We start from the raw sequence: 46,282 nt of genomic DNA, 5'->3' as shown, positions 1-46,282 counted from the left end.
TTCAGTGTATTTAAATTAACCTATTGATCAGTTTTTTTTCTGATGGTTCTGGTTGTGTCTAAAAAATCAATAAAACAATTAAGGGAAAATCGTAGCTTCTCAAAAAGTGCTGGGAACCGATAAAAATATACAAAACAATAGTACTGTATCGGTGATTACCAAGGGCTTTAGATACTTGGTAGTTTGGTTACCCAGCAGTTTTTGAGAAGCTACGGAAAATCTTCATTTTTCTATTTTTTGCGGGAATTGCTGGCCTGGTTACGGTTATGATTCTCCGAAATGTCGTGACTATATTCAATGAACCGAGAAACCTATGTACGGGACAAAAAATCTGGAGGCCAGAGCTGGCAAGAGTTTAGATGGGATGAGCTGACTTCCCATGTAAGGTAATCTATGCGGTCTCTAACCTCCGAACAGATTATCGTAGTAGAAGTACATGGAAGAAGTCAGCTCATTAGCCAAGGAGCTTAAAGCTCATCTGCCCTGGCATCAAGCCCGGATTATATTTCTTGCACAATTCATTCTCGGCTTGATACGTGGGCGCTCATGCAATCTTTATCGTGTGGCAGAAGAGTTCCAAGGTCAGTCTCAGGCAGAATCAAGCTATCGCCGCATAAAGCGCTTTTTTGCCGGTTACACCTACTGTTATGAGCAGCTGGGTAAACTGATACTTCACTGGCTGAATCTCGACAGATACACACTCTGCATGGAGCGAACCCTGAAATTGATTCCAGCGGATAAGATAGATGAGCTACTTGCTGATCGTGAATTCATTGGCCGTGACTGGTTCAAATGGCTGGACAATCAGGGCATCGTCTGTCGACTGCGAATCAAGGAAAGCACTACTGTACTGGGTAACTGTGGCAAGAATATCAAAGCCGCACAATTATTTTGGAACATAAAGCTTGACCAGACAGTGACCTGGCACAGCAAACGCAAAGTCTCAGGTATTTATCTGTATATTGCTGCAAGGCGCACAATCAAGGGGCTTTTAATTGTCGTGGCAACCCAGAAACCAGACACCATGATTGAGGACTACTTTAAGCGTTGGTCGATAGAAACGCTGTTTGGTTGCCTGAAAAGTCGAGGCTTTGATCTTAAGTCTACCCACATGACGGATCTAGACCGCATGGAAAAGCTAATGGGCATGCTTGCATTGACATTTGCCTGGTGTTTGATTGCTGGTCACTGGCATTATGGTGAAGCGAAAGAACTCCCTCTGAATAAGCATATGCGGCCAGCCAAAGCTCTGTTCAGACTGGGAATAGACATGCTCCGCAGGGTTTTGAAAAACGAAGGTTCAAAAAATGATCAGATTGGATTTCAGACCCTGCTTCAGGTTTTGTCCCGTACATAGGTCTCAGATAAAACCGGGTAGTATAGGCTCTGCTTTGTCAACAGCCCCCTGTCCAGCGGTAACTTTGTCCAATTGCTTCTCAAGACCATCCCAAAATCTTATTCGTGCCGAAATAGCCTCTTTCGCCTTGGCAACGGCCGATGCTTCGGCAGTTTTGTCCCCATTTATAGACTGTTTCAGCAGGTTCTCTGCTGCCGGGCCATGCTCATTCCCATCAAGGTCAATATGTCTCTCAAGGTAGTAGGTCATGGCAGGAACGGACGCCGGGGGGATTTCCCAATGATTCAACAGGGAAGAAAACATCTGCGGAATGGCATCTTCACGGCCGAAAAGAAAATAACTGGCCACTTCCGGTAACGAACCATACTGGGCGATCTTCAGCGTATCCGAAACAAATGCCTGAATGTATTCCGGTACCTCAGCAACCACCAGGGCCTGCTGCCAGGGAACCCCTGTCTTGATGCTATAAATTACCTGTTCGATTTTGCTGGTATCCGCGGATACTTCATTCATGGCAGCGAGATACATTTCCAGATGACTCATGGGCGTGCCATGAAGATCCTTATCCGTCTCTTCATAGAGAATAATTTCATTAATGAAGCGGGCAGACGGGGCATCCGTAACTGGCACCCAGGGTAGCTGCATGGAAGTAAACTCAAGCTGCAATCTTTTCGCCAGCGACATAAAATCCCATACAGCAAATACATGAGCTTCCATAAAGGCCGACAACGTCTCCACACTGTTAATTTTCTGGTAGATGGAGTGATTGAAAAGTTGTTCTTGAAGAGGGCGTAAGTCTTCTGTAAACATGATAGTCTCCCGCTATAAGCAATTTGCTCTGGTAGGCCGACAAGACTACATAGATATTGGACACATGGCAGCCTGTGCTCATTTTTTTATCGGCAAAACATGTGTCGGCTGGAAGGCCCTGACTATATTTCCAAAACACAGAACTCCAAGGGCGCAGATGAAATTTATACAATCGATAACAGGCGCTGATAAATGTGCAGAGCTGCTGGATCAGCACGTACCACGCTGGAAAGACTTTATTCAACTGGCTCGCCTTGATCGCCCCATTGGCATTTATCTACTGCTATGGCCAACACTCTGGGCGCTCTGGCTCGCGGCCGAAGGCATACCCTCTGTTGGTAATCTGGTGGTTTTCATTCTTGGGGTGGTGCTGACCCGCAGCGCTGGCTGTGTTGTTAATGACTATGCTGACCGACATTTTGATGGTCATGTAAAACGAACCCGGCAACGTCCGTTGGTGACCGGAAAGATAACCCCGAAAGAAGCCCTGATATACGCCGCCAGCCTGTTTTTCGTGGCCTTTCTCCTGGTGTTGACCACCAATGCCCTGACCATCTATCTCTCCTTTGCCGCCCTGCTACTCGCCTCAGCCTACCCTTTTGCCAAACGACACACGTATCTGCCGCAAGTGGTATTGGGTGCCGCATTTGGCTGGTCCATCCCCATGGCATTTGCCGCCGAGGCCGACACACTGACCACTCAGACATGGCTGTTGTTTATCGCCAATCTGTTATGGACTGTCGCCTACGATACCCAGTATGCCATGGTGGACCGAGATGATGATCTGCAGATCGGCATTAAGTCCACCGCCATTTTATTTGGCGAAATGGATAATCTGATTATTGCCTGTTTTCAGACGTTTACCCTGATAGCCCTGCTGATGCTGGGTTTACAGCTGGAATTAGCCTGGCCATTCTATGTCAGCCTTGTTGCCGCCGCCGCAGGTTTTACCCACCAGCAATGGTTAACCCGCAACCGTGAAAGGGATCCTTGTTTCAAAGCCTTTCTTTCTAATCATTGGGTTGGTGCCGCCATATTTCTCGGTCTGGTCTGTTCTCTGTGATGACTGACTGAAACACCTGAATTTGAAGGTTGAGCCGAAAGCGCTCAACCTTCACCTCCCCTTTATCACTTCAACGACGGGAAAACAGTAACTCATGGGTTGGACAACCCGCAAAAAGTCCATCAAATTTTCATCAACGTCATTTTTCTGTAACATTCCCTCGCTGTAATACCTGTCATAAAGATAAACGGTTACCAAAGCAATCTTCTCTCATTCAACCCCGGGGTATTCTCATGTCTGGCAAAACAATTCTAATTGTGGATGATGAAGCACCCATCAGGGAAATGGTCGCTATGGCGCTGGAAATGGCTGGTTATCAGTGCCTGGAAGCAGCTGATGCAAAGCAGGCGCACTCACTGGTGGTGGATAACCGACCCGATTTGATCCTTCTGGACTGGATGCTACCGGATATCTCGGGTATCGAACTGGCCAGACGACTTAAGCGTGACCAGCTGACAGCAGAAATTCCGATCATTATGTTGACCGCCAAAGGGGAAGAAGACCATAAAATCCAGGGGCTGGAAACCGGTGCGGATGATTACATCACCAAGCCTTTCTCCCCCCGCGAGCTCGCTGCCCGACTTAAGGCCGTACTGCGCAGAACTCATGGAATGGACGAACAGTCGGCTATCGTCGTCAAAGGACTGGAACTGGACCCTGTCAGCCACCGGGTCAGTATTGATGGCAACCCGGCCGAAATGGGGCCAACGGAATACCGGCTGCTGCAGTTCTTCCTGACTCATCAGGAGCGAGCCTATTCCCGTGGGCAGTTGCTTGACCAGGTCTGGGGTGGCAATGTGTATGTTGAAGAGAGAACGGTGGATGTCCATATTCGCCGCCTGAGAAAAGCGCTGGGCAGTGGCTATGAGAATTACATTCAAACCGTCAGAGGTACTGGCTACCGTTTTTCCACTAAAGCGTAGAATGCTGGAATTCAATGAAAATGGCTTCAGTGACGTTTTCCTCATCACCACCTGATGACATAAGAATGATGGTCAGGATCAATCACCATAAGCTCAACAAACTGCGGAACTGCCTGTGACCACCTCTGCCCGATCCTGGTTTACTGGTCGAATAGTGTCAATGCTTGCCATCGGGCTGCTGGTCGGCTGGCTGGCGGACCGGATTTTTCTGGGGCTTTTTCTTGCCACATTATTCTACCTTCTCTGGAGCCACCAGCAACTGCACCGATTGCTGATATGGCTTGATAAGGCTGCCCACAAAGAGCTGGATCCCCCGGAAAGCACAGGCGTATGGGGTGAGATCTTTGACGGTATTTATAGAATTCAGCGCAAACACAACCGCTCAAAACAGCGACTTGCCAGCGTGATAGAACGCATACAGGATTCAACGGCAGCATTAAACGACGGAATCGTCATGGCCGACCAGAATGGTTCCCTTGAGTGGTGGAACCGTGCCGCCGGAGAGTTACTGGGCCTGCAAATGCCCGATGACCAGGGACAGCTCCTGACAAACCTGGTCAGAAATCCAAAATTTGCCCGCTATATGAACAATAGCCACGGCAAAGAGCCCATTAAGATCGATTCACCGGTGCATGAGAGCCGACAGCTTCAAATAGCCATTACCGTTTATGGGCAGGGCAATCGACTTCTATTGGTCAGGGATGTCAGCCGGTTGCATCAGCTTGAAATCATGAGAACCGATTTTGTTGCCAATGTTTCCCATGAATTGAGAACACCTCTAACCGTGATTTCCGGTTACCTGGAGACCATGAGTGACGGTATAGCAATGAATCCGGATACACCGCCCATCTTTAATCGTGCCCTTGGTCAAATGCAGGAGCAGGCAACCAGAATGCAGCGACTGATTGAGGATCTTTTGTTACTTTCACGGCTTGAAGCGACGGAACCGGAAAGAATAAGTCAGTCAGTGACGCTTAAGTCTCTGCTTGCAGGTATCGTTAACGACGCCAAAGCATTGAGCGGTGAAAATCAGCACCAGTTACAACTTGAATGCGACGATGATGCCTTATTAACGGGTGATGCCGTGGAGCTGCGCAGTGCCTTTTCTAACCTGGTTTATAACGCTATCCGCTATACCCCGTCTGGAGGAAAGGTGCAGGTGAAGTGGTGGCAGGATCAGGAAGGTGGACACCTGATGGTTCAGGACAATGGTGTTGGCATTGACCCCGTTCATATTCCAAGACTGACTGAGCGTTTTTATCGGGTGGATAAGAGCCGCAGTCATGCCACAGGGGGGACCGGTCTTGGACTGGCGATTGTAAAACATGTGTTATTAAGGCATGAAGGTCGTATCAGTATCAGTAGTCATCCGGGAAAAGGCAGTCGTTTTATATGTCACTTTCCCCTGTCGAGAATCAAGCAAGCCAACGTCGTCAACGTATAGCATGCCGGTTGAACACGATCTTTCCGGAAATGGTGATATTAACGCCGTATTTGCCAAAATAGAAAATAAAAAAGGGTCTGCAAGACCCTTTTTTATTCAGAGCGAATAAAACTTACTCTTCGATCTGTTCCAGAGCGCAGTCCAGACGCTTCTTGCCAGTACGCTCCAGGTACGCCTGGAAATCACGTGGCAGACGGCCAGTAGTAGCACCTTCCCACTTAATGCGCTCACCCGCTTCGTTCTCGTATTCAAAAGTGTACTTTTGAATGTTTCTGCGACGCTTCTGTACTGTCTCTTCCGGTTCCAGATTACCCACACCCAGATCATTCATGGAAACACCACGGTCAGCCATAATCTGCTTGATGGCTTCAATGCTTTCCTGCTTCTTCTTACGCTTTTCTTCGTCTTTGGCACGCGCTTCCTGCTTCTCAGTCAGCACATCGTTCAGACGGGAAATGATGCGCTCCAGATCTTCCGCGTGTACATCTTTAAACAGTGAGCGAATACGGGTTTTGCTGCTGAGGCGATGCAGAACTTCTTCAAAAATATTCATTTACTCTACGACTCCTTGGTCTTGATAGAACTTCCTACTTAGGAATAAAGATGTTCAATTCGATGAACTTTATACAGCAAGATTTTTTTAGATGGAAGTACCATTATATAAATTTTAAAAATAATGTGAATCACTGATAGTAAAAACTGTCAGTTTATTAATCCAAAATCAGGCAGGTTGTTTTTTTGATCAAAAGGAATAAGTTGTATAACTCCGATATGGATCATGTTGAATGGGAACCACAAAGGACACAAAGAGCACGAAGAAGAGCTTTTCTTTTCCTTTGTGCTCTTTGTGTCCTTTGTGGTTCAAAAATTAATGGATAGTTGCTTAATATTTACCGTAAGCGTACCAGCATTCAATCGACGTTTATTTGCGTTTCTTATTCTCACTGCACTGCCAGCTTTGAGTGACTGCGCCATTTTCAAACGACTCAATCTCCACATCAAACTGCCAGATCCGGTGTATATGCTTCAACAGCTCATCGGTCTCTTTTCCCAATGGCCGACCTTCATGCTGGTAATGACGGAGGGTCAGCATGCGGTCACCCCGGATATTGACATTATAAACCTGAATGTTTGGTTCCCGATTGCCGAGGTTATACTGAGCGGCCAGTGACTCACGGATGGCTTTATAGCCTGTTTCATCGTGAATACTGTCCACCTCAAGATAAGTGCGGGACTCATCATCCAGAATTGAAAACAGTCTTAAATCTCGCATCACTTTGGGTGACAGAAACTGCAGGATAAAGCTTTCATCCTTAAAGTTTTTCATGGCAAAGTGCACAGTATCCAGCCAGTCGCTGCCGGCAATATCCGGAAACCACTCCCGGTCTTCATCGGTAGGGTTTTCACAAATACGACGAATATCCATAAACATATTGAAGCCGAGGGTGTATGGATTGATACCACTGTATTGCGGGCTATCAAAAGGCGGCTGATAGATAACACTGGAATGGGAGTGAAGAAACTCCAGCATAAAACCATCGGACACCTTGCCCTCATTGTATAGCTCATGCAGAAGGTGGTAATGCCAGAAACAGGCCCACCCCTCATTCATCACCTGAGTCTGTTTCTGAGGGTAGTAGTATTGGGCAATTTTTCTGGCTATTCGCAACAGCTCCCGCTGCCAGGTTTCCAATAACGGTGCATTCTTTTCCAGGAAGTAGAGCAGGTTTTCTTCCGGGTCTTTAGGAAAGCGCTCTTCCTGTTCCTGCTCATCTTTCTCAACCTTTGGAATGGTGGTCCAAATGTCGTTCAGAGTCCTCTGGATATACTCCGCCCTCTCTTCCTGCCGGGCCTGTTCCTGCTCAGCGGATAAGGGCCGGGGCCGTTTATATCGATTCACCCCCTGATTCATTAATGCATGGCAGGCGTCGAGTATTTCCTCGACCGCCTCAATGCCATACTTCTCTTCACATTGTGCAATATAATGTTTAGCAAATAACAGGTAGTCGATAATGGACTCGGCATCGGTCCAGGTTTGAAACAGATAGTTCCCTTTAAAGAATGAATTATGACCATAGCTGGCATGGGCTAATACCAGTGCCTGCATGGTCATGGTATTTTCTTCCATTAAATAGGCAATGCAGGGATTTGAGTTGATCACAATTTCATAGGCCAGCCCCATTCTGCCCCGTTGGTAGTTTTGCTGGGTATGAAGAAAGTGTTTACCAAAACTCCAGTGGTTATACATTAATGGCATACCCGTTGAGGCATAGGCATCCATCATCTGTTCAGAGCTGATAATCTCAATTTGATTCGGGTAGGTTTCAAGGCGGAAGCGATCAGCAAGACGGGCCAGTTCCCTGTCGTATTCCTGAATTAGCTCAAACGTCCACTCCGGTTCACTGGAAATCAACTGGCTGCTCATGCATTTTCCTTTTTTTCAAACAGTTTACGGAAAACCGGGTAAATATCACTGGGCGATTTAATCTGCTGCATGGCAAAGTGATCTTTAAACTTCTCCGCTACACTCTGGTACTCACGCCATAAATTCTGGTGGGCACGGTCGGTGATTTCCACATAACAGTAATACTGAACCTTCTGCATAATCTGCTCGGTGAGAATCTTGGTGCAGACACTGGAATCTCCTTCCCAGTTATCACCGTCCGATGCCTGGGCAACATAGATATTCCAGTCCACCGGGCTGTAACGCTTGTTGATCACATCACGGGTCATTTCCAGGGCACTGGAAACAATGGTTCCCCCGGTTTCCCTGGAATAGAAAAAGTCATCCTCATCCACTTCTTTAGCGGCTGTATGATGACGGATAAAGACCACTTCAATCTCTTTATAATTACGCTGCAAAAACAGATAGAGCAGAATAAAGAAGCGCTTGGCCATGTCTTTGATGTCCTGAGTCATGGATCCGGACACATCCATCACACAAAACATCACGGCCTTATTACTGGGCGAAGGCACTTTGACCATGTTGTTGTATTTCAGGTCAAAGTCATCAATAAATGGTAGTCTTTTCAGCTTGGCATTGAGCTCTTTTATCCGTTCTCTTAATTCAACAACTCGTTGCTGGTCCGTTTCATCCGGGCTGACTTCCATTTCCCGGAGCTCTTTTTTCAGTGCCCGTATCTCCCGGCGATCACCACCGGATAAGGCAATACGCCGGGCATGGGCTGAACGCAGGGAGCGCACCACATTCAGGCGGTCCGGAGAGCCTGCTGTCGTATACCCTGCCTGTCGAATCTTGAATTCCGTCATATCCTCCAGCTGCTTCCGAACCAGGTTTGGCAGCTCAAGGTTATCAAACATATGCTCCAGGAACTCATCATGATTTATCTGGAAGCTGAATTCATCCATCCCTTCGCCGCTGTTGCCAGCCTTGCCCTTACCGCTTCCGGAGCCACTGCCGCCTGATGGCCGCTTGATACGATCACCACTGACAAACTCCTTGTTGCCCGGATGAACCTGCTTATAACGCCCACCCTGACCGTGCCGGAATACCGGCTCAGAAAGATCTTTTCGGGGAATGGTGACTTCGCTGCCAGAAACCACATCAGTAATGGAGCGTTTATTCACAGCATCAGACACTGCTTTCTTGATGTGCTTCTTATATCTCTCAAGAAACCGCTGGCGATTGACGGTACTTTTGTTTTTTCCATTCAACCGTCGATCGATAATAATACTCATGAACACGCTCCTTGTGTGTCCTTTATGACAAACAGGGCGAGAATCCATTCGCCCTGCCTCTCTACCCGGACGGCAGTTACTGCGACTTGCGCACCCGGATATACCATTCAGCCAGTAACCTGACCTGTTTCTCGGTATACCCTCTCTCTACCATGCGCTTAACAAACTCATTGTGCTTGCGCTGATCTTCCTGGCTGCCTTTGGCATTGAATGAGATCACCGGAAGCAGGTCTTCCGTATTGGAGAACATTTTCTTCTCAATCACGGTGCGCATTTTTTCGTAGCTGAGCCAGCTCGGGTTTTGGCCATTGTGATTGGCCCTGGCCCTGAGCACGAAATTAACGACTTCGTTACGGAAATCTTTTGGATTGGCGATACTGGCCGCTTTCTCGATTTTCTCCAGCTCATCATTGATGGCCGAGCGGTCGAGAATATCACCGGTTTCAGGGTCACGGTACTCCTGATCCTGAATCCAGAAGTCAGCATAGGTGATGTATCGGTCAAAAATGTTCTGCCCATACTCGGAGTAAGACTCAAGATAGGCGGTCTGAATCTCTTTGCCCAGAGACTCAATGTATTTGGGTGCCAGGAACTCTTTCACATAGCGCAGATAACGCTCATGCACCTCTTTCGGATACTGCTGCTGCTCAATCTGCTGCTCCAGTACGTAGAGCATGTGCACGGGGTTAGCGGCAATTTCCGTAGGGTCAAAGTTGAATACCTTGGAAAGAATCTTGAAAGCAAAACGGGTAGACAAACCTTCCATGCCCTCATCAACACCCGCTGAATCCTTGTACTCCTGCAGCGGCTTGGCATTGGGGTCGGTATCTTTCAGGTTTTCACCATCATAGATCCGCATCTTGGAATACACATTGGAATTTTCCGGCTCCTTGATGCGCGACAGGACGGTAAACTTGGCCAGCATTTTCAAGGTATCCGGTGCACAGGGGGATTCCTTGAGTGAGCTATTAGCCAGCAGCTTTTCATATATATGAATCTCTTCCGTCACCCGGGTGCAGTAAGGCACCTTGACGATGTTCACCCGGTCAATAAAGGCTTCATTGGTCTTATTATTCCGGAATGATTGCCACTCGGATTCATTGGAGTGGGCAAGAATAATACCGTTATAAGGAATGGCACCCATGCCTTCGGTACTGTTGTAGTTACCTTCCTGGGTCGCGGTCAGCAGCGGGTGGAGTACCTTGATGGGTGCCTTGAACATTTCCACAAACTCCATCATGCCCTGATTGGCACGGCAGAGTGCGCCAGAGAAGCTGTAGGCATCCGGGTCATCCTGAGAGTATTCTTCCAACTGTCGTATATCCACCTTGCCCACAAGGCTGGATATATCCTGGTTGTTCTCATCGCCGGGTTCGGTCTTGGCAATACCCACTTGATTCAGAATACTGGGATGCAGCTTCACCACTCTGAACTTGGTGATATCACCGCCAAACTCATTTAACCGCTTAACCGCCCAGGGTGACATGATGCCGCCCAGGTAACGATTGGGAATGCCATATTCTTTTTCCAGAATGTCGGCATCTTCATCAGGATTAAACAGATTCAGAGGTGACTCAAAAACCGGTGAACCTTTGATTGCATAGAATGGGACTTTCTCCATCAATGCCTTCAGCTTTTCTGCCAGAGAAGACTTACCACCACCCACTGGCCCCAGAAGGTAAAGTATCTGTTTCTTCTCTTCCAGCCCCTGGGCAGCGTGCATAAAGTAGGAAACGATTTGCTCAATCGCCTCTTCCATTCCATAAAATTCACGGAATGCCGGATAACGCTTAATCAGTTTATTGGAAAATATACGACTGAGCCTTGGGTCCCTTGAGGTATCCACCATCTCCGGCTCACCAATGGCCATAAGCATGCGCTCTGCCGCATTGGCATAGGCAGAAGAATCCTGCCTGCACAGTGCCAGATACTCTTCGATGGTCAGCTCTTCCTGCTGGGTTGATTGAAATCTCTGCTGATATGTATTGAAGATGTCCATGCCTTCACCCACCTTTGTCTGCTTGAATTCCTGAACAACGACCAGGAACGTTTGACCGATAGCTCATCTGGAAGCTTATCCTTCTCAATTACGCTATCGGCAGAGTCAGAACTTTGACCACATTTTTTTATAACTTTTATTGAGTAGCTATGAATGCCAGAAAAGCAGTTCATGCTGATCAACAATGCTATAGAAAAAGGTGGCATATAATGCCCGTCCGACAAACCAGAGAACTCGGTGTCATGACCGGCAAAAGCGGGATACGAACATTCAGTCGAAAAAATCTGGCCTACATTGATGCACTTTTCATAACAACTTATAACAACGGACTTCCTTGCAGCATGCTGGCAGAGATATTATTCTTCATCGCTCACAACTTCTGGTGGTCTCGCACTTAGCCTTGGAAAAGCTGCCCGACAAGCGTGGCACTATCAAAACAACCCTGCGTTTTTAACCGCAAAGTGATAGCGCATTTTTTCTTGCCCCAGAATTTATAATGTGGATTTTTGACTACTTCTGCAACTGTTGAATCATTGCATGGAGGAAACGTGTTGCTTCACCACCCGTTGCTGCGCGGTGATCAAACGACAGTGACAAAGGCAGGGTACGGTGGCTCTCAGGCTTGCCATCAACGCTGACGATTTCTTCCCTTAACCGGCCAACACCGATGATACAAACGGTTGGCGGCACAACAACCGGTGTCGCGTATTTTCCGGCAAAGACACCAAAATTACTTAACGTGATGGTTGCACCCTGAAGCTCTGAGTTTGGCAGACTTCTGTCTTTCACCCCTTCCCTGAGCTTATTGATACTCTCTCGTACTTCTGCTTTCTTCATTTTTGCCACATCACGCATCACCGGAACGAGTAGTCCCTCGTCACTATCTACCGCCAGGCCCAGGTCAACAGCATCATGAAGCTGACGGCTCATGGAAGCGCCATCAAACCAGGCATTAAGCGCAGGCTCCACGGCACTGGCTTTGGCAATTGCCTGAATCAGACGAACAGTGATGTCTTCTTTATCATCCCAATGATCAATATCCACATCATCAAACAGCGTTACCTGAACGACGGAAGCATGAGATTTTGCCATGGTGCGGGCCATATGCTTGCGGACACCTTTCAATGGCTCTGGATTGTCCAGGGGATAGGCAATGGCAGGTTGTGCAGCGGTTCTACGATTTGTGACAGCACCCAGATCCACCTGGAATTGCTCAGCCAGTGATTGAAGTCCACTTTGAACCATGTGCGATGAAGACGACGGTGGCATCTGGCCATCCGCTGGTGAGCCAATAATAAAAGCATCATCGCTACTGGTGCTGGCATCATCACTGACCAGTTTGCCGACTACCGTACCGCTATCTTCCCCATCGGTGACAAACTCCACCAGCGGGGCTCCGGTAAGAATAGTGTCACCGGGTTGGCCACAAAGACGGGCGATCACTCCGGTGCAGGGTGCAGGAACTTCCACAACGGCTTTGGCTGTTTCGACTGAGACCATCGGCTGATCTTCCCTGATGCTATCCCCTTCTCCCACATGCCATTCGACAATATCGGCTTCAGGAATACCTTCCCCTAAATCGGGTAAATTGAAAAAGCGCATGAATGTACCTTTTTATTATAAAAATACTGACTGCTTCTGGTTTTGCAGTCCTACAGGTTCCTAGTACATCGTTTCAATGAGTTTGACGTTTACAATCTCCGTTCACCCTGAGCGGAGTCGAAGGGTGCTTGGCACGATCTATCAGAGGCCGGAGTTTCCGCCTTTAGGCCCTATGGGTCCTTCGACAGGCTCAGGACGAACGGAGTGTGGAGGCACGACAACCCGTCAAACTCATTGAAACTATGTATTAGTGCCTGGCAAGACTCTTGATCGATGCCCTGACAATATCATCGACCTGAGGCAGATAATGGTCTTCCATCCTGTAGTAGGGCATTGTCGTATCAAAACCGGTCACCCGTTCAACCGGTGCCTTCAGATCATCAAACGCCCTTTCCATAAGACCGGCAGCAATCTCGGCCCCCACACCAAAACTCCGACAGGCTTCATGAACAATGACACAGCGTCCGGTCTTTCTGACTGACGTCAGAATAGTCTCCATATCAAGAGGCTTGATGGTAGCCACATCAATCACTTCTGCAAAAATGCCATGCCCCTCCAGAATGTCGGCTGCCTCCATGGTTTCACGAACCGATGCCCCCCAACTGACCAATGTGACATCCTGCCCGACTTTTAACGTGAAACAGGTGTCCAATGGCAGCGGGTCACTGGCAGCATCAATTATCTGCTTACTTGCCCGGTAGATGCGCTTTGGCTCCAGGAAGATAACCGGATCCGGCTCATTAATGGCAGCACGAAGCAATCCATAGGCTCTGACCGGTGACGATGGAATAACCACTCTTAGCCCGGGAATATGGGCAAACAGTGCTTCGGTGCTTTCCGAATGATGCTCCGGGGCGTGGATACCTCCGCCGAAAGGAGCCCGCAGCACCAGGGGACACGCCAACCGCCCCCGGGTTCGGTTTCTCATGCGTGCTGCGTGGCAGATTAATTGTTCCATTGCCGGAAAAATAAACCCCATAAACTGTATTTCCGCCACCGGTTTCATCCCCTGGGCAGCCATACCCACACTGATACCGGCAATCAGGGTTTCCGCCAGCGGGGTATCCATCACTCGCTTGAGGCCATATTTATCCCGCAGTCCCTGGGTTGCCCGAAAGACACCACCATTGACCCCAATATCTTCGCCAAGCAACACAACATCCGGATCATTGTCCATAGCATGATCAAGCGCCAGGTTGACGGCCTCAACCATGGTCAGTTTGTTATCCATTGAGATGGCCTCCGGCTGATTTCATGTTTTCCTGACGCATCTGTTCTCTGGCAAGCGCCTCGTTTTTCTGTTGCTCCAGTTGGGCTGGCATATTCGCGTAGTGATAATCAAACAGGTCTTCAATAGCGGGCAGCGGAGTGTTCAGGTAGGTTGCCACGGCCTGCTCAATGATACGGTCAGCCTCATCTTTTAAAGCCTGTTCTTTGCGCTCATCCCACAACCCCCGGTGGTGCAGGAAGTTACGGAGCCGCTTGATGGGTTCTTGTTGCCAGGCCTCCTTGAGCTCGTCACTGGCACGGTAACGGCTGGCGTCATCGGCCGTGGTGTGATCGCAAAGCCGATAGCTGACCGCTTCTATCACGGTAGCGCCCTTACCCTGGCGTGCACGGTCAATAGCGGCGCTGACCACTTCATGGAGGGCAATAACATCATTACCATCAACCTGGTAAGACGGCAGGCCAGCGGCCAGCCCTTTCTGGGCCAGCGTCGGTGCACCGGACTGAATTTTTCTGGGAACCGAAATCGCCCACTGATTGTTGTTAATGATATAAACCACGGGCAGCTGCCAGGCACCGGCCAGGTTCAGGGCTTCGCCAAAATCGCCTTTCGACGTAGCGCCATCCCCCAGTGCACATAAGGCCACTTGCAACGGGTCACCGGCCTCATGGCGGATTTTAATGGCGGTGGCGATACCGGCCGCGTGGCCAGCCTGTGTCGCAATGGGAACACAATTCGGTAGATCCTGACCCCAGGCCGGACTGGCACTCCCACGCTCATCACCACCCCAGTAGAGCATGACATCACTCAGAGCGATGCCTCGTCGCATCAACCCGGGAAGATCCCGGTAATAAGGAATCAGAACATCTTCTTTTTCCAGCAGGGCAGCACACACGGTGCTGATGGCTTCCTGTCCAAGACAGGAAGGGTAAGTGCCCATCTTACCGGTCCGCTGCAATGCCACCGCTTTTTGATCGGCCTGCCGGGCGATCACCATGGAACGGTAGTAATCAATGAGAATGTCGTGATTACTGACCCAGGCTGGCAGTCGTTTGATGACTTCGCCTTCAGCATCCAGAAACTGCGCCATGGCGAGGGAAGGGTTTGCTGTTAAATCCATTTCTTTTCTCCCTATGCCGTCAATTGTGAAGGGTTATCACCATGCACAATGGCTTCTGCCATCTGGTCAGCAATAACACTGGCAGGTAACCCGGCCTGATTCTGTCGGCTGAAAATTTCTAACAGGGTGTCATGAATGCCACGAAGGCGCCGGTGCATATCACTCTGACTGCTTTGCAGGTAAGTCATGGTGACAAAAATCAATCCACCGGAATTAATCAGGTAGTCCGGGGCAAAGAGAATGTTGCGGTCGAAGAGGGCAATACCGTCTTCCTCCGTCAGTAGCTGGTTATTGGCTGAGCCGGCAACAGCAGCACACTGTAACTTGCCAATGGTGTCGCTATTGAGGACGCCGCCAAGGCCACAGGGGCTGAACAGATCGCAGGGCACCGAATATATGTCATCCGGTGCCACCACTTTGGCACCGAACTCCCGGACACACTGATCAACACGATCCTGATTGATATCGGCAACAATCAATTGTGCCCCATCGTTAAACAGTCGCTGACAAAGGGCATAGCCAACATTACCCAGCCCTTGCACAGCGACCCTTAAACCTTTCAGATTATCTGGCAGGGAGGGATGGGCTTTAAGGCAGGCAAGCACGCCATAATAAACCCCTTCAGCGGTAAAAGGTGCCGGGCTGCCACCGGATGAAGTACAGGTCACATGGGCTGACTGAGTAGCAATGGTGTCCATATCCGCCACCGTTGTGCCACTGTCCATAGCCGTTGCATAACGACCGCCAAGCTCATTGAGAAAACGCCCGAACGCTTTGAAAAGCGCGGTTCGGTCATAGTCACCTTCCGGTTCCATAATGACCGCTTTGCCACCCCCGAGATCCAGGCCAGCCAGTGCTGATTTGTAGCTCATACCACGGGCAAGGCGAATGGCATCCGTGATGGCTTCGTCAGAGGAAGAATAAGGAATGATTCGACATCCACCGAGGGCTGGCCCTCTGCGGGTACTGTGAATAGCGATGACGGATTTGAGGCCGGACTCTTCATCAAATTTACAATGAAGATCGTTGATTCGTGCCTCGGCAATCTGTCTGAACATGACGGGATCCCTCCGTATGTTGCAGAGCAGCAGGCTCTGGTTTAGTGCCCTGTCTATCGGCATCCCGGGGTTAGGGCAAGCTGACAGACGTGGCTATTTATTGTTGTTTTACAGGGTAGAACTTTCATCACATTCAGCGGTTTAAGCTCTATCAACAACCAGGCTTTCTGATAACGCCTTATTCGATTACAGAGGAAGTTAAGCCCTATTGTCAACAGTCAATAAGTTTTAGGAAACGTCATGCTCTGCCGCCATTGGCCGCTATTTAAATCAACTAATTGACTGAAAATCTCACCATCCATAAAGCACGTTTTCATAAAAACCTGTTTTGGCAAAACAGGTAAAAGATGCATTTTGAAAACAAAAGGTGATAACTTAGTTCTTCCTTCCCTCTAATCCATGGAGGCCAAAATGTCGCAAATACAACAAGAAAAGCGTCGATTTCCCAGAAAAACACTGGAAAAAACCGCAGAAGTACTGGATAACGACACCGGTCTGTCTATCGGCATTCTTGAAGATGTCTCAAAAGGAGGATTCAGCATCCTGACCGATCGGGGTGTCAGGCCATCAGAAACCCGGAATGTCACATTGATCCTGCCCGGGCCGCAGGAAGGTGCTTATCGAGTGTCCATGAGTGCCGAGTGCGTCTGGTGTCAAACCGTCAGTGAACAGGCTGATTTCGCCGCAGGTTTTGTTTTACGCAGTATCGAGGACCAGGACGAAGTCGCATTGAACTATTACATAAGGGATTATCAGGTAGCGGGCGAGCTTCAGGAAGGTTAAATACCTTTCTGAAGCCGATAAGAGCAGAAGCAAACACTCACAAACAACCTTTAACAAGCCAGGTAACGGTTAATCTGCAATTGGCAGGCTGAGCGTTTCCTTGAGTTCTTCCATCACGATATAGCTCTTGGACTCCCTGACCCCTGGCAACTTCAGCAGAATATCCCCTAACAACTCGCGGTAAGAGGCCATCTCTGAAATCCTGGCTTTGACCAGATAGTCGAAGTGACCAGAGACCAGATGGCACTCCAGCACGTTTGGCAGCTTGATGACCGCTTTGCGGAAGTCATCAAAAATGTCAGCGGATTTGGTATAGAGGCTGATTTCCACAAACACAAGAAGCCCTGCCTGAAGATACTTCGGGTTCAGGCGTGCAGAATAGCCCTGAATAATACCTTCCCTTTCCAGGCGCTTGACCCGTTCCATACACGGCGTCGTACTCAGCCCGACCTTATCCGCCAGCTCTACATACGATATACGCCCTTGCTCCTGCAGGGTACGGAGAATATTACGATCGATACGATCCAACTGGCGAACAACTTCTTTTCGGCTTCTCATGATTTCAGTCGTTTATTGACAATGCGTGTTCAGGCACCAGGAAAAGTGGAACACAATAGCATAAGGGATTAGTGAGCTTTGTATTCATCTTTTTTAGGACAGATCCTGATTAAGACAACCGTTATTCTAATATCTAATGGGTAAATCACCTCCCTTCCAGCAGAGGGAGGTTAGGGTACCAATGATGAATCTGCAAGTGAGGATTACTAATATCCTCCATCAGGGTTTATCGCAAAATCATTTTCAATCCCTGCATTTTTATGGACAATGCGCGGGCTTTTCACTTCCTTGAGGGTTTGAAGGCTCTTTTCATAAGCAAAGAACCCATGGTCACCGCAAGCGAACCTGAGTTTCTAACGATAAACTTGTGTCAACAGAGCCTATTAAAGCACACTCACCGGGTTCTACCCTGTTCTTTATACTCCGGGCTGGAGAAAATTTTAGATGAGTACAGCATCTGCCTCCCCGAAACATTCCCCAACGCCGTCGACGCTTTCGACAGCTGCGACAAAAAGTCGCTCAGGCAATGAGATCCTGGTCAAAATCGACCAGGTCACCAAAAAGTTCGATGACGTTATCGCTGTTGATAATGTCAGTCTGAATATTAAAAAGGGTGAGATTTTCGCACTGCTGGGTGGCTCCGGATCTGGAAAATCCACATTACTACGGATGCTGGCGGGCTTTGAAACACCGTCTGAGGGCAAAATTTACCTGGATGGGCAGAATATTACTCACCTGCCACCGTATCTGCGCCCCATCAATATGATGTTTCAGTCCTATGCCCTGTTCCCTCATATGACGGTGGAGCAAAACGTGGCATTTGGATTAAAGCAGGACCGCCTGCCCAAAGACATCATTGCCCAGCGTGTAGAGGAGATGCTGACACTGGTGCATATGCAAAAGTATGCCCGCCGTAAGCCCCATCAGCTTTCCGGTGGCCAGCGCCAGCGTGTGGCCCTGGCGAGAAGCCTGGCAAAGCGACCAAAATTGCTGTTGCTGGATGAGCCCATGGGTGCGCTGGATAAGAAGCTGCGCAGCCGCATGCAGCTTGAGGTTGTGGATATCATCGAAGAGGTGGGTGTTACCTGCATTATGGTGACCCATGATCAGGAAGAGGCGATGACCATGGCCGAGCGTATCGGCATTATGGATGCCGGCTGGATTGTTCAGGTGGGAACCCCTATCGATATCTACGAAAACCCCAACAGCCGCATGACCGCCGAATTCATTGGCTCCGTCAATATGTTTGAAGGAGAAATCACCGAAGAAGAAGCGGGTTACGTCATCATTCAATCGCAACAGGTGCAACAGCCGATCTACATTGGCCACGGTATCATGGCACCACTGGAAGACCGCAAAGTCTGGATTGCCGTGCGTCCTGAAAAAACCATGGTGACCCGGGAGCAACCGGAAGGGAACTACAACTGGAGCAAGGGTGTGGTGCACGACATTGCCTATCTTGGTGGACATTCGGTTTATCATATCCGGCTTCCGTCGGGCATGACGGTACAGTCCAACATGGCGAATGTGATCCGGACCGCCGACAACCCGACCTGGGGTGATGAAGTCTATATCAGCTGGGATGATGACAGTGGTGTCGTCCTGAATAGCTGATCAATCACCGCTAACCTTATTCAGTATTTTTCGTGTTTAAGAACAGTCTGAAGGCTTTACATTGGCTAAAAGCCGAAGGCTTTCTATTTCGTAAACTATTCAGGCTTACCGCCGTACATGTAAGCCACTGGTAACGGATATTTTGTGGAATCTGTCATGTCCAACCTGTTAACAAAAGGTGCCTCCGCAGCCGCGTGGGGACCAGAGAGGCTAAACGCCTTAAGGGAACTGTGGGGACGTCGCCTCGTTCTTGGCGTCCCCTATCTCTGGCTACTGCTATTCTTCCTTGTCCCCTTCCTGATTGTGGTCAAGATCAGCTTTTCATCGGCAGAAATTGCCATTCCGCCCTATTCGGCCATCTTTGAGTACTTTGATGAAGTACTGACACTGAATTTAAATCTGGGCAACTACCTGTTCCTGGCCGAGGACGAGATGTACCTGCAGGCCTATCTGACCTCGATACGGCTGGCTCTGGTCGCTACCTTTTTCTGCCTTCTGCTGGGCTATCCCATGGCCTACGCCATGGCTCAGGCATCGGGAAGAAAGCAAAGTTTCCTGCTCATGCTGGTACTTCTGCCATCATGGACCTCATTCCTGATCCGCATATACGCCTGGATGGGAATACTGAAAAATAACGGGTTATTGAACAACCTGCTGATGTGGTGTGGCCTGATTGACCAGCCCCTGCAGATCCTGAACACTAACATCGCCGTTTATATAGGCATCGTTTATGCCTATCTGCCCTTTATGGTGCTCCCTATTTACGCCAACCTGACCCAGCTGGACAAATCACTGCTGGAGGCGGCCAACGATCTGGGCTGTCGGCCATGGGAAACCTTTTTCAGAGTTACACTGCCACTGTCCATGGGTGGCATTGTCGCGGGCTGTATGCTGGTCTTTATCCCTGCCGTGGGTGAATACGTGATTCCTGAGCTGCTGGGTGGGCCTGAGAGCCTGATGATCGGTAAAGTGCTCTGGCAGGAGTTTTTCAACAACCGTGACTGGCCGCTGGCCAGTGCCCTGGCCATGATCATGCTGTTGATCCTGTGTCTGCCCATCGCCTTCTTCAATCGCCAGCAGGCGAAGCAATTGGAGGCCAGCCTGTAATGACGCTTTCTACAGAAACAGCAACTGAACGCACAAGCACCCTGGGAAGAGTCAAAACACCGGGTTTTTCCACCATCATGCTGATACTTGGGCTGATCTTCCTCTATCTGCCCATGTTTATCCTTGTGTTTTACTCCTTTAACGCTTCACGACTGGTGACCGTCTGGGCCGGCTTCTCAACCAAATGGTATGTGGAGCTGTTTCAGGATGAACAACTGATGGGCGCGGTATGGATCAGCTTGAGAATTGCTTTCTATAACGCGTCCATGGCGGTCATTCTGGGTACGGTGTCGGCTTTTGCCCTTGACCGCTTTGGCAAATTCCGTGGCAGAACCGCCTTCAACAGCATGTTGACGGCACCCCTGGTGATGCCCGATGTGATTACCGGCCTGTCGCTGCTGCTGCTGTTTGTCACCATGGCCGACCTGATCGGCTGGCCCATGGAACGGGGCATGCTGACCATCTGGATCGCCCACGTCACCTTCTCCACCGCTTATGTGGCTGTTGTCGTTGGCGCCAGGTTGCGGGAGGTGGATCGCTCTATTGAAGAGGCGGCGATGGATCTTGGTGCAACACCACTGCGGACGTTCTTTCTGGTCACGATTCCAACCATTGCCCCATCGTTAGCCGCTGGCTGGTTACTGGCGTTCACCCTGTCTCTGGATGATCTGGTGATTGCCAGCTTTGTCTCCGGCCCGGGCTCGACCACTCTGCCAATGGTGGTATTCTCTTCGGTGCGCCTGGGGATCTCACCAAAAATTAACGCCATGGCGACGCTGATTATTCTGGTGGTCTCTCTGGCAGCCCTGTTTGGCTGGTGGTTTATGCGTCGCTCAGAAAGGGAAAGGAGGGCCAGCCTGGAAAGGTTTGGCACCAGTTAGCATGATAATCAGATGCCGGATCTCATCCGGCTTTTTAATTCGTTCCTCGACTTTTACCAGACCCGTATGCTCCGGGATTGTCACGACGTGCATTTCTGCTTGACGTCCTCACTCCAAAAGCCTGCGACCTCAGTCTGGATCAAGCTCGTGCGGCGAGGAGCGTCCGTCCCCTGAATGGCTTATGTCCGAACCCGTTGTCGTTTGTGCAAAAGCATCACCGGGCATCGACTATGCCCCGTCTTTACGGACAAAATAGAGTTTTGGCAGCTCCCCTTGCCTGGCCATCGTTAATACCTGAGGATCTAAATAAACCTGCTTCAGTACAGCTTTGAGTTCACTATCTGTAGCCCCTCCAAGCTCATGCAGTGGGAACACCAGCCTTTCTTCCCGAGCAGCGTTGGTGATTAACGTTACCAGCTGCTGCGAAAACCCACTTATATCCGTTATTTTTGGAAAGAACACCGAATGAATTTTCTCGCAGCCTTTAAAGCCGTCAGTCTCTTTATATCGCCATGCCTGACATTGATAGTATCCCTCGCGCATGAAGGTAGCCTGACCGCCGCCCTTGGTCATGTGCTCGATATACCCCCCTCTATCACCCCCATGAAGCGCCACATCAGTATTCAGCACATTACCAAACCTCCGCACGGCATTTACCAGTGAGAATGGATCACTATCGCCATAGTGTTTCCGGGCAAAGCCAAGTACCCCACCTGGATTACTAAACAGCCTGGCAAAGTTTTTTGGTATGGGCGAATCGGCTGGCGTTGAAACCCGGGATTGAGGCCTTGACCTGGAGGGCACTGCTGATTCAGATCTGGCAGTTCCCGATTGGGCTGTCTGGAAATAAGAGGCAGTTTTCTTAGGGATTGCACCATGTCCTACAGCAAGCATAGTGCCTGAAACACCTGCCGGGTGGATACCGACAGGTGTTATCCCCGAGGGTAAATGTACCGGATTAGCCGCGTTCAGGCTCTTGAAAACTCGAATAAACTCGTCGTGTACTTCCTTATCCTTATTACTTTTATTATCCCAACCCACGAGTATTAACTTGGGTACTTTGGATAACTTCTGTATACGAGGATTCTTATAAGCCGCATAGAGCGCCTGGGCCATATCCTCACCACTGCCACCAAAAATTGCACAGCCTATAAAACAACTGACAATGGTATTGCTGCCTTTTTGGCTGGCTCCAAGGAGCAGTGAAACAAAAGCATTGGTGAAATCCTGCTGATACTTTATTACCCCTGCACCAGAACGGTTAACACTCAAATCATAATCTTTCCTATTTGGGGCAACCACGTTATGAATATGCTGGCAATGGCGCAAACCACGGGTGGAATCAGTGGCATATCCATAGGGCCCGGTGGTATAACACTCGCCAGTTCCAACCTTATGAATACTGGTATCGTGGTTAAATTGAGCGCCAAGATCACTGGCAAATTGTCCTGCGATACCCCCACGATGTTGCATTTGACTATTTGCAGCATTGACCAGATCGAATGGTTTTCCTTGTTTTGAGAGCTCTCTGGCACAACCAAACATGCCATAATCAGGGTGCATTGCTATTTCCAGCTGTCTGGGAAGCAGCTCTGTCGATGCCTTGTCAGCACGGCCTGTGCTTGCTGTCGTGTTAATTGCCGTGGCCACAGCCCCGGGGCTGCTCATTGCAGGGGGCGTTGTTACACGGCGAACCGGTGAACGTGTTGCGGAATTAAGTTGAGCCAGCATATTCCAGTGACTTGCAAAGTCTTGGCATGCTGTCCGGTCACTGTCTTCAGAAGACCTGCCCACCAGAACCAGTTGTGGTGCTTGCCTGCCTGTTGATTCAAATTGTTTCTTGGCTTTCGAAATCGCTTCTGCCAAATCTTCTCCTGTGCCACCCGCAAGACCACAACTGAGCAGAGGGCAGTAAATCCGACGTAGTTGATTGGTTTCAGCCGCTTTAAATAACTCAAAAAACGTTTTTTCAAGCTTTTCTGCAAACTTCTCATCATTTGCTAAAAGAACCAACACATTGTGAACTGCCCGACAATTATTGATATCAGATGGTTTGTCACCACGAATACAGTCATAAGTAAAACATTCACCGTGAGTGATACGATTCCCGGGCTGCTGAGACACCTGAACATAGTTACTATTGTTGCCACCAAACTTTTCTTTGATAACCTTTGCAATACCTGTATGAAATTGCATGTTCACGTCCACAGAGTTCACTATCCCATAGGGCATAAGTTCATCTTTACGCTTTACCCATGTCAATAATCCATCATTACAAGTAACCAGTGTTACCCTGCCAGGCAATGCTTGTTCAGTCCCATTAACCAGATTGGTACAATGTTGTGACACATCCTTATGTGTGACAAAGTTTTTGCCAACTATATGCCTAAGGGATGGATACTTTTCCAGTTGTTTAAGCAGGCAATCATTATCAGTTTTACGAACCGCTCGCCCAAAGACCGCTTGTTTCAATTCTTCATTGATTCCACATTTCTTCAGCTCAAGAGAACCGTACATCACTACCTGACCACAGAATTTTCCAATGGCATCATCCATTTCAGTCTCCTTAAATTATCGTGTAATTGATATTTATTTGTGCAATCAAATAAAAGCAACTGTAGATCCAATAATCGAATTAGACTGAAAATCGGTAATATAGTTCCAAAATTAGCAGGCATTTTCTCTCACGCGACTCCAGGATGGTGTCTTCATATCTCAACTATGTTTTTGAAATATCCGGGTTTAGCGGCTGTGTGAGCCATTTTGATCCGTCATCGGTAAAGGTTCCTGAACCAACTCAACAGCCCTTGCACCGATAGCCTTTTTACAGGCAAATGCACAACACACCCCTGCGGCATATACCATTAAACCGGTCAGGGCACCGTAGGTGACATTAACTTGTGTATCAACCTCATTCACCTTCAGCCCCCGGGAGTGGGAATAGAGAAAACCACCGCCCACACCACCGCCAACCAGCAGAACATACCCACCCAATAACCCGACAGTAGAATTCAGACAACAACGCCGTCCAAATGCAGACACTCTCACAGCCAGGGTAGCCGCAGCTTCATTGGCCCCGTTGGGTTGAGCAGCCTGTGGATATACGATACCTCCGGAAACACCGTTCACTGACCGGTCACCTCGTGATTTCACCAGTAAGTTCCCGTGACAGGCATAGCCAGTCTTGAGAATTGGTCATCTGACTTTTTGCAAAAAGCAGAGCGTGGACAGCCTTTAGATCGAAAAGTTCCGAATTGGTTCACTATTTAGTCAGACCATTAATAAATGTGTCCCAATCGAACTCATCTTTAATTAATGCTTTATTAAAATGTGCCTTTCTCATTCTGCCCAGGTGAATTCTATTATTTTCAATCATATTGGCTAATGAATCCACCTTTTCAGTTTTATCTTCAGTTTTTATTACTTGCTTAACCTGTAATGCAATGTTTAAAAAAGACAAAGCAAATGTTGTGGCATATTTCTCACCTTTTAAACTCATTCTGTTATTAATATCTATCGTTAATGAACAAATATGTGCTGTAAACAAGACATCCGCTGGATCTAACTGCACATTTTTGACTGGTAAAACCTCAGTTTCTGTCATCACTTCAGCAATTTCACCGGGCTGTAGAGGATTGCATGTAGAATCTAACTGCTCATTGTTGACTGACAAAAACTCAATTTCTGTCGTCATTTCAGCAATTCTATCAGGCTGCAGAGGATCATCTGTAGAATCTTCCGGTCGTTTGTGCTCAGTTACCGATGAATCACCCTTGGCGAGCATGCATAGTTGTTGAAATAATTTAACAAAATCGTATGGTTGATAGTCATTAATGCCAAAAATATCATTCATGATAAGTCTTGCCGGACCGGGAGATAGGGCAATAGACGGTATAATTACATTCAGAGACTGATCCGTTTTAATTTCTTCATCAATATCAAAAGGGTATTTTTCTGCTCTTTTTTTTAAATCCTCAAGCCTTTCAAGCATTCTTACTTTTGGTTTATTTTTAAAAGCCATTTTTACTAAAAGATCGTCTGATCTAAGAGAAAGGTAATTATCCACATTAATTGAGCTAAAGGCGAGAAAGTCCTTCAAATTAAGGTGTTGGGTAATTTTAAATCTTAATTCCTGGAATAATGGAAAATAATTATTTTCTGCAGGCTCTGAAGTCACCTTTCGTAACGGGGTGAATATATTGGCTGTTGGATTTTTTACAAATTCACTTGACCTATGATAATCAGAAATATTAGCAAAACTATTAACAATGGCATTTTCAGAATTCATCATTATGCCTACATTTCTGCAATTCCATATTCATTTGATCATCAGATTGGGAAAAAGTTCCGCTTAGGATTGATCAATGAAAATCCTGAGTCAAACCCCCACTTCATCACCGGTTTTATTTTTTGCTGGATACCATGAAAAGTAGATCGTGGACAGCCTAAAGATCGAAAAATTCCAGTTTTTTATTCTTCTTTAGTCGCAGAGAATCAATAAACTTGTCCCAATCGAACTCGTTTTTATTTTTTAATACTGATTTAAAATAATAAACTTTACTTAGCTTCCATCTTATAAGTTCATTGCTTTCAATCATATTGGCTAATGTATGTAGCTTCTTATCTTTTTCTTCAATATTTATCAGTTGGTTTACTTGTGATGCAATCTCTATAAAATATAACGCAAGCAGTGCAGCACGTTCAGTATTTTCACCGTATTTCAAACTCATTCTGTTATTAATATCTATCGTTAACGAACACATATGTGCTCTAAAAAAGACATCCGTTGAATCATCATTGGCAAGCGTACATAGACATTGAAATAATTTAACAAAATTAGCGGATTGATATTTATAGTTTACAGGATCCTTCTTTAAGAGAAGTCGTGCAGGCCCGGGAGATATGGCCACAGGCGGTATTATCGCGTCATAATTCTCATCCAATTCAATTGGCCCATTAATTTCGAAGGGATATTGTCGGGCTTTTTGTTTCAAATCATTGAGTCTTTCAAACAATACTACCAGCGGTTCATTTTCAAGAACTCTTCTTACCAAAAGGTCGTCCGATCTAAGCGAAAAATAATTATCAACATTGATTGAGCTAAAGGCGACAAAGTCCTTCAAATTAAGATATCTGGCAATTTCAAATTTTAAGTCGTGACTCAATGGTAAATAATTATTTCTTGCAGGCTCTGAACTTACCTTTCGTAACGGACTGAATATATTGGCTGTTGGATTTTTTACAAATTCACTTGACCTTTGATAATCGGAAAAACTGACAAAACGATCAACAATAGCATTTGCAGCGTTCATGATTGTGCCTTTACTTTTTCCCCTTCCTTTAGAGCATAGGTTTGGGAAAAAGTTCCGCTTCAGAGATTTGCAAATAGCATTGGTATCAGATCTCCATTTGATCAAAATCCAGTTGCTCAGGGATGAGAATGCCGTGATATTGCACAGGAACACGGTTCAAATTGCAAAGCAGCTGATAAGGAATAGTACCTGCACCTTTTGCCACCTCATTAATGGGCAAGTCATCTCCCCACAGGATGGCACGGTCCCCTATCTGCACATCGGGCAAATCGGTTAAGTCCACCGTCAGCATGTCCATGGATATTCTGCCCACCAGCGGTACACGGCAGCCATTAATATACAGCGGTGTGCCATTGGCGGCATGGCGGGGGTAACCATCTGCATAGCCGATAGCCACCACACCAATCCGGGTGGTTCTCCGGGCGATCCACTGACTGCCATAACCCACGGAACTCCCGGCAGGAATGGTTTTGATGCTGATGATGGCTGAACTCAGCTCCATCACCGGTTTTATTGTTTGCTGTATATCATGAATTTGTGCAAATGGAGAAACCCCATACAGCAGCAGACCAGGACGATTCCATTCGCTCTGCACTTCTTTCAGGGCAACCAGCCCGGCAGAGTTACAGAAACTGCGCTCACCAGGCAGGCCATGGGTGTAAGTATTGAACGTTGTCAGCTGCTGTTGTGCATGATCACTGTCCGGCTCGTCGGCACAGGCAAAGTGACTCATCAACACAATGTCTTTGACATAAGGGAGATCATTGAGTTGCTCCCAGACTGTGCGGTACTCATCAGGGGCAAAACCGACCCGCCCCATACCGGAATCCATCTTCAGCCACAGCCTTACCGGATGTTTGGGACGGTGGGCGACTAATGCATCAATCTGATACTGATGATGGATCACCGTATCCAGACGATACTGGTCAATCATTTCCAGTTCTGAAGGTTCAAAGAAACCTTCCAGCAGCAGTATGGGTTGTTTGATGCCAGCAGCACGAAGTTCCAGGGCTTCCTCAATAAAGGCAACGGCAAACCCGCTGGCAATATCCGCCAGCGCGGTTGCACAGGCTGTTGCACCATGGCCATAGGCGTCCGCCTTGACCACCGCCATCACCTGACCATTACCAGTGCCCCTGGCAGACAGTTGTTGGATAATACGATAATTATGACGCAGTGCATCAAGGTTTATCTTTGCTGTTGCTGGTCGGCCCATGCCTTTTGAGACTCCCCCGGAAATGCCAGTTAAAAGCAGCATCCTATCAATTAATAACTAACAGCTCTTTATGTGTTTATCGAAATCATGATATTGAATAAATAATACCCTTTGATTGTATTTATCCATAGTTTTGATTGCTTTTTATTCTTTATTAGACGGTAAGAGTCCACTAATCAGAGTCAGTTTCTCAGTGAAAATGCCAACGTCAATGGGAATAGCGATTAAGGAGCAACCTGTCGCAGCAGGTGCTCCTTCAATGAGGCGGGAATAAGACTATTCTGCTTTTTTTCCGGGATCTGCCATAGTCCGAAACCGGGCGTCCATGGCAGTGAGAATACTGCTGGCTAAACGACCAATGCCGGGTTTCTGACCATCAGCATAAGGAATTGGACGACAGAGCGCCATGGCCCTGAGCCCCATGCGGGCGGAATAGATACCGACACCAACCCCGCTGGCGGCCTGAGAGCTGACCACGCCCAGCAACCGGTTGGAAGTAAAGTCTGATAGCTGATCAGACAGCAGTTCTGTCGCACCAGCCAGCGCCATCTGTTCCAGAACCATGGTTAACAGGTGGCTACGGGCAGGCAATGAAGGCCTGACACCGTATACCTGACAGATCTCATCGAGCATCCGGATACTGCGCCAGACCGACAGCAGCATATCAACGGCGGCAAATGGGCTGAGAGCCACCATCAAAGCAACTTGCTGGCTATGTTGTGAAATACAGGCAAGTGCCCGCTGGTCCAGGGTCTGGAAAAAATGGCTATCCAGGTAAGCCAGCAGCTCGCTGTCATCACTGTAATCCGGCATCTCAGACCACACTTGTTCCAGCAGCATTTGCTGGGGCTTACCCTGATAGAGCTTACTCAACTGCCCGGCCCATTGGCTGGTTAATACGGTCGTTCTCTGGTCTCGAAACTGTGCAGCCTGCGCCTGTAGTTCGGTGATCTGTCGAAAGTCCCGTTGATACAGGAAAAACTCCACCACGGCTTTAACGACAGTGACCGCCAGGGCCAGAAAAAGCAAGGCAAACACTAAGGCCAAAGACCAATGCAGTTGATAGAGAAAAAGGCCCAGTTCCACCGTTTGCCAAAGCACCAATATCAACAGCAGGGTCAGCAGCCCGTAACATGCCGACCGGATAAAGCGCAGTGGTTTGGCCGCCAGTTCAGGTCCCTGCAATACCGGATCCCGGAAACCATCACTGATGGACTCCGGAGTCTGCAGGGGTTGCTCTGGTTCCAAAGGGATAAAGTATGGATCGTGATGTCGGGTCATGAAAACCGGTCTCCCAGCAGATCATTAAGAATGCTATCCAGACGGATATGGGGTAATCGGCCACCTGCGACCAGCTGCAGCCCGCCGGGCGGCATCAACCGGCGCAATTGCCACTGGCCCAGAGCCTGCCAGTCATCCAGTGCCGGAATCTGTTCCGGAATATCCGGGTGCAGCAGCACTCCCGGCCCCTGCTCCGTCATCCCCTGCAGAGCCTGGTGCCCCTGGTAATCGATATATGTCGTTGAGCGCACGGCGGCAACCGCTTCACAGCGGACATCCGTCGCATTAAACGCCGCTCTGCGCCTGGCCTCCTGAACCAGGTTTGCCATCAACCCTCTCACGGCTTCATGCTGGTCAGGCAGCACCTGATCAATTTTACTGGCGGCAAAAACGACCCGGTCAATGCGTGGCTGAATTAATCGTCTGAGCAGGCTGTTGCGCCCATAATCAAAACTTTGCAGTACCTGAGTCAACGAGAAGCGAAGATCATCAAACGCTTCCTGGCCACGGTTCAACGACTTGAGCACATCCACCAGCACCAGCTGTCGATCCACCTTCTGAAAAGTATTTTGATAGAAGGGTTTGACCCGGGTTTCCAGGTAACGCTGATAATGCCTTTCACACACTTTGAATAAAGAGTCCTCCACCGCTTCCTCCAACTGATCTTCTGAACAGCCAGTGATGGCAAGCAGGGGGATAAACGGCAGTTTACTCTCATCACCTGAAGGTGCGGCATGCAGCCAGCGCCCGGGTTGAATCATGGTCAAGCCCGCCTGCTGACAAGCCTTGAGAAAGGTCAGTTGTTCCTGCCACAGTACTTGCAGTTCCAGCTCGGAAATGGTCTCCAGAGGATTAATGGACTTCAGCTTTTCGATAAAACTCCGGCCAATAGACCGGCGCATGGCACTGTCAAATAGGGCGTGACATTGCCCACACCAGGCACGGTAATCCATGGCCAGTAGCGGCAGATCCAGCAGCCACTCCCCCGGATAGTCACGAATCTCCAGATAAAGACGACTGATCCCCGGTTTTCCCCGGCGCAATAACCCGGGTGGCTGACGGAACTTGATCTCCAGCAGGCAGCCAGACTCATCCCTTGTAGCTTCCGGCCACCGCCCTCTTGATAAAGCGTCAATGCCCCGCTGATAAGGAAACAGTATGACACCATTCAGAGCGGACAGTTTTACCCCCAATAAGCGATCCTGCAGAACCGGGGGGAAGGCAGCCAGAAGGGCATCAGGATAGTGCTGTAACTGATGAATAAGACTGGTGATCAGGGTGGTTTTGCCACTGCCACTGAAGCCGGTCACCCCCAGTGTCATGCGCCGGTTAAGCAGCCGGTCGACGCCATTTTCCAGGGAACTGGCTGCTGACCTGGCAAGATCCATCGCTTTATCCTGCCCAATCAGCAAAGACTGCTTGACCTTGGTCTTTATTGGTTTCATTGAACCATTCTCGATTTTAAGAGTCTAATTCTCTAGATAATTATTAAATCAGATTAAAAATCATAAGGAATACAAAAATTTGTTTCTGGAACTTCCCGCTGCGGTTAAAGTTCAGGAGCCCGATGATGAAGTATCCGCTGATGCATAAGCAGTTAAAAGAGAACATAAAAAAATTACAAAAAGCAATCAGTGGTTCTTTATTAAATCAACATCTAAAGTTGATCAGAACTGACTGAATTTGTAGAAATACCTTCGGATAATATCAGATCCCAGTCTTTTCCGGTCAACTTGGCCAGGCCGCAATAAATTGCATTATTTTTGGATTCCATCATCAGTTCACGCACCTGTTGGAAGAAAGTCCCTCCAAACTCACCGCGCAAAAACAACGCCAGGTCATCATCAGGACTGCCTGCCTTTGGCTCAAGAAGCGATCTTATCTCTGCATCATAAGTCATGTTTCCATAAAACAATTGCCCAATAATTTTATCCAGCAGACTTTGCTGGCCGTCCCCATCCCTGAACAATGACGCCAGTAGGGCATCATCGGAAAAATCCGCCCTGAGGATATGAAATAAAGTGGGAATCAAGAGTGAAAAATTATCACAAATATCACCAACCAATTCATTCACGTCTATATCGCGTCCAGCATCTTCCGTACTCACAGGACACTCCACAGTCATTGCCCTGAAAACGTCAAAACGTCTGAAAGACAGGGGGGCAAGCTGTGATCTGAGGTCGGGCATATTTAAACCTGAAGTACGATAAGCTATCAGCTTTTCTAAATTCACGTGGTTTCTTCGTAGCGCTTTGCCACGCTCTATGAGTTTTACCTTAAGGGTTTCAGGAATCGCCCCGGGTAACAGGCTATTGGCCAGAGAGAGGCATGACAGCCATTCCTGCTGGTCTTCGCTCAATAACCCACTGCTATAGGTGATCGCTTCCAGGAGACATGGACGAAAGTGTGATTCAGCAAAGTGATTGGCACCAACCATTCCTGCAAACCCGGACACCAAATCCTGAGTTGCTATCGGGGATAACAATGGCTTTAGCTTTTTACACAGGTCCAACGCCACAGAATAGTAGTTGTATGCCTGCAAATCGTGGGTGAGGCCTCTGCCAAGCTGCTCAATTCTTGCTCGCTCAACACTGGCAACAGGATGCTGCATGGCAGAGGCGTACTGCTGTTTGGCTGGAGGTGAGCCAGGCAGCTCAGGCAGCGGGGTATCGCCATCTGGCCGCAAAGGCAGATAAGCCTTGCCCAGCAGATTCATAAACGTAGCGCTGTTAGCCCCTTCCTGAATCAGGGGGCGATCAACACAGCTGATCCATTCAAATAATGGTTTGGGTACCGGGCCACAATACAGAAGCTCGACAGGTTCATGAACAGAGTTCTCCCATTCCCTGTTCTGCAAATCATAAAATGGCACCTGCAACGATTTTTGTAATACCCGGAGCCGTTCAAGGCTTGCCAGTGGACTCAATACCAAAACCACCGTTTTCTCCAACTCTGATGTATGACTTTTCACGACCCCTGACAGCAATCTTCTGATAATCACGTCATGGGCAGGCTCCAGGGCATGATGGTGAATACCATAAAGTGGCAGCAAATGAATTCTACCGGCTTCCGTCTCTCTCAGGATTTTTATCAGGCTGGCGGCTCTTGAGTCGTTCTTCATTAGCGCCGGGATATCCGGTTTTTGCAGTAAATAAGCGGTCTGATAGTTTGCCAGCGCCGGAAGGTCCAGGTTCTGATGCATGCCATTGCACCGCTCAATTCTGGGCGTCGTGTTGCTCCATTTGAAGGGCGGAATAACAATCGCCACTTTTGACACCAACCATGAGCGGTTACCGTTCATGGCCCAGAAACCGAGGGGTTGCTCCAAAGGTCTGTGGTTAATAGTGCAATGATCCACCAACTGTTTAAAAGGAATACACTCACACACCAGGCCAGAATAATGCAAAGTCTGTACGCCATCATTCCCGGGGTTAAATTCTGGCATGAATAACCGGAGCTTATCCTTCATCCGCTGCCATTCATCCTCCCCATTAAACTTCAGAACCAGCTCAACCCTGCCTTTAAAGCCAAGATGAGCCAGCCCTTCGATAATACTGAATGCAGCCGTATGGTCTCCCTGGCCGGGACTCTCCGCAAGCCCCACCCGGATAACAGGAATGGCACCCAGCTTCTCAGACAGGCTGATCTCTGCAGTATCAACCTTCCTCTTACCCAACAGGGTTAGATCAATGTCTTTTTTGGGCGACTCATTAGCACAACCGGATAAATGCTTGCGAACTGCGATAGCCCGAATGGATGAATAAACTGGAGAATCAGGAGGTCGCTTGCCACCTCCATTCATCGATCGCCTGGTCAGAGCATTTACAGAGAGTGACGAATTCACGGCTATATCCGATTAACAAAATTCCTTAATATAGCTCGTCCCTCGTCCCGCTGCCCTTACAAGGCAGCAAGTCATACTGACAATCAACCTGGGAAACCTATCAACCGAAACAAATAAACAAATCCTCCCCAGATGGTCTACTTTTCTAACGGCGTTCCTGCTGCAGCATAAAAATTCAATTGAACTGTGATACGGGATTCTATTCCCGGCTGTGGTGGCCGCTGATTCAATCTCATTTAATAAATGGTCTGCTACCCATGAAACGTTTACTGACATTTATAGTGACGCTATCACTGTGTTCAATTGCACAGCTCTCAATCGCCGCCCAGTATCTGGATATGCCGCCAAGCTATGAAGATGCCACTACCTATACGATTCACCTGAAACCGGGTGATGACAGGGAAATCAATATGAGTGAAATCTTTCGTCTTTCCAGTGAGGGCTATACGTCGATAAGAATCAAAGTGGCTACTACTAACAGGGTTAATAGAACCAGGCCAACCATGCGGTATCCTTTTTACCATAACGACATAGCTGAACGAATCCCTCATTGCCGCCTGTTAAGGCAGCATGACTACGCTGATAATTATCGGGTATTACTGGACAACACCATTTATCAGTCCAATCTCAGTTACGATGATGCCATTTTACTGATTGGCAAACTCGTATCGGTGAACTCCTGTACATTTTGATGTCCATGGGCACAGCTTAAAAAGTCCTGACCCGGCCCTTCATCACAGGGCCAGGGTGTAGGATGCTATAACCTATTGATTAAATTACTGATATTAAGAACCTGAATGGCTCGGAAAACCATTTCGGTTTTGCATACATTCTCTTTATGTCTCAATGAGGAACTATTTTCCAATTTATCAGTCTGAAGTTAGAGAAAACCCTTTAATTCTTACTATTTGAATAATTTACAAGGACTGATTCCATGAAACTCATCCACTTACTGTTCAGGCTATCTTCCCTGATACTTTGTACTACTGTACTGTCAGCCGGGGCTTTTGAACTTGCTGCACCTGCTTACCATAATGATTTACCGCCCAGCTATGAAGATTCCGTGGCCCATTCCACCTATACCATCCAGCTCAAGCCCGGGGACAACAGATTCATTAGCTTCGTTGAACTTTTTGGTCGGGGCTATTACAACCTGAGGGTCAATGTAGCCAGTGATTTGAAACAGCCACATTGCCGTCTCTTTAAGCAGAGCAACGGCTATTACCGTGTACAACTGGATAACATGATTTATGATTCAAACCTGCATTATGACGATGCTGTATTAGAGATTGGTAAACTCGTCTCTGTGAACGCCTGCCGGTTCTGATCTCTGCGAAGATTGTAATGGTGGGGGCCTTACTGCTCCCTTCACAGAGGAGGCGCAGTGGTGAACTTCATCTGTTCCATGGCAAAACTGGAGGTTACATCGGTCAATCCCTCCACGGTGTTGACCAGCGCCTTATAGAAGCAATCAAATGACTGAATATCTTTTTCAGCCAGCTCAGCCAACGAGGGAGTCGTATCCTCCTGCAACTCCCGTAATATGTTGCGGTCAATTTTATCCATAATGTTTTAAATGCTGTCACTGGTTAGCAGCCCCACCACATTCTGGTCACTTTGCTGCGCTTCGGGGGAACTGAACAGACGTCGACGAATCAGGGTTTCAGCCAACAGGTCACCAATAGCCAGCAGAACCGTAGTATAGGTCGTGGGGGCTGGCTCCCGGTCTTCACGACTCTCAACCACACTGGCATCCAGCACGATATCCGCCTGCTCCGCAACCGGCCCCGCCGGATCACCGGTAATGGCAATCACTTTGTTACCCATTTGCCGGATTGCCGGATAAAGCCGTAGCAGCTCCCCAGTCCTGCCACTGTACGACAACATGATAATAACATCACCGGGGCCAATCATACTCAGATTGTCTTCCCAGGTTTCAGCGGCATTTAGTATGTGCGTAGACAAGCCTGTGGCATCAAGTGTTGCAGCGATTTTCTGCCCCACCAGGCCAGACTGCTTCATACCAAACAGGATGGCGCGTCCACGACACTCGGCCAACAGCTCCAGGGCAGCTGTAAAGCTACCATTGATTCTGTCTTCCAGTGATTTGAGCGCTTCGATCTGTCCGGCAACACTGTTGCGCATGACATCAGAAACCAGCAGGTTATGGTCTAAATTCATGGTCCATCTCTTCTAATCATTTTCCATCAGTGTGACACAGAGAGGGTGATAGATAATTGATCAGGAGCATTGATGCATAAAACATTTGGGCTAAGGAACTTTCAATATGTTTGTGTGTCCGATCAGATGTCGTTAACCGAAATTGGAGAGATCATGAATATTGGCAATATGGCAACAGGTTTGGCAGGGGTTGGTCTGACGGCTGCCGCCAGCCTGAATACTGATACAGGGTATCTGGCCAGATGGCAAGCCCGGGCCATCATGACTTTAGCCAGTACCGTAGGAACCACCTTAAGTCTGGTGAAATGCTGCCAGGAAGGTAGAAACATATCCCCCAGAACAGTGGCAACACTGGCAACAAACGCTGGCGTTCTTGCTTACAGTTGCCTGCAACCTTGTGCTGGCTCCTATGAAGTATCGTCCGAAACAGAGTGCGTTCGTGAATTCTTTGCTGATAGCACAATGAGCATGCCAAAATGCCGACGCATTCACCATAGTACTAAACCGACAGAGATGGGTGACATGTTTCGTTTTTGGCGGAATTAGTGCAACCTGCCTCTGTTATACATACACAGCCCCTTGGTTCCCACGGTCCATCATGGAAACCAAGGGTGTGGTTTTATGGGTATTCGTACTTTTCTGCACTGGATGTGTAAGTTATTTCAGGACAGTTCCATATCACCAGCATCAGCGAATCAGGGCTTCAGCCAGCAGTTCGCCCATCGCCAACAGGATTGATGCATGAAACATTTGGGTCAGGGAACTTTTTACTATGTTTGAATGTTCGACCAGGCATTATTAACCAAAATTGGAGAAATCATGAATATTGGTAATATGGCAACTGGTTTGGCTGGGATTGGTCTGACAGCTGCCGTCAGTCTCAATACTGGTGTAGCTGACTCCTCCAATCTGACCAAGTGGCGAACCCGGGCTGTTATGGCTCTTTCTGGTACCGTGGGTACCGGCTTAAGTCTGTTGCAATGCATCCGGGAAGGCAGAAACATATCGACCAGAACACTGGCGACACTGGCAACGAACGCTGGCGTTCTTGCATACAGTTATTTACAACCCTGGGCTGATCTTCCAAAAGAGTTAATGATTTATAAGTCCGAAGCAGAATGTCATGCGGAATTCTTGAAGAATCAGGGTGCAATGAGCATGCCGCAGTGTAAACCCTATCTTCATAAGGCTGAAGTTATTGAAAAGATGGTAGAGCAAGTGGGTCCCCGTAGGTATAAGATGTCGCGGATAACCAAATACAATTGGAAAGAGTAGCTGCCGATCTTCAACTCAGGTGGCGTGGGATTATCCAGCAGTTTGTACCGCCTGCTGCCCGCAGAAGGATAAGCAGTTCCTGCTTGACGGGTAGCAGGGGGCGGGCAGGACCTGTAGAAATGTGGGTATTATTTCAGGTAGACAACACCCTCAATGACTTCACACTCCAGGGCAGTCAGCATATCCCCCGGACAAGGCCCGGCAATACACTCCCCCGTCTCAATCAGAAACTGGGCACCGTGGGTAGCGCACTGAATCAGCCGTTTCTCTGAATCCAGAAACTGGTCCGGCTGCCATTCAAGATTAATCCCAAAATGCGGGCAACTGTTTTCGTAGACGTATACCTGATCACCTTTGCGTACGGCAAAGATATGGCCACGCTCATTACGGAAGCCTTTGCTACCAGGATCCTGAAGCTCATCGATAGAACACAAACGAATCATTATTTGCTTTCGGCCTCTTCTGGCAGACGAACGTCAAAAGGCATACCTCGCTGCAACACAATCTGACTGAAATAGAGATTAATGGCCTGGGAAGTGGTCAGCCCGAGTTGGCGCAGAATGTCTTCGGCCTCCTGCTTTAATGACTCATCAATTCGTGCCCGTACAGTCGTCTCTTTTGCCATAATCACTGCACCTCATGCATCTTTTTAGAATATTTCTGTCAATAGTAAAGATGATAAAAAACATCCCATGCGGCGGGAAAGCTCTACTTTACGCGCAAGCGCTACACCCTGTTATCAATCTGCCGATTGACTGTTACAGGCTGACAAAATATAACAATGTATGATGAGTTGCCATGAGAGCTTCACCAAACTTTCGTCAATGCTTTCGCAGGGTGAGCGACTCACGGCCAGCGCTTTTATCACACCAACAGTAAAACAGGACGTTTTACGCAGTCACTAACAGGGATCATAGAGATTGAAGCTTTTGTTATGTTGAACAAGTTATCTCATTGCTTACTCTTTTTTTCATTGGCCACATCACTTCTGCTCCCCACATACAGCCTGGCTAACGAGTCAGAACGGCAGCAGATGCTGTTCACGCGCGTTGAAAAAGCACTGAAGACAGGGGACCATAAACTTTACGAGAGTTATCGATCAGAACTCAGTGATTACCCTCTGGCTCCCTACCTTGAGTACCTCAGCCTCACCAACGATCTTGATCGCATCAACCAGAGCGATATTGACCAGTTTGCCAGCCAATACCCCGATTTACCGCAAACCAGCCAGCTCCAGTACAAATGGCTGAGGCATCTGGCCAGTAACCAGCGCTGGCAATCCTATCTTGCTGCCTATCAGCAGGATGATGGCGGCCGCTATCAGTGCCTGAAAGGCGTAGCCCTGCACGCACTGGGGCAGACCGAACAGGCCTGGCTGGAGGCAAAAAGTCTCTGGCTGAAAGGCCAGTCACAACACAAGGCCTGCGATCCGTTATTCGACAGCTGGAAAGCCTCTGGCGAACTCACTCAAAGCCTGATTATTGCCCGCTTTTGGATGGCTGCCGAGCAAAACAACCTGTCCCTTGCCCGCTACCTGAATAAGTCCATTAAAGATACGTCTTTCAAGGTATCGACAGAGCTGTTCTGGGAAGTCAACAAACATCCTGAACTGCTTCATACCGCCCGCTTTAATGGTGACCTGGAACATCAGCGGATCATTATGCTTCATGGCATCAAAAAACTGATTACCAAAGATCTGGACCTTGCCGTCAGCACCTGGCTGACAATGCGCAACCGCTATCCTTTTTCCCCGAAGCAGCGATCCGCTGTCGACCAGCGGATCGCCATGAAAGCGGCCAAGAACTTTGTGGACAACGCCGAAGAAATTATTGCCAGCATTGATCCCGATTTTCATTATCAAAAGGTCACCGAGTGGCGAATCAGACTGGCGCTGGCTGACCAGGACTGGGAAAGAGTCCTGATACTGTTAGAGCATCTGCCAGCGGCTATCAGAAACAGCAGCCGCTGGCGCTATTGGAACGAAGTCGCCCTGCTCAAGTTTCAGGAGGCAAGCTATCAGCTGGTCGGGATGCCTCTGCCGAGCAAACCCACGCTGTTGCAAACACCGACACTGAGCGCACTGGGCCAGGAACGGAACTTTTACGCTTTTCTGGTGGCAGATCTTAAAGGACAACCCTTTCAACTGAACCACCAGCAAAAAGCCATTCACCAGCAGGATCTGCACAGACTCAAGCAATATTACCCGGGCTTTAAACGTATTCGTGAGTGGCTGCACCATAAGCGCTTTTATAACGCCCAGATGGAGCTGAACCGGATAACCCCGAGTCTGGATAAAACCCAGCAACAGTTAATTCCCTATCTCGCCCATCAATGGGAATGGCACCATCAGGCGATTATGGCGGCTGCCCGGGCAACGCTCTGGGACGACCTTAGCCTCCGCTTTCCGACACCGGACGCTGATATTTTCAGTGCGCAGGCAGAAAAACGTAAACTGGATTATCCGTGGGTTCTGGCCATTGCCCGCCAGGAAAGTGCGTTCCATCCCATGGCGCGCTCCAGCGCTGGTGCCATGGGGTTAATGCAGTTGATGCCGACAACCGCGAAACAGGCGGCTAAACAGGCCGGAATACCCTATAGAAAGAAGTCAGAACTGTTTAAACCAGAAATTAACATCGCCCTTGGAACTACTCACCTTGCCTGGTTGTCCAAACGGTTTGAAGACAGCCGAATTCTGGCAACAGCGGCTTACAATGCCGGGAGTACTCCGGTGAAACGCTGGCTGAAGCAGAGAGGGCATCTGCCACTGGACATCTGGATTGAGACCATTCCCTACGATGAAACTCGTAAGTACGTCCAGAATGTTATGGCTTATCGCGTGATTTACAGTCTGCTGGAAGACCAGCCTGCACGTATGCTCTCATCTCAGGAGATGGCCTCCCTCAGTCTTAACCTGCAGGAGTCCAGGATTATTGCCCAGAGAGAGCAAGGGCAACCATGACAGGGTGCTTCGGTTTTCCTCTCAGGAAAAGTCTTCAGGTTCTGATACACTGATTAGTTCTAATTTTTATTATTTGGAGAACAACGTTTATGGACAGGCGTCATAAAACCCATGCTGTTCAGGTTGGACACGTCACCATTGGCGGTGATGCTCCCATTGTGGTTCAGTCAATGACGGACACCGATACTGCGGATGTCCAGAAAACCATTGACCAGATTCGCCTGCTGGCGGATGCAGGCTCTGAAATTGTTCGCGTAACGGTGAATTCAGAGGAAGCAGCGGCCGCTATTCCGGCAATCTACGAAGGGCTGGCCAAACACAACTGCAATGTACCCATTGTCGGGGACTTCCATTACAACGGTCACCTCCTGCTGACCAAGTACGATGAAACCGCCAGGCTGCTGCACAAGTACAGAATTAACCCCGGTAATGTCGGCTTTGGCGATAAGAAGGATGACCGCTTTAATGCCATGATTGATGTTGCCATCAAATACGATAAACCAGTACGCATCGGCGTTAACTGGGGCAGCCTCGACAAAGAGCTTTCTACCCAGCTGATGGATGAAAATGCCCGATCCGCCAACCCGAAGTCTTCCCAGGAAATCCTCCATGAAGCATTGGTCCTGTCTTCCCTGACCAGTGCCGATGCTGCGGTTAAGCGTGGTCTCGGTGCCAACAAAATCGTTATCTCCTGTAAAGTCTCCCGGGTACAGGATCTGATCAGCGTCTACCAGATGCTGGCTGATCGCTGTGAGTACGCCCTGCACCTTGGGTTGACCGAAGCCGGGATGGGCAGCAAGGGCATTGTGGCATCCAGTGTCGCCATGGGCATTCTTCTGCAGCATGGTATTGGCAACACTATCCGCACTTCCCTGACGCCAGAGCCCGGAGCCTCCCGCGATAAAGAAGTCATTGTCTCCCAGCAGATCCTTCAGGCCCTGGACGTTCGCAGTTTTGCTCCGGAAGTGACTGCCTGTCCTGGCTGTGGTCGTACCACCAGTACGTTCTTCCGGGTTCTGACCGATGAAGTGGACGGTTTCCTGCGCAGTAAAATGGTGAACTGGCGCCACCAGTATGTCGGTGTGGAGAATATGAAAGTTGCCGTGATGGGCTGTGTGGTTAATGGTCCGGGGGAAAGCAAGCATGCCAACATTGGTATCAGTCTGCCCGGTACCGGTGAGGCACCTTCAGCCCCGGTATTTGTTGATGGCGAGAAATTCACCACATTGAAAGGTGAGAACATCGCTGAAGACTATAAGAAACTGATCGAAGAGTATGTTCAGAAAACCTATGCTCCCCGGGAGCAGGTGATCGCCAGCAACTGATGATAAAAGACTGATACATCAGCACCGCCACACTGTGGCGGTGCTACCCTCTCTTCATTTTTCCCTCAGCAAAATTGACATCCATCTAATTTGCCAGCTTTGCCCTGATGGGTCTTTCACTTCATAGGGAAGACCGTTATCAGGACAAACTTAAGGTTATTTAAGGCGTCAGGGTCAGGGTATATTTTGCATCACCCGGTAAGAACGGACTGGCCTTCCCTTCCACCCAGTCCATATAACCTGCGCTAAAGAAAGGAGAGAGCGGGTGACCACTCTGACCACCCGGCATGTGAAATATTGCTTCATCTTCACGCCCGGGAGACACCACCAGCCGCTCAGATACCCCTTGATCGGCACGCTGGGCCCTGGGCATCCAGACATCGCCAGAGAGAGGTACGGCGGGCATCTCCAGCAGTCTGCCAAAGACAGGAATGGCACCACTCAAAGGGTGGCGGATATCAGCGGTATTTCTCTGTCCCCAGGTGGCATTGCCCAGCTGATCTACGCCTCCCAGATCACTCACCACCTGATCCACGGTTTCGATCAGCAACTCATCCCAATTTTCGTACTGAGGACTCAGCCAATGTAGCGGACGTTCTTCCAGAAGACGCCATATCATCTCGCTTTCATGGTTTAACTTCTGCATAAAGCCATCTTCTACATCCTCTTTGGCTTCTGGAGAGAGGGACAGAAAGTAGCGCCCCAGTGATGACATGATCTTCAGTTTAAGCGCATCTTTATACTCACGGACCAAACGGTAACCAACGTCGTCAGTGGCAGCCTTGCCAGACCAGTTGTTCACATAACGATAAAACGTCTGTCGGGAAAGGTTCCCCGCCATCACGTCTTCAGTGAGTGTATCCAGCAACAGTCGCCGCCAGTTATCCATATAGAGAGCACGATGATCCAGGGCAATCTCCAGCAAAGCCTGTTCATCAGCACGCTCAAGTGCCATCAGCGCATCACGAATCTGTATCTGCCGAGGTCCGAGGGCATAACCTCCGTTGCCCATCTTGTCGTAGTCTGCTCCGCTTACGATACGGGCATTGGCAGTCCAGACTCGTTGATCCGCAGGGTTATATACGCGGGGATAATGCACATCCGGAAGCCAGCCACCCCAGTTATCATCAGCCTGCTGCCAGGGCAGTGGGTAAGTGGAATCGATAACGGAACGGTTTGGAATCTGTCCGGCAACGGTCCAGCCAATATTGCCTTCACGGTCACCCACCGTAAAGTTCTGGGGTGGAATTCCGCTGCGGTTGGCAATGGCCATTCCCTGTTCTGCATTGCGGGCAACTTCCAGGCTTACCAGATTAACATTGGTCGCCTGCGGACGGTGGGCAGTCCAGCGCAGGGCATATTGCGTATCGTCATAGGCCGAATCAACCACCGGCCCCCAGTGGGTGCCTGAATAGTCAACGACAACCGGCTCCTGGTCTTTGATATGGATGGTTTCAGTCCAGCGTTCAAGGGGTTTCGGGCCATCATTGGTCATGTACTGGCCATCATCAATATCCAGCTCCACCAGATCGACCCAGTCACCAGCGGTATTGGTAAAGCCCCAGGCGATATGGGTATTGCTGCCAACCACAATAAACGGTGTGCCCGGTAATGTGACTCCGGTAATACGAACCCTGTCCTCTGGCTGGTCCGGGTGTGGATAACTCAAAGAAGCCCGATACCAGATGGTGGGTACCCGATGGCTCAAGTGCATATCATCCTGAATGATGGCTCCACCATGGTCCGTTAACTCTCCGGATACCGCCCAGTTGTTACTGCCAATAAGACTGTCTTCCAGCGTCGTTCCACCCAGATTGGCATATAGCTCTGTCTCTTTGCTGCGCAGGTCAACCAGCTCTGCCCCCGGGGTTGGCACATCCGGCAACTCACCGGGCTGCATTGGTGAGTCCCAGCGGGTTTTCAGCGGCGAAAGAAAATCGATAACAGCAGGTACGGTTACACGACTGAGGAAGCCTTTCAGGTTATCCAGTTTTACTTCATCATCGTTGAGATCCATGTACATGCTGAAGATCGACAGAAAAGAGTCTTCGTTTTGCCAGAGCTCAGGCTCCACACCCAGCAACAGATATTCAAAAGGCTTCTGTCCAAGATCTTTCAGGCCATGATTGACACCATCGGTATAGGCATTCAAAAGAGCCTGATGCTCAGCACTCATGATCTCAACCGCCTGCTGAGCAACCTTGCGGAAACGATGTTTTCTCTGACGTTTATCGTGATCCAGCGCCAGGTCACCCACCAGTTCAGACAGTTCACCCGCAGAGTTGCGCCGATTCAAATCCATCTGAAAAAATCGTTCCTGGGCATGGAGATAACCGGTAGCAAAGGCAACATCCATACGATCACTGCCGGATATCAGGGGAACACCCTGGGCATCCCGCTCAATCGTAACCGCAGCATTCAGGAAGGGAGCCTCCACTTCACCCTCAAGCATGGGGAGACTTTGGCGAAGAAGAACAAACGCCGTAAGAATGATCAGCAGGGATATTGATACAAGGAGAAAAAAGCCTCTCCTTAACCAGATCAGCATTGATACTACTCCATTGTTGTTATTATGTGGTTGGAAAAAATAGCACAGTTTTATCAGGCTGCCCATGGATTCATAAAACCCATACCAAAGAGACTGGTCGCATACAAATGCTCCAGATACATCGTCAGCCCTGATCAAAACAGCATCATACGCTTGCAAAAATTATCACTTGGTCCAACGTTGTAAATCCCGATAGAATACCGCTCATTTTTAATGGTGCTAACGTACTAAATTGGTACTGCGCCTGAGTTCCCTCACCTCAACTAAAAAGGACTTGCTATGCAAACCAGCAATCGCGGCCTGAACATTCTGCTTTTATTATCGATATTTCATATCGTGACCATCACTGCCAGTAACTATCTGGTACAAATACCGTTTCAATTCTTTGGTATGCACACCACCTGGGGAGCATTCACCTTTCCGTTTATTTTCCTGGCCACAGACCTGACCGTAAGAATCTACGGGTCTGAGCAGGCCCGGAAGATCATATTTACCGCCATGTTCCCGGCCCTGCTGATCTCCTACCTGGTGTCAGTCATGTTCGTGGATGGAACCTTTCAGGGATTGGCAAGCCTGGCCAGCTTTAATGCCTTTGTCGCCAGAATTGCCGTTGCCAGCTTTGCGGCATACCTGGTTGGCCAGATTCTGGATATCACCGTTTTCAACCGTTTGCGCCAAAATGCCATGTGGTGGGTAGCTCCGGCCTGTTCAACCATTGCTGGCAACCTGATTGATACCCTCAGCTTCTTCAGTCTGGCCTTTGCCGGTTCATCAGACCCTTTCATGGCGGCACACTGGATGGAAATTGCCCTGGTGGATTACGGCTACAAGCTGGCCATCAGCATGCTGTTCTTCCTGCCTATGTATGGCGTGTTGCTGAACTTCCTGGTGAACAGGTTGAATGTACCCATGCAAGTGAACTCTCAACAGGCTGCATAAAAGCCTGCGTATAAAGCAAAGCCCCGTTTAACGGGGCTTTACATAAATCCTGAGAAAGATAAGCTGATTGGGAGATCGGGGGATATAATAAAGCAATGAGTATTTCCGTAATAGCCAATCGCCTTACCCAAGGCGCTGACCTGAAAATAGCCGTGCAGGAACTGGTTAACAAGCACCGGATTTCTGCAGGTTCACTGGTATCCTGTGTTGGCAGTCTGTCCAGAATAAACCTTCGTTTTGCTGGCGCAGAAACGACGTTAGTTACTGAGGGCCCTTTTGAAATCGTCTCTGTCATGGGAACGTTGACACCGGACCATCAGCATATCCACATGGCTGTGGCTGATGCCAAAGGGCATGTTTTTGGAGGGCACCTGCTAGAAGGAAATATCGTTGATAGTACTGCTGAGGTGATTATTCACAGTTATACACAGCTGAGCTTCTCAAGAGCTTTTGATCCATCCACAGGCTACACGGAACTTGTTATTGATAAGCACTAGTTTTTAATTAGACGTATCATCTGAAGGCTGTCAAACATTTTCTTTTTATCGTTTTCCGATAGATGCCTGGTATTCACTGTTCTGACAAAGTCTTTCTGCTGTTTATTGTCAAAAGCCCCTCCATCTTTCAGGTATTCGCTGATTCTCACCACAATTTCATCACCAAGCGCCAAAATCTTTGGCCTGACCTCAGAAGCTAAATCCCGATATTCACTACGTTCAGGATGTGTAGATAACCAGTCAGCCATATAGCGATATTGAATCGCCTTGGCAGCATCCATCTGTGCCTGGAAGAAATCAGCAATAGAGTCCGGTTGCAAACCTGCCTGCTGCGCATTGACCAATGCCTTCTCAAGCACCTGCTGTTCTCTGGTCAGATCTTCGACCACACGATGGTTCCTGGCTTTGAATAAGGCGACATCCTGCATATAGCTCAACCGCTGGTTGATTAACTGAAAGATTCCATTCGACATTGTATCTGCAACCGCCAAGGTGGAGAGCGTCAAACAGAGCAACCCGGTTACGAAAAGCTTCATACTTCCCCAATAATCCTCAGAGCTTTGAACCAGTTTCATTCCATTGATTCAGCCAGTGACACCCAGCTCATATTTTACCCAATACCTATAAATATCTGCCAGGACCACAAGTGCTTGAGACAAAGCCTGACCTGATGAATTGGAAACGTTGTTAGTGTGGGATGTTCAGAAGTCACAGGATTAACTTCAAAAGTAACCGTACCTGTTCAAAACACAGGTGTTGTAGATATGGGCGCAATCGTCTGGTTTGGCTTTTCTTATCATCAATGCGCTGCCTGTCCATAAGAAAATTATGTGTATGCTGCGTATTTTCAATAACTATGCAATTCACTCCAAACCGAAATGATTATGTTAGCACCACTGACCGATCTGTTATCACCATTGCAGGGAACAAAAGGTACTGTCCTCGCATCAAACTCTCTGAAGAACCTACTGAGGATCACACCCATGCCAATAAAAACGCACCTGCAAGTATTCATTGCAACACTACTCTGCATTAGTTTTTTCAGCTTTGCTGAGACGGTTCAACCATGGAAAACGGGCAAAACAAGACGAATTGGTAGTGGCAGGATGCCAGTCATCCAGGTATACGAAGATGACGTCAATGGTTTTATTGCCTGTTATTCACATGACGATATTCCACCTGACCTTGTAACAGGAGATAAACACCTCCAAGGTTTTGTGGCTATGAAGGGAATATACAAAGGACGCATTTTTCATCCCGAGGGGTATTTAGATACAGATATCACCCCTTTTCATACAACGCCCAGCACCATGTGCCAGAACTACATTCCATCCTGCCGGGATGAGGGCAAAGAATGCTGGGCAGATGGTAATACTGGTGGATACTTCAGTCGCCTTATTAGAGCACTTGAAGCCGTCGATCGAATGCTGGACAGGCTGGAACCATACCGGTGGCAACTTCGGCAGCCTTGTTCAGGCACGTGAAGCTGTTGATCCAACCGTAACAATCTTTCTCCACAAAGCAAAAACCCCGATAGATTGCTCTATCGGGGTTTGCAGCCTTGAGCCTACTCAAGGTAAATAATGGTGCCTGGCGATGACCTACTCTCACATGGGGAGACCCCACACTACCATCGGCGATCGGTCATTTCACTGCTGA

41 protein-coding genes are annotated in these 46,282 nt (G+C 48.6%); 17 read left to right on the top strand and 24 right to left on the bottom strand.

Annotation, left to right across the window (positions count from 1 at the left end):
* Positions 1–436 precede the first annotated feature (436 nt).
* On the top strand, positions 437–1,357 hold the full coding sequence (locus tag ACO6UY_RS17620) for a transposase (RefSeq protein ID WP_422444023.1): 921 nt from the start codon (positions 437–439) through the stop codon (positions 1,355–1,357).
* Between the two features lie 3 nt (positions 1,358–1,360).
* Here ACO6UY_RS17620 and ACO6UY_RS17615 read toward each other — a convergent pair whose 3' ends face one another.
* Positions 1,361–2,167, bottom strand: a complete 807-nt coding sequence (locus ACO6UY_RS17615; protein ID WP_422444025.1) for a DUF3050 domain-containing protein — start codon at positions 2,165–2,167, stop codon at positions 1,361–1,363.
* 157 nt (positions 2,168–2,324) lie between these two features.
* Between ACO6UY_RS17615 and ubiA the strand changes: the two genes are divergently transcribed.
* From ubiA to phoR, 3 genes are all read left to right on the top strand, one after another.
* Positions 2,325–3,230, top strand: a complete 906-nt coding sequence (gene ubiA / locus ACO6UY_RS17610; RefSeq protein WP_422444027.1) for a 4-hydroxybenzoate octaprenyltransferase — start codon at positions 2,325–2,327, stop codon at positions 3,228–3,230.
* 233 nt (positions 3,231–3,463) lie between these two features.
* A complete protein-coding gene (gene phoB / locus ACO6UY_RS17605; RefSeq protein ID WP_101748266.1) occupies positions 3,464–4,153 on the top strand; it encodes a phosphate regulon transcriptional regulator PhoB in 690 nt (229 codons plus the stop codon).
* A gap of 115 nt (positions 4,154–4,268) precedes the next feature.
* Positions 4,269–5,597 (top strand): phosphate regulon sensor histidine kinase PhoR, encoded by a 1,329-nt coding sequence (gene phoR, locus ACO6UY_RS17600; RefSeq protein WP_422490777.1) that lies wholly within the window; start codon positions 4,269–4,271, stop codon positions 5,595–5,597.
* A gap of 112 nt (positions 5,598–5,709) precedes the next feature.
* Here the strand turns inward: phoR and ACO6UY_RS17595 are convergent, their stop codons facing one another.
* From ACO6UY_RS17595 to ACO6UY_RS17560, 8 genes are all read right to left on the bottom strand, one after another.
* A complete protein-coding gene (locus tag ACO6UY_RS17595; protein ID WP_209277133.1) occupies positions 5,710–6,150 on the bottom strand; it encodes an H-NS family nucleoid-associated regulatory protein in 441 nt (146 codons plus the stop codon).
* Positions 6,151–6,519: 369 nt separating this feature from the next.
* The gene (locus ACO6UY_RS17590) at positions 6,520–8,022 is read right to left on the bottom strand and encodes a SpoVR family protein (protein ID WP_163371990.1); all 1,503 of its coding nucleotides are present in this window, start codon (positions 8,020–8,022) and stop codon (positions 6,520–6,522) included.
* A complete protein-coding gene (locus ACO6UY_RS17585; RefSeq protein WP_101748263.1) occupies positions 8,019–9,296 on the bottom strand; it encodes a YeaH/YhbH family protein in 1,278 nt (425 codons plus the stop codon). Before ACO6UY_RS17585 ends, ACO6UY_RS17590 begins: the two co-directional genes overlap by 4 nt.
* 76 nt (positions 9,297–9,372) lie before the next feature.
* Positions 9,373–11,295: a PrkA family serine protein kinase gene (locus ACO6UY_RS17580; RefSeq protein ID WP_101748262.1), complete on the bottom strand. Its 1,923-nt coding sequence runs from the start codon at positions 11,293–11,295 to the stop codon at positions 9,373–9,375.
* A 510-nt stretch (positions 11,296–11,805) separates the two neighbouring features.
* Positions 11,806–12,897: a dihydrolipoamide acetyltransferase family protein gene (locus ACO6UY_RS17575; RefSeq protein ID WP_422444035.1), complete on the bottom strand. Its 1,092-nt coding sequence runs from the start codon at positions 12,895–12,897 to the stop codon at positions 11,806–11,808.
* Positions 12,898–13,144: 247 nt separating this feature from the next.
* On the bottom strand, positions 13,145–14,128 hold the full coding sequence (locus tag ACO6UY_RS17570) for an alpha-ketoacid dehydrogenase subunit beta (protein ID WP_209203214.1): 984 nt from the start codon (positions 14,126–14,128) through the stop codon (positions 13,145–13,147).
* Positions 14,121–15,245, bottom strand: a complete 1,125-nt coding sequence (gene pdhA / locus ACO6UY_RS17565; RefSeq protein ID WP_422490775.1) for a pyruvate dehydrogenase (acetyl-transferring) E1 component subunit alpha — start codon at positions 15,243–15,245, stop codon at positions 14,121–14,123. The genes ACO6UY_RS17570 and pdhA overlap by 8 nt, the downstream gene beginning before the upstream one ends.
* Positions 15,246–15,256: 11 nt before the next feature.
* Positions 15,257–16,303: a Leu/Phe/Val dehydrogenase gene (locus ACO6UY_RS17560; RefSeq protein WP_422490774.1), complete on the bottom strand. Its 1,047-nt coding sequence runs from the start codon at positions 16,301–16,303 to the stop codon at positions 15,257–15,259.
* Positions 16,304–16,714: 411 nt separating this feature from the next.
* On the opposite strand from ACO6UY_RS17560, the gene ACO6UY_RS17555 reads away from it, so the two are divergent.
* Complete coding sequence (locus tag ACO6UY_RS17555; protein ID WP_163371993.1) at positions 16,715–17,086, top strand: PilZ domain-containing protein; 372 nt, start codon at positions 16,715–16,717, stop codon at positions 17,084–17,086.
* 69 nt (positions 17,087–17,155) lie between these two features.
* Here ACO6UY_RS17555 and lrp read toward each other — a convergent pair whose 3' ends face one another.
* Positions 17,156–17,644 (bottom strand): leucine-responsive transcriptional regulator Lrp, encoded by a 489-nt coding sequence (lrp, locus tag ACO6UY_RS17550; RefSeq protein ID WP_020582577.1) that lies wholly within the window; start codon positions 17,642–17,644, stop codon positions 17,156–17,158.
* A gap of 444 nt (positions 17,645–18,088) precedes the next feature.
* Here lrp and potA point away from each other — a divergent pair, with 444 nt between their 5' ends.
* The 3 genes from potA (at position 18,089) to ACO6UY_RS17535 (ending at position 21,246) form a co-directional block, all read left to right on the top strand.
* Positions 18,089–19,258, top strand: coding sequence for a polyamine ABC transporter ATP-binding protein (gene potA, locus ACO6UY_RS17545; RefSeq protein ID WP_422444042.1), 1,170 nt, complete (start codon positions 18,089–18,091; stop codon positions 19,256–19,258).
* A 156-nt stretch (positions 19,259–19,414) separates the two neighbouring features.
* Positions 19,415–20,365, top strand: coding sequence for an ABC transporter permease subunit (locus tag ACO6UY_RS17540; protein WP_422444044.1), 951 nt, complete (start codon positions 19,415–19,417; stop codon positions 20,363–20,365).
* Between the two features lie 77 nt (positions 20,366–20,442).
* A complete protein-coding gene (locus tag ACO6UY_RS17535; RefSeq protein ID WP_422444730.1) occupies positions 20,443–21,246 on the top strand; it encodes an ABC transporter permease subunit in 804 nt (267 codons plus the stop codon).
* A gap of 228 nt (positions 21,247–21,474) precedes the next feature.
* On the opposite strand, the gene ACO6UY_RS17530 is transcribed toward ACO6UY_RS17535, so the two are convergent.
* The 8 genes from ACO6UY_RS17530 to ACO6UY_RS17495 form a co-directional block, all read right to left on the bottom strand.
* The gene (locus ACO6UY_RS17530; protein WP_422444046.1) at positions 21,475–23,802 is read right to left on the bottom strand and encodes a macro domain-containing protein; all 2,328 of its coding nucleotides are present in this window, start codon (positions 23,800–23,802) and stop codon (positions 21,475–21,477) included.
* 186 nt (positions 23,803–23,988) lie between these two features.
* A complete protein-coding gene (locus tag ACO6UY_RS17525; RefSeq protein WP_422444048.1) occupies positions 23,989–24,399 on the bottom strand; it encodes a hypothetical protein in 411 nt (136 codons plus the stop codon).
* 109 nt (positions 24,400–24,508) lie between these two features.
* Positions 24,509–25,537: a hypothetical protein gene (locus ACO6UY_RS17520; RefSeq protein ID WP_422490772.1), complete on the bottom strand. Its 1,029-nt coding sequence runs from the start codon at positions 25,535–25,537 to the stop codon at positions 24,509–24,511.
* Positions 25,538–25,691: 154 nt separating this feature from the next.
* Positions 25,692–26,558, bottom strand: coding sequence for a hypothetical protein (locus ACO6UY_RS17515; protein WP_422490771.1), 867 nt, complete (start codon positions 26,556–26,558; stop codon positions 25,692–25,694).
* 85 nt (positions 26,559–26,643) lie between these two features.
* Entirely contained in the window at positions 26,644–27,774 is a 1,131-nt protein-coding gene (gene alr / locus ACO6UY_RS17510; protein WP_422466180.1) for an alanine racemase, read from the bottom strand.
* Positions 27,775–28,050: 276 nt separating this feature from the next.
* Positions 28,051–29,055 (bottom strand): TIGR01620 family protein, encoded by a 1,005-nt coding sequence (locus tag ACO6UY_RS17505; RefSeq protein WP_422490769.1) that lies wholly within the window; start codon positions 29,053–29,055, stop codon positions 28,051–28,053.
* A complete protein-coding gene (locus tag ACO6UY_RS17500) occupies positions 29,052–30,500 on the bottom strand; it encodes a YcjX family protein (RefSeq protein WP_422490767.1) in 1,449 nt (482 codons plus the stop codon). The genes ACO6UY_RS17505 and ACO6UY_RS17500 overlap by 4 nt, the downstream gene beginning before the upstream one ends.
* A gap of 212 nt (positions 30,501–30,712) precedes the next feature.
* Positions 30,713–32,899, bottom strand: coding sequence for a hypothetical protein (locus ACO6UY_RS17495; protein WP_422490766.1), 2,187 nt, complete (start codon positions 32,897–32,899; stop codon positions 30,713–30,715).
* A gap of 257 nt (positions 32,900–33,156) precedes the next feature.
* Here ACO6UY_RS17495 and ACO6UY_RS17490 point away from each other — a divergent pair, with 257 nt between their 5' ends.
* Positions 33,157–33,591, top strand: a complete 435-nt coding sequence (locus ACO6UY_RS17490; protein WP_422466188.1) for a hypothetical protein — start codon at positions 33,157–33,159, stop codon at positions 33,589–33,591.
* A gap of 242 nt (positions 33,592–33,833) precedes the next feature.
* Positions 33,834–34,226: a hypothetical protein gene (locus ACO6UY_RS17485; protein ID WP_422444062.1), complete on the top strand. Its 393-nt coding sequence runs from the start codon at positions 33,834–33,836 to the stop codon at positions 34,224–34,226.
* A gap of 41 nt (positions 34,227–34,267) precedes the next feature.
* Here the strand turns inward: ACO6UY_RS17485 and ACO6UY_RS17480 are convergent, their stop codons facing one another.
* On the bottom strand, positions 34,268–34,465 hold the full coding sequence (locus ACO6UY_RS17480; RefSeq protein WP_422490764.1) for an AsnC family protein: 198 nt from the start codon (positions 34,463–34,465) through the stop codon (positions 34,268–34,270).
* Positions 34,466–34,471: 6 nt separating this feature from the next.
* Positions 34,472–35,080: an SIS domain-containing protein gene (locus ACO6UY_RS17475; protein ID WP_422444066.1), complete on the bottom strand. Its 609-nt coding sequence runs from the start codon at positions 35,078–35,080 to the stop codon at positions 34,472–34,474.
* A 72-nt stretch (positions 35,081–35,152) separates the two neighbouring features.
* On the opposite strand from ACO6UY_RS17475, the gene ACO6UY_RS17470 reads away from it, so the two are divergent.
* Both ACO6UY_RS17470 and ACO6UY_RS17465 read left to right on the top strand, forming a co-directional pair.
* Entirely contained in the window at positions 35,153–35,626 is a 474-nt protein-coding gene (locus ACO6UY_RS17470; RefSeq protein ID WP_422490762.1) for a hypothetical protein, read from the top strand.
* 273 nt (positions 35,627–35,899) lie between these two features.
* Positions 35,900–36,355: a hypothetical protein gene (locus tag ACO6UY_RS17465; RefSeq protein ID WP_422466191.1), complete on the top strand. Its 456-nt coding sequence runs from the start codon at positions 35,900–35,902 to the stop codon at positions 36,353–36,355.
* A gap of 128 nt (positions 36,356–36,483) precedes the next feature.
* On the opposite strand, the gene ACO6UY_RS17460 is transcribed toward ACO6UY_RS17465, so the two are convergent.
* Both ACO6UY_RS17460 and ACO6UY_RS17455 read right to left on the bottom strand, forming a co-directional pair.
* Positions 36,484–36,798 carry a Rieske (2Fe-2S) protein gene (locus ACO6UY_RS17460; RefSeq protein ID WP_422462524.1) on the bottom strand — a complete coding sequence of 105 codons (315 nt, stop codon included), beginning with the start codon at positions 36,796–36,798 and terminating at the stop codon, positions 36,484–36,486.
* Complete coding sequence (locus ACO6UY_RS17455; RefSeq protein ID WP_101748239.1) at positions 36,798–36,980, bottom strand: type II toxin-antitoxin system RelB/DinJ family antitoxin; 183 nt, start codon at positions 36,978–36,980, stop codon at positions 36,798–36,800. The genes ACO6UY_RS17460 and ACO6UY_RS17455 overlap by 1 nt, the downstream gene beginning before the upstream one ends.
* A 309-nt stretch (positions 36,981–37,289) precedes the next feature.
* Between ACO6UY_RS17455 and ACO6UY_RS17450 the strand changes: the two genes are divergently transcribed.
* Both ACO6UY_RS17450 and ispG read left to right on the top strand, forming a co-directional pair.
* Positions 37,290–39,314 carry a transglycosylase SLT domain-containing protein gene (locus ACO6UY_RS17450; RefSeq protein ID WP_422490761.1) on the top strand — a complete coding sequence of 675 codons (2,025 nt, stop codon included), beginning with the start codon at positions 37,290–37,292 and terminating at the stop codon, positions 39,312–39,314.
* 89 nt (positions 39,315–39,403) lie between these two features.
* Positions 39,404–40,639 carry a flavodoxin-dependent (E)-4-hydroxy-3-methylbut-2-enyl-diphosphate synthase gene (gene ispG / locus ACO6UY_RS17445; protein ID WP_101748237.1) on the top strand — a complete coding sequence of 412 codons (1,236 nt, stop codon included), beginning with the start codon at positions 39,404–39,406 and terminating at the stop codon, positions 40,637–40,639.
* Between the two features lie 160 nt (positions 40,640–40,799).
* On the opposite strand, the gene ACO6UY_RS17440 is transcribed toward ispG, so the two are convergent.
* Positions 40,800–43,187 (bottom strand): penicillin acylase family protein, encoded by a 2,388-nt coding sequence (locus ACO6UY_RS17440; protein WP_422462526.1) that lies wholly within the window; start codon positions 43,185–43,187, stop codon positions 40,800–40,802.
* A 279-nt stretch (positions 43,188–43,466) separates the two neighbouring features.
* Here ACO6UY_RS17440 and ACO6UY_RS17435 point away from each other — a divergent pair, with 279 nt between their 5' ends.
* The gene (locus tag ACO6UY_RS17435; RefSeq protein WP_422462528.1) at positions 43,467–44,126 is read left to right on the top strand and encodes a 7-cyano-7-deazaguanine/7-aminomethyl-7-deazaguanine transporter; all 660 of its coding nucleotides are present in this window, start codon (positions 43,467–43,469) and stop codon (positions 44,124–44,126) included.
* Positions 44,127–44,221: 95 nt separating this feature from the next.
* Positions 44,222–44,623: a PPC domain-containing DNA-binding protein gene (locus ACO6UY_RS17430; RefSeq protein ID WP_422462530.1), complete on the top strand. Its 402-nt coding sequence runs from the start codon at positions 44,222–44,224 to the stop codon at positions 44,621–44,623.
* On the opposite strand, the gene ACO6UY_RS17425 is transcribed toward ACO6UY_RS17430, so the two are convergent.
* Complete coding sequence (locus ACO6UY_RS17425) at positions 44,620–45,159, bottom strand: chorismate mutase (RefSeq protein WP_422462532.1); 540 nt, start codon at positions 45,157–45,159, stop codon at positions 44,620–44,622. The genes ACO6UY_RS17430 and ACO6UY_RS17425 overlap by 4 nt on opposite strands.
* A 348-nt stretch (positions 45,160–45,507) precedes the next feature.
* Between ACO6UY_RS17425 and ACO6UY_RS17420 the strand changes: the two genes are divergently transcribed.
* Positions 45,508–46,107 (top strand): hypothetical protein, encoded by a 600-nt coding sequence (locus ACO6UY_RS17420; protein ID WP_422444084.1) that lies wholly within the window; start codon positions 45,508–45,510, stop codon positions 46,105–46,107.
* Positions 46,108–46,282 lie beyond the last annotated feature (175 nt).

The sequence above is a fragment of the Endozoicomonas sp. ALE010 genome (assembly GCF_049310165.1).
Taxonomy (GTDB): domain Bacteria; phylum Pseudomonadota; class Gammaproteobacteria; order Pseudomonadales; family Endozoicomonadaceae; genus Endozoicomonas.
The sequence above is the reverse complement of the archived record's forward strand: the minus strand, read 5'-3'. Positions and strand labels throughout refer to the sequence as shown.

Excerpts from the sequence above, each read along its gene's own strand:
- ACO6UY_RS17620 (WP_422444023.1), top strand. The coding sequence starts at position 437 with ATGGAAGAAGTCAGCTCATTAGCCAAGGAGCTTAAAGCTCATCTGCCC.
- ACO6UY_RS17615 (WP_422444025.1), bottom strand. The coding sequence starts at position 2,167 with ATGTTTACAGAAGACTTACGCCCTCTTCAAGAACAACTTTTCAATCAC.
- ubiA (WP_422444027.1), top strand. The coding sequence starts at position 2,325 with ATGAAATTTATACAATCGATAACAGGCGCTGATAAATGTGCAGAGCTG.
- phoB (WP_101748266.1), top strand. The coding sequence starts at position 3,464 with ATGTCTGGCAAAACAATTCTAATTGTGGATGATGAAGCACCCATCAGG.
- ACO6UY_RS17595 (WP_209277133.1), bottom strand. The coding sequence starts at position 6,150 with ATGAATATTTTTGAAGAAGTTCTGCATCGCCTCAGCAGCAAAACCCGT.
- ACO6UY_RS17590 (WP_163371990.1), bottom strand. The coding sequence starts at position 8,022 with ATGAGCAGCCAGTTGATTTCCAGTGAACCGGAGTGGACGTTTGAGCTA.
- ACO6UY_RS17585 (WP_101748263.1), bottom strand. The coding sequence starts at position 9,296 with ATGAGTATTATTATCGATCGACGGTTGAATGGAAAAAACAAAAGTACC.
- ACO6UY_RS17580 (WP_101748262.1), bottom strand. The coding sequence starts at position 11,295 with ATGGACATCTTCAATACATATCAGCAGAGATTTCAATCAACCCAGCAG.
- ACO6UY_RS17575 (WP_422444035.1), bottom strand. The coding sequence starts at position 12,897 with ATGCGCTTTTTCAATTTACCCGATTTAGGGGAAGGTATTCCTGAAGCC.
- ACO6UY_RS17570 (WP_209203214.1), bottom strand. The coding sequence starts at position 14,128 with ATGGATAACAAACTGACCATGGTTGAGGCCGTCAACCTGGCGCTTGAT.
- pdhA (WP_422490775.1), bottom strand. The coding sequence starts at position 15,245 with ATGGATTTAACAGCAAACCCTTCCCTCGCCATGGCGCAGTTTCTGGAT.
- ACO6UY_RS17560 (WP_422490774.1), bottom strand. The coding sequence starts at position 16,303 with ATGTTCAGACAGATTGCCGAGGCACGAATCAACGATCTTCATTGTAAA.
- ACO6UY_RS17555 (WP_163371993.1), top strand. The coding sequence starts at position 16,715 with ATGTCGCAAATACAACAAGAAAAGCGTCGATTTCCCAGAAAAACACTG.
- lrp (WP_020582577.1), bottom strand. The coding sequence starts at position 17,644 with ATGAGAAGCCGAAAAGAAGTTGTTCGCCAGTTGGATCGTATCGATCGT.
- potA (WP_422444042.1), top strand. The coding sequence starts at position 18,089 with ATGAGTACAGCATCTGCCTCCCCGAAACATTCCCCAACGCCGTCGACG.
- ACO6UY_RS17540 (WP_422444044.1), top strand. The coding sequence starts at position 19,415 with ATGTCCAACCTGTTAACAAAAGGTGCCTCCGCAGCCGCGTGGGGACCA.
- ACO6UY_RS17535 (WP_422444730.1), top strand. The coding sequence starts at position 20,443 with ATGCTGATACTTGGGCTGATCTTCCTCTATCTGCCCATGTTTATCCTT.
- ACO6UY_RS17530 (WP_422444046.1), bottom strand. The coding sequence starts at position 23,802 with ATGGATGATGCCATTGGAAAATTCTGTGGTCAGGTAGTGATGTACGGT.
- ACO6UY_RS17520 (WP_422490772.1), bottom strand. The coding sequence starts at position 25,537 with ATGATGAATTCTGAAAATGCCATTGTTAATAGTTTTGCTAATATTTCT.
- ACO6UY_RS17515 (WP_422490771.1), bottom strand. The coding sequence starts at position 26,558 with ATGAACGCTGCAAATGCTATTGTTGATCGTTTTGTCAGTTTTTCCGAT.
- alr (WP_422466180.1), bottom strand. The coding sequence starts at position 27,774 with ATGGGCCGACCAGCAACAGCAAAGATAAACCTTGATGCACTGCGTCAT.
- ACO6UY_RS17505 (WP_422490769.1), bottom strand. The coding sequence starts at position 29,055 with ATGACCCGACATCACGATCCATACTTTATCCCTTTGGAACCAGAGCAA.
- ACO6UY_RS17500 (WP_422490767.1), bottom strand. The coding sequence starts at position 30,500 with ATGAAACCAATAAAGACCAAGGTCAAGCAGTCTTTGCTGATTGGGCAG.
- ACO6UY_RS17490 (WP_422466188.1), top strand. The coding sequence starts at position 33,157 with ATGAAACGTTTACTGACATTTATAGTGACGCTATCACTGTGTTCAATT.
- ACO6UY_RS17485 (WP_422444062.1), top strand. The coding sequence starts at position 33,834 with ATGAAACTCATCCACTTACTGTTCAGGCTATCTTCCCTGATACTTTGT.
- ACO6UY_RS17480 (WP_422490764.1), bottom strand. The coding sequence starts at position 34,465 with ATGGATAAAATTGACCGCAACATATTACGGGAGTTGCAGGAGGATACG.
- ACO6UY_RS17475 (WP_422444066.1), bottom strand. The coding sequence starts at position 35,080 with ATGAATTTAGACCATAACCTGCTGGTTTCTGATGTCATGCGCAACAGT.
- ACO6UY_RS17470 (WP_422490762.1), top strand. The coding sequence starts at position 35,153 with ATGCATAAAACATTTGGGCTAAGGAACTTTCAATATGTTTGTGTGTCC.
- ACO6UY_RS17465 (WP_422466191.1), top strand. The coding sequence starts at position 35,900 with ATGAATATTGGTAATATGGCAACTGGTTTGGCTGGGATTGGTCTGACA.
- ACO6UY_RS17460 (WP_422462524.1), bottom strand. The coding sequence starts at position 36,798 with ATGATTCGTTTGTGTTCTATCGATGAGCTTCAGGATCCTGGTAGCAAA.
- ACO6UY_RS17455 (WP_101748239.1), bottom strand. The coding sequence starts at position 36,980 with ATGGCAAAAGAGACGACTGTACGGGCACGAATTGATGAGTCATTAAAG.
- ACO6UY_RS17450 (WP_422490761.1), top strand. The coding sequence starts at position 37,290 with ATGTTGAACAAGTTATCTCATTGCTTACTCTTTTTTTCATTGGCCACA.
- ispG (WP_101748237.1), top strand. The coding sequence starts at position 39,404 with ATGGACAGGCGTCATAAAACCCATGCTGTTCAGGTTGGACACGTCACC.
- ACO6UY_RS17440 (WP_422462526.1), bottom strand. The coding sequence starts at position 43,187 with ATGCTGATCTGGTTAAGGAGAGGCTTTTTTCTCCTTGTATCAATATCC.
- ACO6UY_RS17435 (WP_422462528.1), top strand. The coding sequence starts at position 43,467 with ATGCAAACCAGCAATCGCGGCCTGAACATTCTGCTTTTATTATCGATA.
- ACO6UY_RS17430 (WP_422462530.1), top strand. The coding sequence starts at position 44,222 with ATGAGTATTTCCGTAATAGCCAATCGCCTTACCCAAGGCGCTGACCTG.
- ACO6UY_RS17425 (WP_422462532.1), bottom strand. The coding sequence starts at position 45,159 with ATGAAGCTTTTCGTAACCGGGTTGCTCTGTTTGACGCTCTCCACCTTG.
- ACO6UY_RS17420 (WP_422444084.1), top strand. The coding sequence starts at position 45,508 with ATGTTAGCACCACTGACCGATCTGTTATCACCATTGCAGGGAACAAAA.